The organism is Enterobacter sp. EC_64, from assembly GCF_019584165.1.
Taxonomy (GTDB): Bacteria; Pseudomonadota; Gammaproteobacteria; order Enterobacterales; family Enterobacteriaceae; genus Enterobacter; species Enterobacter roggenkampii.
Window position 1 is genome coordinate 1 of record NZ_VDAS01000020.1, and the last position, 54,715, is coordinate 54,715.

Genomic DNA, 54,715 nt, shown 5'->3' on the forward strand with positions numbered 1-54,715 from the left:
GTTACGCACCACGCCTTCAGTAGCTGAACAGGAGGGACAGCTGATAGAAACAGAAGCCACTGGAGCACCTCAAAAACACCATCATACACTAAATCAGTAAGTTGGCACCATTACCGCTACATAGAGGTAGTAGCATAAAAGAACAACCTACTTAAGATGTTTGCTTCTCACTCACAGCGGACCTTTAGCTCAGTTAGCATATCCGCTCAGTGCCAGAAGCGGATGTCGTAAGATTCGTTCGGCTAAAAGAGCAAATTCTTCTGCATCAGAGTGACAGGCCCTGCGGATTCACATTTATCATTACTCTCTGCAAAGTACTTTTATTTTTGCCCGGGGTTACGATAAATATCGGGTCGATTGATTTGCCAGACAAAATCTGGTCGGTTCAATGGGTTATACCCCAGCTTCTGGTATAACCATGGCGCGCTGTCGGTTACCAGCATTATCCGTCGCAGACGTGACAACAATGGATGGGCATGACAGCATTCAATCAGCCAACGTCCAAGACCACTTTTCTGATAATCGTTCAGCACGTAGACGTCACACAAATAACCAAAAGTGGCATAGTCTGTGACCAGACGGGCGAAGCCGATTTGTCTTGTTCCATCCAGGAGCGCGAAACAAAGGCTGTTCTGGATTGATATCCTGACCGTTTCAGCATCAATACCAGGAGCCCAGGACGATTGCGAGAGGTAATCGTGAATGGCTTCTAGCTGAAAAAAGCTGGGATCGGTTGTGACAATAAATTTGTCTTTGGTAAAACGCAGATGCTGATTATTCACCGAACTCCTCCTTTTGGGCTACTTGTGATGAGGCACAGGGCTGTCCTCTATGCCGGGGAATGCTCAGGATGCTTTTTCATATACTGTCATGATAAATACCAGCGGGTTCTCCCCCTGGTTTTCATAGAAATGAGGAACGTCCGTTCTGGCGGTTGCCGAACAGCCAGTATTTACCCGATACATGTGTTCCTGTACGCCGAGTGTGAGCGTGCCCGACTGCACATAAAACAGTTCAAGCGTACCTTCCGTGTGGCCGGGGGACGCAAACTTTTCCCCCGGCTGCATTTCCCACATCCAGAGCTCGGTCATATCAGGGCCACCTGACCCTGCGAGCAATCTTGCTCTCCCGCCTTTTTCACCTTCCCACAATTCAGGGATCTCATCTTCAGCAATGAGATGCACGGTCGGTTTTGAACTGACATCCACAAAATCAGCCACCGAAACCCCCATTGCGGCAGCCAGGCGGCATAACAGGGCAATGCTGGGATTCGCCCGGCATCCCTCTATCTCAACCAGCGCTCCCTTGCTGACGCCTGCCCGACGGGAGAGTTCATCGAGGGATATCTTCTTATGCTTACGATAGAGTTTAATTCGCTGAGATACGGCTTCATTCACAGTGTTGACGATAGCGTTTGCATCGGTCATTAAATTGACTTTTTTGGTCATTGGTCATTATCATGGGATAAAATGGTCATTACAGGATTATCACGTGCTAACAGTATCTCCGTCAATTACCCCTGAAATTTATCGTATTGCTCCCGGTTTTCGTGCACTGAGCATTTGCGTAAAAGCTGCGCCAGTGCTTAATCCCGACATTGGGGAAACGGCGCTGCGTGAAGCCTGTGAAGCCGTTCTGGCCGGTGAACCAGATTGGGCGGACTCTCATCTGGCGGCATGGGCCGACGTTTTTCAAAAGTTTGGTGCTAAACCTAAACGCACCCCTTGCTCAGCAGATGCGTTACGCAAGCGCGTGTTACGTGACGGAACGATGCCAGCGCTCGATCCTATCGTTGATCTTTATAATGCCGTTAGTCTCCGCTATGCCGTTCCGGTTGGTGGAGAGAATCTCTCTGCCTATCAGGGGGCGCCGCGTCTGACTGTGGCAAAAGGAACAGAGCCTTTTGATACCGTCAAAGAGGGAGAGGCCACCGTTGAGTCTCCTTCACAAGGCGAGGTTATCTGGTGTGATGATATCGGCGTGACCTGCCGTCGCTGGAACTGGCGACAGGGGATCAGAACCCGCTTAGGCGTGGAAGCTCAGCAAATGTGGTTCATTCTGGAGAGTCTCCCGCAGATGCCGCTGGATAGACTTCACGAAGCCGGGAAGATGCTGACCGACGGCCTGGAAAAAATGATGCCCGGTCTGTGGTTTGAAGTTGCTCTCATCGAAGAACAACAGCTGTAATACCCTTCAGGAGAAAGAATTATGTTTACCGGTTTGTCGGCGTTTCCATTAACCCCAGTCACTGCCCGAGGCGTGGATGAAAAGGGTTTTAGCCATATTCTTTCCCGTCTTACAGACGCTCGGGTTGATTCTATGGGCATCCTGGGGTCAACCGGAAGCTACGCCTATCTGACCCGGGAGCAGCGCAAGCGCGTAGCAACGCTGGCTAAACAGCATGCAGGGAACATCCCCGTTATGGTGTGTGTGGGAGCGGTCAGTACCGATGCCATTCTGCATCTGGCAGAGGATGCACAGGCAGCTGGTGCGAATGCGCTGTTACTCCCGGTGGTCAGCTACCAGCCACTCCGTGACGAAGAAGTCTTCTCACTCTTTGAGACCGTTACCCGGCACGCGTCTGTACCGGTGTGTATCTATGATAATCCGGGCACTACGCATTTTACCTTTACGGATGAACTTCACGGTCGTCTATCCTCACTTGAGGGGGTTCGCTCGGTCAAGATCCCTGGCGTCCCGGATAGCCCCGCTGCAGCGATTGAAAGGGTGAATGCGTTACGTCAACATTTGCGCCCTGGCGTAACAATCGGTATTAGTGGCGACGCTTATGCGGGGCTGGGATTAAACGCCGGTTGTGAAGTGTGGTATTCCGTGTGTGGCGGTCTGTTCCCTGAGATGGCGAAACAAATCACCGAAGCTGCGGCGGCAAACGATCGTCAACGCGTTACAGCCCTGACAACCCGCCTTGAGCCGTTGTGGTCGCTGTTCCGTAAACATGGCGGAAGTATTCGCGTTATTGCCGCTGCGGCTGGTGTGCTTGGGCTTACCGACATGGATTGCCTGCCTCGCCCTCTGCAACCGTTGTCAGCTGGCGACATCGCGGATATTGCCCATGTAATAAGCACGCTGGAGCTGAAGTGATCTCCGCAGGACTGGGTGTCTACCGGTCCTTACCGCAAAATTTTATTATTGAAGTGACTCTTCTTCGCCTGATAGCTTATCTGCATCAGGAGAATAATGCTGGCAAACGCACGCCAATTTATGCCCGTCAGGATCGCGCAGATAGGCAACATAAAAATCGGGGCCGTAGGCGGTTCGTGTACCGGGCACGCCTTCATCCTTTCCTCCCGCACGGAGGCCCGCTGCATGGAAGCGTCTGACAATTTCCGCGCTATCGGCTCTGAATGCGAACATTGTCCCGTTTCCCGCCGTCGCGGGTTGCTGGTCAAAAGGAGGACAAATGCAGAAGCTAAATTCGTCATCCGGATGATTTTCGTTTCCCCACATTGCCCAGCTATCAGTCCAGGCGGGCAGACGTGAATAGCCCAGCACGTTAAAAATAGCGTCATAAAAGTTCACGGCGCGCTGAAAGTCATTTGTCCCTATCGTGATATAAGCCAGCACCTTATAACATCCTCTATCCACGCAGCCACGGCGTAACTGTTAGTCCGGTCAGCAAACCTTCCGGGCTGAGCAGGCGAGTAACGGTTTGCCCCCACGGTTCCGTGCGGTTGGCGACCAACAACCGATAGCCTTTTTCACTCAGAACACGGGTAGCGGAATCGAGATCCTGCACCTCGTATTCAATCCATCCCTGCGGTATCGGATGCTCCACGGGCCATTCCGATTCACCAAAACAGGACGTTGCCGCCTGTGACAGCGGCCAGACGGCAAAATGCTTCACGCCCGGTAAGCGTCCCTCTTCAGTGAGCAGATACTCGGCATTGTCCTCCATCGGCTTCAGCGGCAGACCGAGTGTCTGGATATAAAACGCGGTGCTGGACGCTGTATCCTGTGAAATGGGCCCGAACCCGGCGACGAACATGACATCAATTCCCGGTAACGTCTGCGACATATCCACTCCTTAATAGCCTGAAATGATGGAATTTAGCGTAGAGCTGTCTGAAATACGACTCTCATTTCTGGTTCCGCATTCACCGCGCCTGCACGTTCGCGGCGGGTTTGAAAGTGAACGCGATAGCGATCAACAGCACGACTCCCGCACTCATCACCAGCCATGCGCTGGTCAGCGAGACCGAACTGTCGCGAACGATCCCGGCAACTAGCGGCATGAGCGCGGCGATCATATATCCTCCTCCCTGAACTTTTGACAGTAACTTCCCGGCCTGCGCGGGCGTTCGCGCATGATCGAACGTGACGATAAGCGACAGCGGGAAGAGGGCGCCGATACCGATGCCAAGCAGCAAGGTTGATAAGACCGGCGTGGTACCTGGAGAGAAGACCAGGCACAGTAATCCCGCCAGCAGCAGTAACAGTACAGTTATCAGCGGAACACGGCGGTCGGGGAATTTACCGATCAGCGCGGAGACGGCAAACCCGGCGGTCACTTCGGTTAAGGTCAGCCATGCCAGCATATAGCCGCTGCTGCGTGCAGACCATCCTGCCTGAATATAGAGCGGGGGCAGCCAGGCTAAGACCAGCGTGTAGGCACCCGTCCCCACGCCGAAAAAGAGCAGAAGGAGTCCAGTCCGGGAGGAAGAGAGCGTAACGGATTCATGTGCTGTTTGTTCACCTTGAGGCTGCTTAACCAGGGGTAACCACAGCATCAGCGCCAGCAGCGCAAGCACGCCTGCCATAGCCAGCGCGGGCTTCAGCGTGAGCCATGAAAACAGCGGCTCGGCGCTGGCGGCGGCGACTGCCGCACCGGCCATAATGCCCGTGCTGAATAGCGACATGATCGTGCTGGCCGTTTGCGTATACGCCTTTTTTATCAGGGCAGGCATTAACGCCTGGATCGTGCCGATGCTGGCCCCGCCCAGTAACGCGGTGCCCATCAAACCCGTCAGCGAGGTGCTAAAACCGCGTAATGAACAGGCTACCAGCAGGATGAACAGCCCGAGCATAATTCCCCTGACGGCACCGACCCTGGATAAAAGCCAGGGGCCACACAGGGCAGACAGTCCCATCATCGCCACCGGCAGGGTGGTCAGCAGGCTGAATTGCGTTGCGGTCAGCCCTGCTTCGCGCTGCAGCACAGAGAACAGGGGGCCAACCGAGGCCAGAATGGGGCGCAGATTCAGCCCGACGATAAAAGCGATAATAGCGAAGAGTAACGGTGACGTGCGTTTCAACATGGCATCCTTTTCGGGTGTGAATGGCCCGGGCAAATTGCCGCGAGCATTTATCTTAACGTTAAGGTAAAATCTGTTTTAGTGTAAGATGTACCGCACAACTCGATAAATTCCCACGCCATACGGGGTGAAGATGAAAGACCATGTAGACTTCGTTGTCGGCCAGTGGAGCCGCGCCATGCCCGAGCTGGACGCCTCGTCGATGAAAATTTTTGGTCGAATGCTCAGGCTGATGAAGCACCTGGGAAAAGAACGCGCGCTGGCCATGGCGCCGTTTGGCTTTCGCGAGGGCGAGTTTGACGTCCTCGCCACGCTGCGCCGCGCCGGGGAGCCGTACTGCCTTTCGCCCACGCAGCTGTATACATCCCTGTTGATCACCTCAGGGGCGATGACGAATCGACTCAACCATCTTGAACAGCAAGGCTTTATCAGGCGGATTGCCGATCCCGATGATAAGCGCAGCTCGCTCGTCAGCCTGACGCTGTACGGGCAGGAGCGTATCGAACAGGCGCTGCTCGTGCACACGGAAACGCAAAATGCGCTGCTGAGAAACCTCTCTGAGGCGCAACGCGCGCAGCTTGAGTCCCTGCTCAGGGTGCTGCTGCTGACGTTTCCGGCCGAGGAATGGGATGAAACGTCACCGAGTGCCGATAATACAAAAACAGCATGATTACACCTGACAAAAAGGGAACATATGTCTTTACCGCCACTGTATGCGCTGCGCGCGTTCGAAGTTGCCGCACGGCTGAACTCCTTTAGCAAAGCGGCTGAAGTCCTGAATATCACGCCGGGGGCGGTCAGCAGGCATGTCCGGACGCTTGAAATGTGGTTTGACTGTGCGCTGTTTAAGCGGCAGGGTCCGAGAGTGGAGGTCAGCGACGCCGGGCGCATTCTGGCCGGGCAGCTTAGCGAAAGTTTCTCGAATATTGAGTGGGCCTGTCGCGCATTCAAAAGTGAAAACCACCTTCTGCGCCTCAAAGCCCCCAGCACCCTGACGATGCGATGGCTCCTCAATGTGCTTAAATCCTTTCGCGAGAACCACGCGAAGCCGAAAATCGAAATCGCCAGCGTCTGGATGGACTTCGACACTGTTGACTTCAGCCGCGAGCCCTACGATTGTGCGATCCTCCTCGGGAACGGCTATTTTGGCGAGTCAACGGAGAGCCGGCTGCTGTTCAGCGAATGGCTTATTCCGGTTTGTACGCCGTCTTTGCTGGAGCCTGCCCGGCATCAGCTTCCAGAGTGCGATCTTATTCATCCATCACCGGACAGACGGGACTGGAAGCGCTGGCTGAAAAGGACGGGCTTATTCCCCGGCCTCGACATGGGCGGCGGGATCGTGTTCGACACCCTGGAGCAGGGAAGCCTTGCGGCCATGCACGGACACGGCGTAGCGATGGCGGATCTCCGGCTCACGCTCGACGCGCTGAAAAGCGGCCTTCTCGCGCTGCCCTTCAGGGAGGCGATAGCAACAGGGGACGGTTACTACCTTGTCTGGCCCAAAAATTCGCTCAGAGGACAGAGTATTGAACGGTTGCTGGCCTGGCTTAACCTTAATGCGCCAGTGGTGCCCTCTTTGGATATTGTCTGTCTTGATTTCAATGAAAAGCGGATTTAATAAATAGCGGAATATTAACAGGGAAATATTCCGCACAGTGAACGTATTTATGCGTAGGGAATATTTGCCATCTTTTTATATCTTTCCGGCAGGGCGCTGTTCAGGTTGAGTAATTTATCCAGTATATATAGCGCAGGGGTTCCCTTTGCGCGTTCAGCTTCGATCAGCGCAGAACGTAACAGATTGGTAGCCGATGTCATTTCACGGAAGTACTCCTCAGATTCAGGCGTCTGAACTTCGCCTGAAGCGGCGTAACGCACCCGGGGCCAGTCCGCGAAGTCCAGAAGCGGAAGGATCCCGTCGTCTTTGGGTAAATGCGCAGAGAGCAACTCTTCGGCGTTACCCGGATTGCTTTGGGCGAAAGACAGAAGATGCAGTCGATGAATAAAGGGCGAAAGCACCTCACCGCTATCGTTTTCTGACGAAAGTAACGTTATTAACGCATGTATATTTTCACCCGCGATGTTTTTTTCAGGTGAGATCATTTTCATTAGATGAAATAAAACATCGAGTGTCATACGTACTCCATATGCATGCAGGTGTATTTATTATTTGAGTTTCGCTCTCTGTTCCAGGTCAGGAAGAGACCGGGAATGAAGGGATGGTATTTCAATGAGATTACGTTTGAAAAACGAGAAATAGTGGGAATCAATGTGAGTTTTACTCAACATAGGTTTTATTATTCAATGAGATTCTCCAGATGTGATGATTAACTTACAATGATCAGCAAAATATCTGTCCGACAAGCGTCTACAGAGGCGAGCAAACATGAGATTAGAGAGTGCGTCAGTTTTAGAAGAACTCCGGACCAGGCTAAGACCCGCATCGGTCGCGCAGGTCGGTGGGTTCCGGCCACCTGAAGATCCCATTACGTCATGGTTTCTGAAGGGCGTTTCTCGCGCAGATGAAGGATTACCCACCTGGAAGGGCAAACCCATGTTTCCACTTCTTCAGATCAGGGTCGACGAGCTTCCTGTTATTCCTGACCAGTTGAAGGGCATAGCCCTTCTGGTGTTGTTTCACAATGTGGAACAACATCCCTTTGACGAACCGCACGGTGAAGGATGGTTAATTCGCGAGTATGCCAGCCTCGAAGGGCTTCAGCCATTGCCTGAATTGGACACGCCGTATCGGCCGTTTCCAGTTCAATGGCTGAGTGTCATTGACGATGCTCCTGGATGGGAAGATGCCCGGGATATTATTGATCTCTCTTGCGTAAATGATGATGAGCAGGCCAGTGATAGTTTTTTTGAAGATTTCAATCGCTACAGGGGAACCAAGGTAGGGGGATTTCCGACTGAGATACAACACGGTGTGGGAATCGAAGAGTTTGTTTTTCAGGTTGGGTCAGAAGAAAAAGTAAACTGGATGTGGGCGGATAACGGTATCGGTTACTTTCACCGGTCATCAGAAGGGGAATGGCGGTTTTCATGTCAGTTCTACTGATGAGCTTCCTGCCGGGGGATTGACCACTCGCCCGGCAGTGATTTGTTTCACAAATCCCATCGCGCCTCGACCGTTCAGGATGGTATAACGTCCTGCGGCAACCGGGTTGCCGCAGACAGCCCACATACCTAAAGGTGTATATGAAACAGATTACTTTCAGTGACCTGCAGCAGCAAAGCGAGCAGGCCGCACATTCTCCTCGCTTACGCGCGCACCGTAATTTACACCCTGACCTGAGCGACCCGGTGCAGCGCCTGGCCATTGCAATGGAACCCGGTACCTATGTCCGCCCCCACCGCCATCCGCACACCTTTGAACTGCTGACGGCGCTGAGCGGTCGCTTTCTGGTGCTGAATTTTGACGACAGCGGAAACGTGACCCGGCGCGTGGTGTTAGGCGAAGAGTGTAAAGTCCTGGAGATGGATGCCGGAACCTGGCATGCCGTGCTGTCGCTGGATAGAGGCGGCGTCATTTTTGAGGTTAAACACGGGGGGTACCAGCCCGTGCCCGAGCATGATACCGCCCCATGGTCACCGGCAGAAAACGAGCCTGGCACCGAGAAGCTGATGCAATGGTACGCTCAGGCACAGGTGGGTGACGGTGGTTTTACCCTGTAATTATTCTCTTATGTGCCCGGCGCGCGGAAAGGCGAGCCGGGTAAAGAGATAAGCGCCCACCTGAGTCAACTCACCGTACTAAAAAGCCAGTCACGAGCAGTCGACAGCGTCACAAACGGGCCTGCCAGCGTGCTGTTGTGATGGGCAATAATGTCGCTGGCGGATAAACAGTCATTATCCATTGTGGTATGCGCATCTGAAATTAATACCGTCCTGAAACCCAGCGCCGGTGCGGCCCGGCAGGTCGTATCGACGCAAAACTCTGTTTTCATCCCGGCAATGACCAGCTGCTTGATGCCTCTCTGATTAAGTTCTCGCAGCAATACCGTATCCCGAAAACAGCTGGGATAGCGCTTGGTGAAAACAACGTCCTGCTCCTTCACGTCCAGTTCAGGTATCAGCTGTGTTAACGGCCCCTTTTCTGAGAAGGGGGAGTCGTCCGGCCCAATATGGCGGGCAAAAAAGACGGGCACCTGCGCGTCTCGGGCGTTGGCGATTAACAAGCGGATATTGGCCAGAACGGCATCGGCGGAGCGAGGGGAAACCGGGCCCCGAAAGAGGCCCTGCTGCATGTCGATAATCAAGAGAGCATTGTCAGATGAAACCATTTTCTTTCTCCATTCAGAGGGTGGTGAACGGAGAGAGATTTCCCCGTCCATGTCGGCGGGGATTGAGGTTCTGTTTGTCAGTCGTTCACTACAGACACGCTCGCACCGCCGAAGGTTCCGGTGGTGGTGAGGGTGGTTGTTGGCTGAACTGACGTAAACATGTTATGACCTTCGCTGATATATCTTTTAAATCATATCCGGACGAGTCGTTAAACTTTAAAAATTTGCTGCCGATAGTTCTTTTCAATACCATCAATATGCCTGTAAAGATGAACAAAATCATATCAGCATATTTGGTAGTTGCGTATTTGTCGGCTCGACTTATTGCACAATCCAACAGTGCGAGAGACTGGATAAAAACCGTTGTGTTTCGATAAAAAATCACAAAAAGGATGTGCGTATGTTGAAAAGATTAGTCGCGGGGCAGATGAGCTTACCGATGACTTTCTGGGGATGGGGAATTTGCGGTAATTTTCTACTGGGTCTCATTGGGCTTGCTGGAGTACAGACCGGTCACCCGGCCATGGTGCCGCTTTCCTATATACTTAAAGCCATTCTGTTCAGTGCTGTACTTTCCGGCATAACTTTCATTCTGCGTCGAAAAATCACCGTATTGGGTGGGATCGCTTTTTTTATTATCTTGATTCAGGTGATTATGAGTGTAGTGATGACGATTGGCCTTTCCTCGTTATTTTTTGAATAATCACAAGAAAGAGCGTTCCGGTTTGCCAGCAGGATCCCTGACGGTTAGTAACATCGAGAACACGTGCCTCCTTATGGCGAAGGAGGCACGCCGTTGCCGGCTGGATAGCCGATATTATTTTAGGTTGCCGATCTCGCTCAGGAATTCGTCAACCTGCTCGGGCGTCGCCGTGTCTGCCTGGTAAAGGATATCGAGCTTAACGTTCTTCAACCCGCAGAAGCCAAATACCCCTTCGATTATCTGCGTCTGAATCGCCCTCGAGTAGCCGTGTTTGTCGAACCCGGTAAAATCGCTCCCGCCAGTGGCAATCAGGCGGACGGGAACATCCCTTAAGTTGCCCACAATCCGGCCGTCGTCGGCCACCTTATACGCCCAGTTCAGGGTTAACACGCGATCGAACCAGCCTTTCAACAGCGCGGGAACCGACCACCAGTACACCGGGAAGACGAATACCAGCATATCCGCGCGCTCGACGCGCTGTTGCTCGCGCAGAATATCGTCGGGGAGGGCGCTCGGATCGCCGTGATACAAATCGAGATCGGCGCGGGTCATCGACGGATTAAACCCTTCAGCATGCAGATCGGCGATCTCAACCTGCGTACCTTCCTCGCGTAATTTCCCGGCAATGCGGGCTGCCAGCGTATGGGATAACGAATTGTCGATCGGGTGTGCCGTCACGATCAGCGCGTTTTTAATGGCATGTGTTGCAGACATAGCGACCTCCAGATGGGGGAGAAGTGACGCCTATATTACTATTGGTAACTTAGGTGTCAATCCGCCCCCGGCGATCATTTTGTGCTATTCGCGTAGGTCTCCAGCACCCCGGTCATGGCGCCGCAGAGCATATCTTCTGCCACATTCCGGGCGAGCACGCCGTTGCCCGCCGCGGTGCTGAGCGCCTCCGCCGCGCCAATGATGGCCGTCAGTACCGCTTCTCCCTGAACGCCTTTTAAGACGATAAAAGGAGAAAGCGCGGTGCGCAGGCAGTCGGCACATTCGGCCACGCACGCTTCCCGAAACGTCTGCAGCGCGCGAGAACCGGACAGCGCCGCGGCGATTGGCCCGGTTTCAGGCCCGGCGGCAATCGCACAGTCGATATAGGCCGCGCTGAAAAAACGGATCGTCTTCTCCAGCGTTTTGCTGTCCACCGCCAGCGTCTCGCGGAATTTTGCCAGCTGCCGATCGCTATAGTCCTGGTACAGCGCCATCAATAGCCCTTCACGATCGCCAAAGTGGTCGTAGGGGATGGGCTTGGTCACGTTAGCCCGTTCTGCCAGATAGCCAAGGGTCAACGCCTCCGTGCCTTGCTGACGCACGATCCCTCGCGCAACCTCCAGCAGCTGCACGCGGCGGTCCTCTTTTCTTAAGCGCTTAACAACCATGCTTGCCTCAGGTCAGTTATCTACTGATGGTAGTTTACACGCTTTCCGTGGCAGGCTGCACGCGTTGTTCAACCGGGCGGATCCGGAACCAGATCGCATACATCGCGGGCAGGAAGACGAGCGTAATGATCGTCCCGCCCAGCGTTCCGCCGATCAGCGTCCAGGCCAGCGTGCCCCAGAACACCGAATGCGTCAGTGGAATGAACGCCAGCACGGCCGCCATGGCGGTGAGTAAGACCGGCCGCGCTCGCTGGACCGTCGCCTCGACCACCGCCTGGAACGGATCGAGGCCGTCCTTCTGGTTATGATCGATTTGACCGATCAGGATCAGCGTATTGCGCATCAGAATGCCGGAGAGGGCGATCAGGCCGACCAGCGCGTTGATGCCAAACGGCTGATTAAATATCAGCAGGGTCGGCACGACGCCAATCAGCCCCAGCGGCGCGGTTAAGAACACCATGACCATCGCGGAGAGTGAGCGCACCTGCAAAATGATGATCAGCAGCGTCAGGGCAATCATGATCGGGAACAGCGGTAACATGGCCTGCGTGGCTTTGCCCGACTCCTCAATCGACCCCGCCATGTCAATGCGGTAGCCGGCCGGCAGCGAATCAACGATCGGCTGGAGCTGCTTCATGATGGCGACCGACACGTCCGGCGGCTGAAGATTATCGGCGATATCGCCCCGTACGGTAATCGTGGGGGTGCGATCGCGGCGGCGCAGGATCGGGTCTTCCATGCCGACCTCTATCTTGCCAATTTGAGACAGCGGCACGCGCTGTCCCGCATTGCCGACCAGGGTAAAGCCTTCGATTTTTGCCGGGTCAAGGCGGATATCTCCCGCCGCGCGGGCAACGACGTCTACCGATCGAATATCTTCCCGCACGGAGGTGACAGGCACGCCGGAGAGCAGGAACTGAAGCTGCCCGGCAACGGCGCTGGAGGTTAAGCCGGTCGCCTGCAGGCGGTTCTGATCGAGAGTGAAATGGAGCACCGGAACGCGCGAGCCCCAGTCGGTGTTAACGGTTCGCATCATCGGGCTTGCCTGAAGCACGGCTTTCACCCGTTCGGCGATGTCCTGCACCTGTTTGACGTCCGGCCCCGACACGCGCCAGGCAACCGGGAAAGGCGAGTAGGGGCCAAACACCAGCTGCGTCACCCGCACGCGGGCTTCGGGCGCAAGGCCGCTGGCGACGGCCTCCCTGAGCCTGAACTTGAGCGCCTCGCGTGACGTCTCGCTGTCCGTCAGGATCACGATTTTCGCAAAAGAGGGATCGGGCAGCTCGGGGGCCATTGCCAGATAGAAACGGGGCGAGCCCTGACCAATATAGGCCGTGACGATTTTGGCTTCCGGCTGCTTGCCCAGCCACGCTTCTATTTTTGCGGTAGCGGCGCTGGTTTGCGTAATCGAGGTGCCATAGGGCATCTGCACTTCAACCAGCACTTCCGGGCGATCGGAGGTCGGGAAGAACTGTTTTTTTACCAGCCCCATGCCGAGCACGGCCAGAATGAAAATGGCGACCACGGACCCGGCCACGCGCCACTTTCTGGCGATAACGCGGCCAAGCAGCTGGCGAAAGCGGTTATAGCGAGGCGTGTTATAGATGGCGGCATGGCCCCCTTCCACTTTGGGGATCGCCGGCAGGATCTTCACCCCCAGATACGGCGTGAACACCACAGCAACAAACCATGAGGCAATCAGGGCGAGGCCGACAATCCAGAACATATTGCTGGTGTATTCCCCGGCGGTCGACTGGGCAAACCCATTCGGCATAAAGCCAATCGCCGTCACCAGGGTACCGGCCAGCATCGGCGCGGCGGTGTGGCTCCAGGCGTAGGCCGAGGCTTTGATTCTGTCGTAACCTTCCTCCATCTTCACCACCATCATTTCGATGGCGATAATCGCATCGTCAACCAGCAGGCCGAGGGCGAGGATCAGGGAGCCCAGCGTGACGCGGTCAAAGTTTATTCCCGCGGCCTCCATCACCACGAAGACGACCGCCAGGGTCAGCGGCACCGCCGCCGCAACCACCACCCCCACGCGCCAGCCCATGCTGACAAAACAGACCACCATGACCACAAGCAGGGCGACGAAGAATTTGATCATAAACTCATCGACCGAGGAGCGGATATTCACGGACTGGTCGGTGACTTTGGTCAGGGTCATGCCAAGCGGCAGGCTATCGTTGATTTTCGCCGTCTCCGCATCCAGCGCTTTACCCAGCGCCAGGCCGTTCCAGCCCTCACGCATGACAACGCCCAGCAGCAGGGCGGGTTCATGCTGATTGCGTATCAGCATCGTCGGGGGATCTTCATAGCCTCGTTCAACCGTTGCCACATCCGACAGCGTGAGCGTTTTGCCCTGAGCGACTAAAGGCGTATCGCGGATTTTCTGCAGTTCATCGAACGCGCCGTCCAGGCGGATAAAAATCTGCGCGCCCCGGGTCTCAATGGCGCCCGCCGCGGCCAGGGCATTCTGGCCGTTGAGAGCATTGAAAATATCCTGCGGTGAGAGGCCCATCGTCGCCAGACGGTCATGGGAGAAGGCGATATAAATCCGCTCGGCCTGTTCACCGATGATGTTCACTTTTTTCACCCCGGGAACGTGCAGAAGCTGCTGGCGCAGGCCTTCGGCATCGCGTACCAGCTGCCGCTGCGGTTCGCCTTTTGCTTTCAGAGCAAAGAGGGCAAAGGTGACATCCGAGAATTCGTCATTGATCATCGGGCCGATGACGCCCGCCGGGAGACGCTGGGATTCATCTCCAAGCTTTTTACGCGCCTGATAGAACTCCTCCTGCACTTCGGCTGGCGGGGTCTTGTCCTGCAACGACAGGGTGATATACGCCATGCCGGGACGGGTATAGGTTTCGGTACGGTCATACCATTTGAGTTCCTGCAGGCGCTTTTCCAGCGGCTCCGCGACCTGATCCTGGATCTCCTGCGCGGTCGCACCCGGCCAGACGGCAATCGCCGTCATCTGCTTCACGGTGAAGGGCGGATCTTCCGCGCGTCCCAGTCCAAAAAAGGCGTAAATACCGGCAATCGTCACCAGAACGATCAGAAACAGCGTGACGGAACGCTCGCGGACGGCCAGCGCTGACAGGTTGAAGCGGCTTTGGCTCATGGCGCGTTCTCCGCCGGAGCGGCATGGCGCTGTTCTGCCAGCCTGACAACTTCACCTTCGTGCAGAAGATGGGCGCCTAACGCAACGATCTTCTCCCCGGGCTTCACGCCGCCCGCGATCTGGACCGCGTCTTCGCCCACGCTCAGCACCTTAACCGGCGTCCATGTGACCTTTGCCGGCTGGGCGGAAATGCGCCAGACGCCGGGCCCTTTACCCGCATCGTAGAGTGAGGCCAGCGGGACCTGCATGGCCTGACCTTCCGCTTTCGGGTCTTCAAGGCTGAGCGTGACGGTTGCCCCCAGCGGCGCGTTCGCCAGCTGGCCTGCCAGCACGTAGCGTGCTTCATACGTCCGGGTTGCGGCATCCGCGGAATCAGACAGCAGGCGCAACGTGGCGGTGACCGGGTGCTGTTCACGGCCATAAAGCGTGGCCCGTGCTTCGCTGCCGACGGCAGGGCGCAGCGTCTCCGGAAGCTGCACGAGCGCTTCGCGCTGTCCCGCTCTGGCAAGGCGGATCGCCACCTGTCCGGCGCTGACCACCTGACCGGGTTCGGCAAGCGTCTCCATCACCACGCCGTCTGAATCCGCCAGCAGGACGGCATAGCCCGTGGCGTTTTGCGCCACGTTGGCCTGCGCCCGGGCGGCGCTGAGATCCGCCCTGGCCGTATCGGCCGCCGCTTTAATCTGATCGTACTCCGCGGCGGACACCGCGCCGGACGCCACCAGACCGCGATAACGCGCCTCATCGCTGGTGGCTTTTCTCGCCCGCGCCTGGGCAGCATCCACCGCGCGCTGCTGCGCCTGAGCCTGTAATTTCAGGTCAACCGGATCCAGACGCAGTAAGGGCTGGCCCTGTTTGACGGTCTGCCCGGTATCCACCAGGCGTTCGAGGATTTTACCCTGAACCCTGAAGCCCAGGTCGCTTTGCGTTCTTGCCACCACCACGCCCGTAAAGGTGCGAGCGGCTGGATTCGCCCTCTCGACGGAGGCGGATCTGACAAGCGGAGGCCTGGTGCGCGGATCGTCACTCACGGAAATATCGCCGCATGCCGCGAGGGCAAACGGCAGAAGACATATGGCAAGGCGGGCTGAAGTGAGCCTGAGCATGGGAAACCCTTTTGAAGTAACAGGACAGTTTCCGCATTCTGTGATTAGTGACCAATAAAGTCAATGGTCACTAATCAGGGGGCCAGGCTTCTTAAAATCAGTGAGGAGAGAAGTACCGCCGCCGTTGGGGCAGTTTCAAGGTTGTACTGCAGCTGAACGGGGTTAATGTAAGGGCACATCACCATGTAAACGGCACAGGTGACCTCGTCCAGCGGCGTCTTCCTTTCGAACTCTCCAGCCTGTCTGCCTTCGATAATGATGCTCTCAATCAGCTTCAGGAGGCTTTCGGTATACCTTTCCGTCGAAGGCCACTTCTCCCGTGACGCGACGGCGGCGATGTCGTAGAGCTTGCGATCGTGGAAAAACAGCTCGCTGCCGGCCTCGGTGAGCGACTTAAAAAGACGGCGGAGTTTTTCGCTGGCTGACGGCGCATCCTCAATGGCGGAAAGCACGGCCGCCATGATCAGCTCCAGGCGGTTAGCGCAGATCACTTCGCCGATAGCCTGCTTGGAATCGAAGAACTTATAAATGTAGGATTTTGAAAAACCGATAGATTTCGCCAGCTCGGCGACGGTGGTTTTTTCATAGCCGTAGTGGCCGAAGTGCTCAAAGGCCGCTTCGACGATTTGCTCTCTGACAGAATGGTCAAGTGGACCACGTATTGATGGGGCGTTCATAGTTTTAGTCATTATGTAAGCTTAGCGTGACGGGCCAGGGTTGGCAACGAGTGACCATTTTGTACTTTGGTTACTGTTGTGCTGTCTTACGTCGTGAAGACGGGACAATCGGCCGGGTGGAGTAAGTGTATCACTGTTTTTTACGTTAATGTTTTTTAAGCCAGTCGAGAAAAAACTGGCTGAACGCCGTAACCTGAAGCGGCTGAAGCTTGCGCTGCGGGTAAACAAGCTGCAGCCCGACATCTTTGCGATCGTAGCGGCTAAAGCCGGTGAAGCTGTCGGCAAACAGCACCGTGAGTCTTCCGGCGTCAACGTCGTCTTTGACGTCCCACCACGATTTCCCGGCGATGCCCGCTCCGCCCAGGGCCCACTGACGAAGCAATGCCCCGTCGTCGCACACCATGGCGGGCTCGACGCGAACAACGCTTTCCTCTCCCTCATGTTCAAAGCGCCATTCGTTCATCACCACGCCCTGAGACTCCAGCGCCAGGCACCGGTGCCGGGCTAGATCGGCAAACGTGGCGGGGATACCGTGGTCGTTAAGATACGCCCCGGAGGCAACCAGCACCCGACGGTTCGGGCGGATGTTTCTGACGACAAGGCTGCTGTCCGGCAAATTGCCGAAGCGCACGCTCATATCCAGCCGGTTAGCGACCAGATCCTCAACGTGTTCTTTTAGCGAGATGTAAAATTTGACGGCAGGATGGTAACGAGAAAATTCAATGACGGCGGGGCTGAGATACTGTCTGCCAAAGTCCGAGGGCGCGGAAAGGCGAATATTGCCGCTGAGCACGCCCTCTTTTTGCGTCAGCAGCGACTCGGCGTGATGCACCTCTTCCAGCACGCGCAGCGCGGCGTGATAAAACTCTTCGCCTGCGCGGGTCAGGGTGAGGGATCGCGTTGAGCGATGAAACAGGCGCGTCTGGTAACGCTCCTCAATTGCCTTCAGCCTGGCGGTCATCGTGGCAGGAGAAAGCGACAGGCGTCGTCCGGCGGCGGAAAGACTTCCGGCCTCGGCGACTTCCACCAGTAAGGCCATGTCTTCGAGTTTACCCATTATTCATCTTTTCCGAAAAGTGCATCTGTTTTTAGCGTAATTATCAAAATCAGATGCCGACTGTAAAGTGATTTCATCCAAACCATAAGGGATGAAAACATGAAACCTGCTTCACTCTTTGAACGCTACAGGCTGGGGTCGCTGGACCTGAAAAATCGTATCGTCATGGCGCCGATGACCCGCGCGCGCTCCCTTCAGCCGGGCAACATTCCCTCCGCGCTGATGGCGGAGTATTACCGGCAGCGGGCCAGCGCGGGGTTAATCATCACCGAAGCCACGCAAATCTCGCCTCAGGGTCAGGGATACTCCTGGACGCCCGGCATCCATTCGCCGGAGCAGGTTTCAGGATGGCAGCTCACGACGGGGGCCGTACATCAGGCGGGCGGCGTCATTTTTTCTCAGCTCTGGCACGTTGGGCGAATGTCGCACGCCAGTTTTCACCAGGACGGTCAGCCCGTCGCCCCGTCAGCGCTGGCCCCGGACGCGCAGGTGTGGGTGGTGAATGAGCATGGAGAAGGCCAGATGGTTGACTGCCCGCAGCCGAGAACGCTCTCACGCAAGGACATTCAGAACATCGTCGCGGACTATCGCCAGGCCGCTTTGAATGCCGTTCAGGCCGGGTTTGATGGCGTGGAGGTCCACGGCGGAAACGGCTATCTGATCGACCAGTTCCTGCGCCAAACCTCCAACAAACGCACGGACGAGTACGGCGGTACGGTGGCTAACCGGATCCGCTTCGCCCAGGACGTGTTAAGCGCGATTGCCGAGGCGATTGGTCACGAACGTACGGGCATTCGTCTTTCGCCGTTTATTACCCAGCGCGGGATGAACGACCCGCAGGTCTCTGAAGCCATACTCGCGCTTGCGGCCTGGTGCGAACAAAAAGGGATTGCGTTTATCCACCTGGCGGAAGCCGACTGGGACGACGCGCCGCAGATTCCTGAGCATTTCCGTCAATCGCTTCGCGAGACCTTCAGCGGCACCCTGATCGTCGCGGGCAACTATGACCTTGCCAAAGCCAAAGAAATTCTGGCGGCGGGCTATGCCGATTTGATTGCCTTCGGACGACCGTTTATTGCCAACCCGGATTTGCCTCACCGGCTGGCGCACCGCTTGCCGCTGGCCCAGGTGCGCGACCCCGCCACGCTGTTTGGCGGCACCGCTACGGGCTATACCGATTACTCAACGTACACCCAGCAGGAGGAAATATGATGACCCGTAAAACCTTAATTATCGGCGGCGCTTCCGGCATCGGTTTCGCCGTGGGCACCCTGCTTGCCGGGCGCGGCGAGGAGATTATGCTTGCGGGACGCGATAGCGCGAAACTGGACGCTGCACGGCAACGACTGGGCGCTCATGCCGCGTCTGTTAGCACTCTCGTGCTCGATATCAGCCGTGAGGAAGAGCTTGTTGCGCTCAGTGAAACGCTGGGCGAGGTCAATAATATTGTCGTCACGGCGGGTTCACAGGCGCCGGGCGGGCTGCTTTCCGGACTGGATCTCCGTGCGGCAAGACAGGCCTTTGATACAAAATTCTGGGGAAGCCTGAATGTCGCCCGCTATCTCAGCGGGAACATCGCTCCCCGCGGGACGCTGACCTTCACCAGCGGGTTTGTGGCGCGCCGCACCGTGGCGGGCGCCATCGTAAAAACAACGATGAATGCCGCCATTGAGGCCGCGACAAAGGTGCTGGCGAAAGAGCTTTCCCCGCTGCGCGTCAACGTCGTGAGTCCGGGGCTGACCGACACGGAAGCGTATGCGGGGATGGACGCCGCCGCGCGGGAAAAAATGCTCGCCGGCGCGGCGGAAACCCTGCCAGCCAAAGCCTGGGGAAGGGCGCAGGACATCGCACAAGGGTATCTTTTCGCCATGGACAATCCGTTTGTCACCGGGTCGGTCATTGATATTGAGGGCGGGGCGTTAATTAACTGACCCCTCATTAATGTGATCCGCAGGGTATCGTCTGCGGGTAACGTAACATTCTGTAGAGAGACATCATGAAATATACGACGTGCTTTCGTCCCGCTATCGCGGCGCTTATTTTTGCTGGTCTGTCGGGCAATGCTATTTCCGCGCAGGGGGAAAGAGTACAGCCGAAACAGCTGATTGTGGACAAGAGCCTGCCCCAGATGCAATTAAAGACGAATGAAGCCGTTGCCAGAGAATATGCCACGTTCTGGAACACCGGTAATGAAACTCTGGCGCGTGATGCCCTGGCGGCAAACTTTGTTGATAAAACACCGCCGGAAGGCCGTAAGCAGGGGCCGGAAGGCGCTATTTTAGCCTCGCGGGCGTTTCGCACGGCCGTGCCCGATTTGCGCTGCGACGTTGAGCAGATGATTATTTCAGGCGACCGCGTGGTCTCACATTTACATTTTTACGGCACATTCACCGGGACATTTGGCAGGCTGAAAGGAAAGGGGCAGAAAATAGATTTTATCGCCACGGATATCTATGAAATCCGTGACGGTAAAATTGCAGCGAATTGGCATATTGAGGACAACCTGACGCTGATGAAACAGCTGGGCGCGCTGTAAAACACATCACTCCGGGAAGCCGGAGTGATGCGTTGAGCCTATAACCCCAGATCGCTCAGCGAGGGGTGATCGTCCGGGCGTCTGCCCAGCGGCCAGTGGAACAGTCGCTCGGATTCTTTTATCGGCATATCGTTAACGCAGGCAAAGCGGCGCTTCATCAAGCCGTCCGGTGCGAACTCCCAGTTTTCGTTGCCGTACGAGCGGAACCAGTTTCCTGAATCATCATGCCATTCATAGGCATAGCGGACCGCGATGCGGTTATCCGTAAAGGCCCACAGCTCTTTAATCAGACGATAATCCAGCTCTTTTTTCCATTTCCGTTCCAGAAACGCCTGGGCCTCTTCACGGTTGGTGGCGAACTCTGCACGGTTGCGCCATTGGGTATCCAGCGTATAGGCCAGCGCGACTTTCGCCGGGTCGCGACTGTTCCAGCCATCTTCTGCCAGCCTGACTTTTTCGATGGCGCTTTCACGGGTGAAGGGCGGTAAAGGAGGACGTGTGTTCATGGCGGTTACCTCAGTGTGATTTTGTGTAGACAGGTCTGTCTACTTGGGGTAATCTATGCCTGAAAAATAACGCTGTCAACACCCTTTTTGAGGCTGTCGAAAAAATGAAAACCGAACACGCAGGCAACGAAACAAAAATTAGCGTCCGGGATAAAATATTACTCACGGCGCACGATCTGTTTTATTCCACGGGCTTCAGGGCGACGGGGGTGGATACGCTGATTAAAGAGGCGAAAGTGACGAAGGTGACGTTTTATCGCCATTTTCCGAGTAAGAGCTTGCTTATTCTCGCCTATTTACACTATCGACATGAAATATGGATTAACTGGTTTGAGGCCACGCTTCGTCGACATCTCGTTGAAGGCCAGACGCCTGCGGACGCTCTATCGGCTACCCTTTATGAATGGTTTATTTCGCCTGATTTCCACGGCTGTGCGTTTATTAATGCCAGCGCCGAAGCCAAATCCGAAGATATTGAAAGCGAAATAAAAGCGATATGCCGCGATCATAAAATCGAAACAAAGAAGATTATTGCGTTGCTGACAAAAATTGCGGATGAGCGCGCCGTCAATGAAATCATGCTGCTCATTGACGGCGCCATTATTCATGCGCAGATGGGCATGGAGACGGATGAGGTCATCGCGTCGTTGAAGAGGGCGCTGGCAGACTTAATCGGGGGCTAGCGAGGATCCCCTTAGTCCTCCAGACGAAGGCTGACAGGTGCATTCAGCATTTGCGAATAACAGTCGGCTGGCGTGCGCCGAGGATGAACAATCCTCGGCCTCAGCATGTGCCGCTATACCATGCTGTAAACCCCCGCTCCCCAGTACCCCTTACCCGGACGAGTCTGTTCTTTCCAGCCTGATGCGATCAGTTCTTTTGCAATGAACCGGTTGATGACCCCGTGCCCCATGAGCAAGACGGGGCCGTCAGAGTCCTTCGCTACATTCACCAGGATTTCTGCCGCCTTAACGGCACGTTCTTTTGCGGCGCTTACGCGCTCTGACTCGCCAGACAGGCCGCAGAGCCAAAGAACGCGAAACAGCGCTGCCCAGTAAAAAGGCGATAGCCGGAACCCCGGAATACGGAACACCGGCAGCTCTGCTTCCCGAAAAACCTCATCAATTAAGCCCGGTTCACACCCCAGCGTTTTCAACGATGAAAGGGCTCGCGGGAGAGGGCTGCTGAGAGAAACGTCAGTGCGCGGTACGCGAGGATTTGAGCCATCTCCGAAGGTCAGTCGCGGCCCGTTGAAGAGCGGTTATAGCTGTCGATCCATCCCACCATTTCCCTGTACGACACCTTTCCGGCGCCCCTGTATTCGGGTTCGCCGTGGCGCATCAAAATAATTTCCATATGTCTTCATCGCTCACCATCCATTCACCAGAGGCAGACTAGCGCGTTCTCACACTGATGTTCACCCACCCGTTTTGGAGTGTCAGGGCGGTGATCGCACTTATCAGACTTGTCGGTCTGTTAATTAATAAGTAGACTAGCCAGTCTTTTAAATGATCAAAGAGATAATTCAGTGTCAAAAATCACGTCATCTATCACAACACTCTGTCTTTCAAGAATTTTATTGACCTTTTTCTTCTGGATGGCAGGCTTTTATGGGTTGTTCAACTTTGGAGAGATTGTGCTGGAAATGGTGGATGTGGGTCTCCCCTGGCCCGTCTTATTCGCGACAGGCACCATTCTCTGTCAGCTTGTAGGCTCTGCTCTGGTGATTTCGAATTTTGCCGGCTACGGATGGATTGGATCGGCAATGCTGATTGTGTTTACATTACTCACCATTCCGGTGGGGCATCCATTCTGGAAATTTAGCGAGCCCCAGCGCACCCAGGAGTTTCATATCGCGCTTGAACACATAACCGTTATCGGGGGGCTCATGATGAGCATGCTTTTGTCAGGTCGTAAACGATGAGAGAAAAGGTTCGGCAGAAAGGCCGCCCAAAAGATCCGTCAAAGGAGCAGGCGATACTGCAGGCCGCAAGAAGCCTGTTTCTCGAGAAAGGCCTCGATGTCACGACGGAAGAAATTGCCCGCGTTGCCGGGGTGGCAAAAGCCACGCTTTATGCCAATTTCGCGGATAAAGACCTGCTTGTTGAGGCCGTACTCCGTAAGGAATCGGATCTGACCATCAGTGACAGTGATTTTTCCGAGCGGCATCATCTGTCGTTGACCGAGGTCTTAACCGCGTTTGGCAACCGTTTTGTCCGCTTCATCAACCAGCGCGAGCTGACGGGCTGGGACCGCTTAATTGCCTCCGCCGCTATTCGTCATCCGGAGTTACCCGCGCGTTTTTATGCGGCAGGTCCCGGCAGGGCGCAGCAGATGCTGGAGACAATTATCGGTGAAGCCGTTGAAAAGGGCTTACTGATCGCGTGCTCCCCGCGCGAAGCGGCTGACGACCTGGCCGGGTTGTGGCTCGGGATGACAAGCCTTGAGATAAAGCTTGGCGCCAGAAAAAGCTTATCTGATGAAGAAATTGCTCGTCGGGTTACGCATGCGATCGCTGTTTTTATGTGCGCGTATTCAGTGGAAAAGCGCTGAGCATAACCATTTAGAGTAAAGGTAACGGAAATGAGAACACAGAAACGATGCCTCGGCTGCGTGGCTATTGTGGTTGATGACTACGATCGCGCCATTGAGTACTACACAGACAAGCTGGGGTTTACCCTCGTAGAGGATACGCCGCAACCGGGTAAACGCTGGGTGGTCGTCTCGCCCAATCCGGAAAGCGACTGCAACATTTTGCTGGCTCGTGCGTCTAACGAGAGGCAGGAAGGTTTTATCGGTAATCAATGCGGCGGCAGAGTGTTCCTGTTCCTTCAGACGGATGATTTTTGGCGCGATTACCATGCCATGAAGGCAAAAGGCGTTCATTTCTGCGAAGAACCGCGTGAGGAAGAGTACGGTACGGTGGTGGTGTTTGAAGATATGTACGGCAACCGCTGGGATCTCTATCAACATGCCCAACGCGGGTGATGACCAGGGATACCTTCCATGACGCTTCGAATTCGACAGGCCACCGGGGCCGATTCAACGCTATTAAGCGAGTTGGGATATCGTATCTATCCCGCGCATTTTCAGCATTTGTGGGTATCAGATGCAGAGATGAAGGATTTTTTGGACGCCGAGTATACCCCTTCCGTCATTGAGCAGAGCCTGTCCGAGAGCCATGTTTCCTGGTTTGTGGCAGAAACCGATCGGCCAGTGGGATTCATGAAAGTGACCTGGGACGCCATGCTTCCGGAAACGGACAAGAGGGGCGTCCTCCTCAACAAGCTCTACCTCGATCCTGCTGAGACCGGCAAGCACTATGGTCAGGACATGTTCCATAAAATTATCGACATGGCCCGGAGCAGGGGAAAGGACTCTCTCTGGCTGGAAGTGCTTGAGCAGAACGCAGGAGCGTACCGGTTCTACCAGAAGCAGGGCATGCTCTGCATTAAGAACGTCCTTTTCGAAACTGCCACACAGCAGAGCATACTCAGAATTATGGGGATGTCTCTTTAGGGCCAGGGCTCTCGTCCCGCTGTGCCAGCGACAGCGCGCTGGCGCTGGCGGGATCGAACAGCGAGATGCTCTCAATCTGATTGAGTAAAATCACCTTGCGGAATGACATGGCGCTGCGGGGTTCCGAGTCGAGCGTAATGTCATGCTCCGCATACCACCTGCTGTAATTATTCTCGATGCGCAGGTTCATCGTCTTCGCATCCCGGTACCCGCTCAACATTGGGATCAGCACGATATTGGCCGTTTTTTCATATTCCAGCGTTGCGGTGTGGATCATACCCACGTATATCCGCCTCGAGCGGAGCGTGACCTGCGCCAGTTCGCCTTGCTCCATACACTGATAGAGCAGTTGTTCAATCCCGCTCGCCTGTGCAAGCCGTTTGTAGAGCTTTTTCCGACTCTCGCCGTCCAGCCTGGCGCTGCCTGCCCAGTTAGAGCGGTAGAGGCAAAACAGAATGGCAAACGCCAGCATCACCACCACCGGCGCCTGAATGCCTAAAAAACTCCAGTTCATAAAGTCGATTTGCCAGTCGGTGTATTTCGGTGAGGCAAAGTGGAAAGCGTTGTTGGCGGCAGAAAGGGTGAGCAGCAGCAGCCAGAGCAGCCCCGTAGCAATCACCCCCTGCAGAACGAAAATACAGCCGTAAAGCGCAACGAGAAAATAGACGTCCCAGCCAAAGGAACGCTTGATTTTAAAGCGGGTCGACAGGTCTCGGCTGGTGTACCAGTACCCGCAGACCATCAGCACCATAAATATCGCCGTTCCCATATCAGGCCCTCTTCAGCGCGTTAACGTGACGCAGAAAGTCCTGCCGCACCTCGTTGCTCTTGTAGTTCACCGAGGCGTTCCCGTCCTGGTCGATAATGATGCGGTCGCCATCTTCCACGGCTTCAATAATTTCCTGCTGACTCATCACCTGCAGTAAGGATTCCGGGCTTGAGAAGAGGGAGAGAAAGAAACGTTTCATGTCAGGCATCCTTATGAATAAAAAGGATAAGCCTGGAGGATGACCGCTGAATTTGCCTTAAGGATAACCTGAAAGTGAAAGCCGGGTGGCGGCTACGCCTTACCCGGCCTACAAAACCGTTAAATGATTGAGTTATCAAGTTGTTGATATTTATGGTTAATAAAAAATAAATTTGCACAAACTTGGACAAATAACGTTAATTGTGTAAGTTTTAAGTATGCGATTACGCCACGTTGTTTACAGCCAGGATGTGACCCATGAGCACTTTGCCCTCTGTCGTGAGTCGGTTTGTTGAGTACTACGCCGCACTGGATAGCCAGCCGCCGTCCGCGCTGGTCGGGCTTTACCATTCAAATGCCACGCTTGTCGATCCGTTCGGCGAGCACGACGGTATCTTTGCGCTTCAGCGCTATTTCACCCATCTGCTGGCCAACGTCGAGAACTGCCGTTTTTCTATCGACCCGCCGCTCTGCAGCGGGAACCGATTTGTTGTCACCTGGGTGATGCACTGGTCGCATCCGCGCATTGCCGGAGGCGAACCGCTCGATCTGCCGGGGTGCTCGGTGGTGGAGACGGAAAACGATCTCATCACCCACCAGCGCGACTACTACGATGCGGGAGAGATGATCTACGAACATCTTCCTCTGCTGGGCTGGGCGGTACGCGGCGTGAAGCGGAGGGTCAAATCATGAAGACGGTACTGATTACCGGTGCAAGTTCGGGCATTGGCGCCGGGCTGGCGAAATCCTTCTCCGCTGACGGCTATCATGTGATTGCCTGCGGGCGCGATCCGGCGCGTCTGGAAGCGCTGCATCAGACCTGCCCCAATCTCACCGTTCGACTGTTCGATATGACGGACCGGGAGGCCTGCCGACAGGCGCTGACCGGCAGCTACGCCGATCTGATTATTCTCTGCGCCGGTACCTGCGAATACCTCGACGGTGGCGTGGTGGATGCAGCGCTGGTGGAGCGGGTCATGAACACCAATTTCCTCGGGCCGGTGAACTGCCTTGAGGCGCTGCAGCCGCAGCTTGTTCGAGGCAACCGCGTGGTGCTGGTGAGCTCGATGGCCCACTGGCTACCTTTCCCTCGCGCAGAGGCCTACGGTGCGTCCAAAGCGGCGCTGAGCTGGTTTGCCGAAAGCCTGCGCCTCGACTGGGAGCCAAAAGGGATTACCGTCACGGTTGTCTCTCCGGGCTTCGTCGATACGCCCCTGACGCGAAAAAATGATTTTGCCATGCCGGGTCGGGTGACCGTCGATGAGGCGGTGAAGGCGATCCGTATCGGGCTGGCGGCCGGGAAAATGCACATCGCGTTTCCTGCCGGATTTGGCTTCATTTTGCGGCTGCTCTCAGGGCTGCCTGCTTTTATACAGCGCACGCTGCTGCGCAGGATGGTGCGTTCATGAACATTGCAATTATCGGCAGCGGCATTGCCGGGCTGACGTGCGCCTGGCGACTGGCCGGGCACCATCAGGTGACCCTGTTTGAAGCGGGATCCACACCGGGCGGCCATACCGCAACGGTTGACGTGACGACGCCACAGGGCACATACGCGATCGATACCGGGTTTATCGTCTACAACGACCGCACCTATCCGCGCTTTATGGGCCTGCTCAGCGAGCTGGGTATCAGCGGGCAAAAAACCCAGATGAGCTTTTCAGTACACAACCCTGAGACGGGGCTGGAATACAACGGCCACACCCTGACGTCGCTGTTTGCCCAGCGCCGAAATCTTGTCAATCCGACATTCTGGCGGCTGCTCGGTGAAATCGTCCGCTTCAATCGTCTGGCAAAACAGGCGCTGGACGGGGAAGTGGACCCGAACGCCACGCTGCAGACGTTTCTGGACCAGCACGGCTTTACGCCGTTTTTTGCGCGCCACTATATTCTGCCGATGGGGGCCGCCATCTGGTCATCCTCGCTGCAGGAGATGAAGCGTTTCCCGCTGCCGCTTTTTTTACGTTTCTTCCAAAACCACGGTCTGCTGGATATCACCCATCGCCCGCAGTGGTACGTGGTGCCGGGCGGCTCGCGAGAGTATATCCGCGCGATGCTGGACAAACTGGGCGATCGGCTGACGCTGCATCTCAATTCACCGGTGCAGCGGGTGAGCCGCCACGAGGACGGGGTCACGCTCCAGCTTGAAAACGGCAGCCATACCTTCGACCAGGTGATATTTGCCTGCCACTCCGGCAGTGCTCTGGCGATGCTTGACGACCCGACCTCCGCAGAGCGCGAGGTGCTGGGCGATATCGGCTGGCAGCGCAACGAGGTGGTGTTGCACAGCGACCCGCGCTGGCTGCCGGTGCGGCCGCGCGCCTGGGCGAGCTGGAATTACCGGCTGAGCGCGCAGGAGCAGGCCAGCGCCTGTGTGACCTACAACATGAACATTCTGCAGGGGCTGCCTGCGGGCAGCCCGCTGTTCTGCGTCACCCTTAACCCGGACGCGGCGGTGGATGAGCGCTTCGTTCTGCAACGCTTCGTTTATGAGCATCCGCTGTTTAACCCGCAAAGCTGGCGGGCGCAGGCGCGGCGCGGCGAGATCAACGGTCACCAGCGGAGCTGGTTCTGCGGAGCCTATTGGTACAACGGTTTTCATGAAGACGGCGTGCGCAGCGCGCTGGACGTGGTCAACGCGATAGCGGCCGGAGAGGGGAACTGAGATGAACAGCTGCCTCTATCACGGCGTATTGCGCCACCGCCGCCTTCAGCCGAAAACCCATGAATTTCGCTACAGCGTCTTTATGGCCTGGCTGGATCTTGATGAGCTGCCGCTGCTGGCGTCCGTCGGCGTGCGCCGCAATCGCTTTGCCGCCGCCGCGTTCCATGACGCGGACTATCCGCTCGGCACGCCGCTCAAAGAGAACGTGCTCAGCAGGCTGGAGAGCCTGACCGGGGAACGGCCGGACGGGCGGGTCATGCTTCTGACGCAGTTGCGGTATTTCGGGTTTCATTTTAACCCGGTCAACTTTTACTACTGCTATGACGGGAAGGGGACTCTGCGCTGGGTACTGGCGGAGGTTCGCAACACGCCGTGGAACGAGCGTCATTATTACGCGGTCGACGGGCAACATGCCCAGCCCACGGAAAAAGCGTTTCACGTTTCCCCCTTCAACCCGATGGACATGATCTACCACTGGCGCTTCAACGATCCGGATAACACGCTGCATATGCACATTGAAAATCATCAGGAAGCGAAGGTGTTCGACGCCACGCTCGCCCTGCGCCGGGAGCCGCTGACCCGTCCGGCACTGCGCGCGCTGCTGCTGCGCATCCCGCTTATGACCCTGAAAACCGTTTTCGCCATTTACTGGCAGGCGCTGAGGCTGTGGCTCAAGCGCGTGCCGCTGTATAACCATCCCGTCAGCAGGAGTGAACGCTCATGACCGATCCCGTCTTTGCGTTAGAACCCGATATCCCGCGCAACGTCCGCCTCGCGCGATGGCTGCTGTTTCGTCTGTTAAGCGGCATCCGCGGTGGTTCGCTCACCCTGCGTGAAGGGGCGCAGACCTTCCATTTTGGCGAGACATCCTCCGCGCTGCACGCCGACGTGCAGATCCTCACGCCCGCCGTCTACTGGCGCGTCTTAACGGGCGGGAGCCTTGCCGCCGCTGAAGCCTGGATGGACGGCGAATGGGAAACCGCGCAGCTCACGCCGCTTCTGCAAATCCTGGCCCTCAACGGCGAGGTGCTTGGCCGTCTTGAGAAAGGGTTCCGGCTGCTTGGCCGACCGCTGGAGCGTTTGCGCCACTGGACGCGGCGTAACTCCCGCGCGCAGGCGCGTGAAAATATTGCCGCCCATTACGACCTGGGCAACACCTTCTATGCCCATTTTCTGGACAGGGAACTGCTTTACTCCAGCGCGCTCTTTACCGCAGACGAGCAGGATCTCACAACGGCTCAGCAGGCCAAAATGGCGCGCCTGTGCGACCAGCTGGCGCTTAGCGAGGCCGACCACCTGCTGGAAATCGGCACCGGCTGGGGGGCGATGGCGGAATACGCGGCCCGTCATTATGGCTGTCGGGTGACGACCACCACGCTGTCGCAGGAGCAATACGTCTGGGCAACCGAGCGGATCGCCCGCGCCGGGTTGCAGGATCGTGTTGAGGTGCTGCTCTGCGACTATCGCGACCTCACCGGGCAGTACGACAAGCTGGTCTCAATAGAGATGATTGAAGCCGTCGGCCAACGCTATCTGCCTACATTCTTCCGGACCTGTCAGGCGCGGCTGCGCCCGGGGGGACGAATGGCGATTCAGGCCATCACCATTCAGGACCAGCGCTATCGCGACTACAGCAAAAGCGTCGATTTTATTCAGCGCTACATTTTCCCGGGCGGCTTCCTGCCGAGCATCACCGCGATGAACGAGCTGATGACGCGCCACACCGATTTCGTGGTGCGCAATCTCTTCGACATGGGGCCGGACTACGCCCGCACGCTGGCGCACTGGCGGCAGCGCTTTGTCCACGCCTGGCAGGAGATTGAAAAGCTCGGCTTTGATGAGCGGTTCCGCCGCATGTGGCTTTATTACTTTGGCTACTGTGAAGCCGGGTTTAACGCCCGCACCATCAGCGTGGTGCAGCTGACCGCAGAGCGCGTATGAGACGATATCTTCAGGTCTTCCTGCTGGCCGTCGCGTTCGATCTCTACTGGGCGCTGGTGGTGCTCTTTCGCGAACAGGGCCTGATTATCTGGCTCGGGCTGGCGATCCTGGCGTGCCTGCTCTTGCCGTCTGTATACCGTTTTTACGCCATTGGGCTGGCCGCGGCGGGCAGTTTGCTGGATACGCTCTGGGCGCTGACGGGGCTGATCGCCTTCACGGGTGATGCCCTGATGCCGCTATGGATGGTGGCATTATGGCTGATGTTCGCCACCGTCTGGACGCAGCTTACGCGCACCACCACGTTGCCCGGCTGGCTGCTCACCCTGCTGGCCGCCGTGGGAGGGCCGGTGGCGTACCTGATTGGCGAGCGGCTGGGTGCCATCACGTTTCTGGAGCCGACCTTTATCGTCGTCAGCTGGATGGCGCCGGGCTGGCTGGTGTTGATGCTGTTTTTCCACCTGCTGATGGGGAGACAAAAATGAGAGCTGCGGTTTTGTTGCTTTGTCTGACGCTGGTTGTTCCTGTTGCTCAGGCCGCCGACTGGCTGGCCTGGCGGAAGGTGGGTGATGCCACGCTCACCTGGGGGCCGTTCACCGTCTATACCTCCCAGCTGCGTACGCCGGACGGGCGTTACGGTCGGGAGAACCAGGATCAGGCGCTGATTATTACCTATGCGCGCGATATCGATCGCGATGAGCTGGTCGAGGCGACCCGCGACCAGTGGCAGGCGCAGGGGATCCTGCAACGGGAACCCCGAAGTGAAGCCTGGTTACAGATGCTCCGCTCTCTGTGGCCGGATGTCCAGCCGGGCGCACAGCTGGCGTTTGTGCTCGACGACGGGCAGGGGCAGTTCTGGTATCGCGCGTCAGCGGCGCAAAAAGCCTTTATTCCACTCGGACCGCGTCAGTCAGAAGCGTTCAGCACCCGCTTCCTGGCCATCTGGCTCGACCCTCGTACGCAATACCCTGAGCTGCGTCAGCAGTTAATCGGAGGCCAAAAATGAAACGTATCCTGATGATGGCGCTGGCATTGACGATGCTGCTGGCAGGCTGTAGCACGGAGGTGACCGAGTATCGCCAGCAGCAGCCGCGGCTGGATATCTTCCATTACTTCCAGGGCAAAACCGAAGCGTGGGGGATGGTACAGGATCGCAGCGGCAAGCAGATCCGCCGCTTTCACGTTGAGATTGCCGGGGACGTTATCGGCGATACGCTGACGCTGAACGAGCACTTCGTTTACGACGACGGCGAGAAGCAGCAGCGGGTCTGGCATATCCGGCGCGTGGGGAACGATCGCTACGAAGGCACGGCGGGGGATATTGAAGGGGTAGCAACGGGGCAGGCCGCAGGCAACGCGTTCAACTGGCATTACAGCATGAACGTGAAGGCCAACGGCAGCACCTGGCTACTGAACTTTGACGACTGGATGTACCTGCAGGATGAGAACCATCTGTTTAATAAAACCGAGATGAAGAAACTGGGCGTCACCGTCGCCACGGTGACGCTGTTCTTTATCCGTAAGACCTCAGCTTAGTCGCGGACGCTGCCGGTTTTGCTGCTGGAGTAGATGAAGTACAGGGCAATCCCCAGGCATACCACCGCGCTCAGACGGCTCGGTGAAAACGAAATGGCGGGATTGCCCAGCCAGCCAAAGTTATCAATCAGCATACTCATGCCGAGCTGGCCGAATATCACCGCCACCGTGGCGACAGCGGTGCCGATCCGCTGGACGGCGAGCACCATTATCACGATATAGGGCACGCCAAACATCGCCCCGAGGAGCTGCCATTTCGGCACGTCCAGCAGCGTGACCGCCTGCTTAGGCTCAAAGAAGAAAATGAGCAGGGCGGTCACCAGCGCGCCGACGGAAAACGTTAGAAACGCGCTCTTGAAAACGCCCACGCTGCTGCCGAGCTGCCCATTAATTGCGGCCTGTATGCTCAGCGTCGCGCCGCCGCAGATGGCCAGAATTATCATCATCAGTGTCATGTGTTTACCCCTTTGCGACCAGTACCAGTGCGGCAATAATAAAAACCAGCGCCACGATGCGTCTTGCGTTTATCTTCCTGTGCGGCGTACCCAGCAGGCCAAAGTGGTCAATGATCAGGCTTTTAAAAACCTGACCTGCCAGAATGCCAATCATCGTCAGCGCGATGCCGATAGTCGGCGTGGCAAGCGTCAGTATGACGACGTAGATCGGACCCAGCACCCCGCCGAGGAGCTGCCAGCCGGGCTGTGCGAAAAACGACGGGCTGTTGCGCGGGCTGAAAAACAGCATCAGCAGAAACGTCAGCGCGGCGCCGACGCCAAAAATGCTGAACGTCGCCCATAAATCCCCGACTTTTCCCCCCAGGGGGCCCAGCAGTCCCGCCTCGACGGAGAGGCCCATCCCACCAGCAATCACCAGTAAAATCAAAACCAACTGCATTCTTCTTCCTCCGTTTTCAGGCGAAGAAGATTACGTGGGTTGTGCAATGAGAAAAATGCCATAATGCTGCAAACACCTTTGCAGGATATGCATTAATGATTGACGCCAGCAACATCAACATCCGCGCGCTGCTGATCTTTATCGACGTGTATGAAGCGCAGAACTTCTCCGTCGTGGCGCGGCGGCAGGGGATATCGGCCTCGCAGATATCGCGCGTGATCCACCAGCTCGAGGATGCGCTCGGGCAGCAGCTTTTCTATCGCAATACGCGGGCCGTCATTCCCACGGAAAGCGGTCATCTGTTTATTCGCTACGCCCGGTCGATGGCGGAGAATCTTGAAGAGGCGCGCCGGGAGCTGGACGCGCGTGCGGTGGAGCCGTCCGGTGCGATCCGCATTAACGGACCGGTGTTTTTCGGCCAGAAGCACATAGCCCCAGGACTTCCCGGCCTGTCGGCACGCTATCCTCGCCTGAGCGTAGAGCTGACGCTGACCGATGATTTTATCGACCCCCACCGGGATGCGGCAGACCTTATCTTCCGCATTGGCGTGCTGACGGACTCGTCGTTTCGCGCGCGGGTGTTTGGGCAGCAGGTGTACCATCTGGCCGCGTCGCCAGACTACGTGCGTAAACACGGTGCGCCAGAAGTGCCGGACGATCTGAACCGCCATCATTGCCTGGTGTATCGCGGATCGTCAGGGCCTAACCGCTGGCTGTTGCGCAGGGCGGGCGAGGCGTGGACACACTATCCCGTGACGCCATTGATGACCTCGAATAATGCGGAAGCGTTGCTGGCTGCGGCGCTTTGCGGGATGGGGATTGTGCTGTTTCCGGACTGGCTGGTGAGCGAGCCGCTCCAGCGCGGTGAGCTGATTCCGCTCCTGCCCGCGCTGGAGTGCGCCATCACTACGGAACAACAGGCTATCGCGGCGATCTACCCTGATGCCCGACATCCGCCCCTGAACGTCAGGGCGGTGATTGATTATTACGTCGAGCGCTTTGGTACGCCGCCGTACTGGCAGCGTAAGGGGATTACGCGCCAAGCTCCCGGCGGATAATTTCTGCGCCAGCGCTGAGTGCTTTAAGCTTGCCGTTGGCAACCTGACGGGAGAGGGGCGCCATGCCGCAGTTGGTTGACGGGTACAGCTTGTCGGCGTCGACAAACTGCAGCGCTTTTCGCAGCGTATCGGCCACTTCCTCCGGCGTTTCAACCGTGTTGGTTGCCACGTCGATCGCCCCAACCATCACTTTTTTACCGCGGATCAGCTCCAGCAGATCCATCGGCACGCGGGAGTTGTGGCACTCCAGGGAGATGATGTCGATGTTAGAGGTCTGCAGCTTAGGGAAGGCCTCTTCGTACTGTCGCCACTCCGAGCCGAGTGTCTTTTTCCAGTCGGTATTGGCCTTGATGCCGTAGCCGTAGCAGATGTGGACCGCGGTTTCGCACTTCAGCCCTTCAATGGCGCGCTCCAGCGCGGCGATGCCCCAGTCGTTGACCTCATCAAAAAAGACGTTAAACGCCGGTTCATCGAACTGGATAATGTCCACGCCTGCGGCCTCTAGCTCTCGCGCTTCCTGGTTGAGGATTTTGGCGAATTCCCAGGCCAGCTTTTCGCGGCTTTTATAGTGCGCGTCATACAGGGTGTCGATCATGGTCATCGGCCCCGGCAGGGCCCATTTGATCGGCTTGTCCGTGAGCTGGCGCAGGTACTTTGCATCGTCGACGAAGACCGGTTTCTGACGCGCAACCGCGGAAACCACGGTCGGCACGCTGGCGTCATAGCGGTTACGAATGCGCACCGTCTGGCGGTTCTCAAAATCGACGCCGCTCAGGTGTTCAATAAAGGTGGTGACGAAGTGCTGGCGGGTCTGTTCCCCGTCGCTGACGATATCGATTCCCGCGCGGATCTGCTCATCCAGAGACAGGCGCAGCGCATCCTGCTTGCCTGCCAGCAGTTCCTGATCCTGTAACTTCCACGGTGACCAAAGCGTCTCAGGTTGCGCAAGCCAGGTCGGCTTTGGCAGGCTGCCAGCCGTTGAAGTCGGGAGCAATGTTTTCATAATAAAAGACCTTTTTTAATGTATTAAAGCGTGTAGTTATCAGACCACTGCTCAAGAATGTGTTTGTAAGGCTTAATAAAGTACTCTTCGGTAAACCGACCCTGTTCAATCGCCAGACGGCTTCGCTCTTCCCGGTCATACACAATTTTGGTTAAGGAGTGATCCTGCTGGTTCAAATCCGGTCGGTAGCACAGCCCCGCCGCCGAGTTGGCGTTATAAATTTCCGGGCGATAGATCTTCTGGAACGTCTCCATCGTGCTGATGGTGGCGATCAGTTCGAGGTCGGTGTAATCACTCAGCAAATCCCCGGTAAAGAAGAACGCGAACGGCGCCACGCTGTGTTCCGGCATGAAGTAGCGCACGCTCAGGCCCATCTTCGCGAAGTACTGCTCCGTAAGCGATTCGCCATCCGGCTGGTACTCAACGCCCAGCACGGGGTGCTGGTTACCGGTGCGGCGATAGGTATCTTTGCTGGAGACGCTCAGGCAAATCACCGGTCCTTTTGTGAAGTTCTCTTTGTATTCAGGTGAATTCACAAAATGGCGGAAGATATTGCCGTGCAGTTCGCCAAATTTTTCCGGAATGCTGAAATGCTGCTGGTTCTTGTTGTGCTCCAGCAGCAGCACGCTGAAATCATAATCCCGCACGTAAGACGAGAAGTTATTCCCGACGATGCCAGGGATACGCTGGTTGTTTTTCTTGTCGACAATGGTGGTTTGCAGTATCTCAATGGCCGGGAACGGCTTTTCCGCGCCAATATTCAAATCGACAGAGATGATTTCAAGTTCAACAGCATAGCGATCGGCATTTGGGTTATCCCAGCGCGCTAAGGCGTTAAAGCGGTTGTTGATCATCACCAGGGTATTGCGCAGATTCTCCTGACGTTTTTCCCCGCGCGCCAGGTTGGCGAAGTTGGTGGTCGTACGCGTATTTTCTGACGGGTTGTAATTCTCATCGAAGCAACTGCGCTTAAGGGTATATGTGAAAGCTTTGCTCATTGTGGTTATGCATCCTAAGTTCATGTTGCTAAGAAGTTACCAATGCATAATTTATGCCTGAGCCCGTGGCGCAGGGGAAGTGACTTAATTTCAATGCAACATGAGGCATTTTCATGTTTAGATACGAAAAGAAGAGTAGCGCGGGTGGCGACTGTTTAAAAAGTTTTACGCATTGCTGTAAAGGCTAATACGGAAAATATGGTGTATTACACCGTAATTATGCATCTGAAAGAAAGCAATCTATTAACCCCGCAGTTACGATTAATTGATGTTGCTTATTTAATTTTATAGAAATATTTTTGGTGTGAATTTTATATGTATTGTCAGCAATGTTGAGTTGTTTGTGGTTTTATTTATTTTGCGATCTTAAACATGATTTCTTGCTATCTCATAACTATTTAAGCGTGTAGCATTTGCCCGACGAGTAAAATTCTGAGGATACCATTGTGTACTATCCAAACTCCATCAGTTGGCCAGTGATTCGCGAAGGGGGACTTCGACGCCTCAGGCTTGGAGAAATAAATTTAGCGAGTTCGCTCTTTGGGTATAGTATTTACTATCATAAAGTATGGATTCACCTTGAAAGTTATCTGCCTTTTAATCTTCAAAACCCTGGCCAGGCAATGAGTCCTGATGGAGAAATGTGGTTCAGGTCTGAAAAATATGAACATGACTTTTCTATGCCTGTTAGCCACCCAGTGACTGATGCTCAACATCTTTTTATGCATGAAATGATGCATGTCTGGCAGCATCAACGTGGTATGTGGGTGCGTATGCGTGGTGCTTTCTCCTGGGCTGCTGATTATACGTACAGTCTTGATAAGACTAACTTACTGGAGTACGGACTAGAGCAACAAGCTTCGATTGTCAGTGATTACTGGTTATTAAAAAGCTATGGTTTTTGGGGTAATAGTCATCTCTTTGATTATAGAAACTATGATCCTGCTGAACCAGTAACGATATTGATTAAAAAGTATGAACGTATTTTAGAGGGGTTTCCCGGTTGAGATATATATCACTGTTGCTGTCTGCCATTTTTCTGACGGGGTGTCCGGGTAAAGGAAAAGAAGGCGCTGCGTCTGGGGAAAGACAATCTATCTACGTTTATGATGGTCTGGTATGCTTTACAGTCGATAAAAAAGATATCCTTAGTCGTTATGTACTGGCATCAAACGGCAAAGATTATTCTGAGTTATTAAAGGGAGACTTTTTAGCATTATCATATCCGAACACATGTTTTAACGTGAACTTAACTAAAGGTACTGTCTATGGGGCACATTATACGTTAAATAAAAAGAATTTTTATTATACTTTTATAATCGATAACCAAGGCAATATACTCGACTTAGGGAGAAAGTAGCATGTCATTACCCGCATACCTGTTTCTTTATGATGAAAACGGAATGCAGTTAAAAGGAGAATGTCTCGCGTTAGGTCGAGAGGGTGCGGTTGAAGTCATGAGCAGCAGCTACGGCATTAGCCAGCCAGTCGATCCTCATACCGGTAGAATGGGGGGTACCAGACAACACGAACCTTTTATCATACACAAACAGCTGGATAAACTTTCACCCCTGTTCGCAGTGTATGTTTGCGACGGGAGACGTCTGCAAAAAGCGGTCATTCGCTACTATGAGACAAACGATGCAGGGATTGAACGTGAAGTTTATCGGATATCTATGGAGAGTGTTGTCATCATGTCAGTGAATGCCAATCACACATATATACCTGGTTCAAATCATCATAACATGGTCGAGACCCTGAAGTTACGCTTCAACAGTATTGAATGGCACTACCTGGATGGCATGATTAAGTATGGTGATGCGTGGTCAAAACCAGCATTACAAAAACCGTAGTGTCACGATTTTACTGCTAATCTTTATCAATCAGGATCCTGGATGCGATATATGGCGCCCAGCCAGGATGTGTAACGCTTCATCTGCTAATGTCGCACTCTTTCCGCAATTCCCGCTATAATCCCCAAAATTTCCAACCGGTTTAGAAATAATCATGACAAAACTCACCTTACAAGAGCAGATGCTGAAAGCGGGCCTCGTCAGCAGCAAGAAAGCGGCGAAAGTGCAGCGCACGGCAAAGAAATCACGCGTTCAGGCGCGTGAGGCTCGGGAAGCGGTAGAAGAGAACAAGAAGGCGCAGATCGAGCGTGACAAGCTGCTGAGCGAGCAGCAGAAGCAGGCCGTGCTGGCGAAAGAGTTTAAGGCGCAGGTGAAGCAGCTGATCGAGATGAACCGCATCACCGTCTCAAGGGGCAACATTACCTTTAACTTCACCGACCGTAATCTGATCAAAAAAATCGAGGTGGACAAGCAAACCCAGGCTCAGCTGATCAACGGCCGTCTGGCGATTGCCCGCTTGGTCATCAACGCCAGCGGCGACTGTGAATACGCGATTATCCCGGCGGTAGTGGCCGATAAAATTGCCCAGCGCGATGCCGACAGCATCGTGTTAAACAGCGCGCTCAGTCAGGAAGAGCAGGACGAAGACGATCCGTACGCGGACTTCAAAATCCCTGACGATTTGATGTGGTAAACCACATTCAGAACGGGGCGGCGTGGCGGGCGTTAACCGGCTCGCCGCTCACGGGATGAATAAAATTCAGCTCGCTGGCATGCAGCATCAGCCGGGGCGCGTCTTCAGCGCCCGGCGCATCAAGACCGCCATACAGGTCGCAACCCAGAATCGGGTGTCCCAGCTGCTGGCAGTGAATACGCAGCTGATGGGTTCGCCCGGTCTCCGGGATCAGTTTCACCCGCGTTAACGGTAATCCCGCCCCCTGATAAAACCGTTCCACGACCTGGTAGCGGGAGCGGGCGGGTTTACCGGTGGTGGCGCAGATCGACATCAGCGGAAACAGCGCCGGGTCTTTGGCAATCGGCGCATCAATAACCCCTTCATCATTTTCCACGTGGCCGCAAAGCAGGGCGCTGTAGACTTTCTCCACGCTGCGCTGGCTGAACTGCTGGCACAGCGCCGCGTTGATGGCCTTATTGCGCGCAACCACCATCAGCCCGGACGTGCCAAAATCCAGACGGTGCACCAGCGTGCAGCCCGGGAACGTCTGAACCAGACGATAATGGACGGAATCAAGGTTTTGCGGATTTTTGCCCGAGAGGCTGAGCAGGCCGGAAGGCTTGTCGATCAGCAGCAGATGTTCATCCTGCCAGAGGATCTGAATGTCATCGTGACACGGTGGAACAATAAAAGAATCAATGATCGCAGACATCAGGCCGCCCGGCTGGAGAGTGGGAGCGGATGATAACGAAATGCGGGAGAAAAGAAAAACCCTCCCACCGGGCGGTGAGAGGGGGAAATCTTACGCGGCTACCAGGCTGTCGATGGCGGCTTTTGCGTCGGTCTGCGCTTTGGTCGCCACTTCCGGACCGTAAGCGATGCCTTCCGCGAACACGAAGTTCACGTCAGTGATGCCGATGAAGCCCAGGAACAGGCTCAGGTACGGCGCAACCAGGTCGGTTGGGGTATCTTTATGGATACCGCCGCGGCTGGTCAGCACGATAGCGCGTTTGCCTTTTACCAGACCTTCAGGGCCGTTCTCGGTGTAACGGAAGGTTACGCCAGCACGCGCCACCAGGTCGAAGTAGTTCTTCAGCTGGGTTGGGATGGTGAAGTTGTACATTGGGGCGTTGATGACGATGACGTCATGCGCCTGCAGCTCAGCAATCAGCTCGTCGGACAGGGCCAGCGCTTCCTGCTGACGCGGGCTCAGCGGCGCATCGCTTGGGCGCAGCGCGCCAACCAGCTCGCCATCGAGCACAGGAATGGGGTTTGCAGCCAGGTCACGCACGGTGATTTCGTCAGCAGAATGCTGTTCACGCCACTGTTCAACGAAGTAATCAGACAGCTGACCAGACTGAGAGTACCCTGCCAGAATACTGGATTTCAAAACTAATACTTTGCTCATGGGTGATTCCTGTTGTTGCATTTGATTGAAGGGGGTTGCCCCGTTGCTTGTTGACACTCTATTCACAATCCTGCCACAGAGATAGCGCAATATATCGAAGCCTATGTTCGAATTTTTTGAATAAGGCACGAAAGGCGTCAGTGTGGTACTCTATAGCAATCATTAAAAAGAGAGTTTATCAGGGCGTGTACTGCCCTTTAACGCTATGACAGATCAACAAAAATTCACCTTCCCGATGCTCCTGCAACAGCTCGATTCTCTGACGCTGCGCGACAAACAGCGCTTCGCCCGCCGTCTGCACGGCGTCAAGAAGGTTAAAAATCCTGATGCTCAACAGGCCATTTACCAGGAGATGGCGAAAGAGATTGAACAGGCTGCAGGGAAGGTTGTGCTGCGCGAAGCTGCGCGCCCGGCGATTACCTACCCGGAAAACCTGCCCGTCAGCCAGAAGAAACAGGACATTCTTGAGGCCGTACGCGACCACCAGGTGGTGATTGTCGCGGGTGAAACCGGTTCGGGGAAAACCACCCAGCTGCCGAAAATCTGTATGGAGCTGGGCCGCGGGATAAAAGGCCTGATTGGCCATACCCAGCCGCGTCGTCTGGCGGCGCGCACCGTTGCCAACCGTATTGCCGAAGAGCTGCAAACGGAGCCGGGCGGCTGCATCGGCTACAAGGTGCGCTTCAGCGACCACGTGAGCGATAACACCATGGTCAAGCTGATGACCGACGGTATTCTGCTGGCGGAAATTCAGCAGGATCGCCTGCTGATGCAGTACGACACCATCATCATTGACGAAGCGCACGAGCGCAGCCTGAACATCGACTTCCTGCTCGGCTACCTGAAAGAGCTGCTGCCGCGTCGCCCGGATCTGAAAGTTATCATTACCTCCGCGACCATCGACCCGGAACGCTTCTCGAAGCACTTCAACAATGCGCCGATTATTGAGGTGTCTGGACGGACGTATCCGGTTGAAGTGCGCTATCGCCCGATTGTGGAAGAGGCGGATGATACCGAGCGCGACCAGCTGCAGGCCATCTTCGACGCCGTTGACGAGCTGGGTAACGAAAGCGCGGGCGACATCCTGATCTTCATGAGCGGCGAACGCGAAATCCGCGATACTGCCGATGCGCTCAGCAAGCGCGACCTGCGCCACACCGAGATCCTGCCGCTGTATGCCCGCCTGTCCAACAGCGAACAGAACCGCGTCTTCCAGCCGCACAGCGGACGCCGCATCGTCCTGGCGACCAACGTGGCGGAAACCTCGCTGACCGTGCCGGGCATCAAATACGTGATCGACCCGGGCACGGCGCGCATCAGCCGCTACAGCTACCGCACCAAGGTCCAGCGGCTGCCGATTGAGCCGGTCTCTCAGGCATCGGCCAACCAGCGTAAAGGCCGCTGCGGCCGCGTGTCGGAAGGGATCTGTATTCGTCTCTATTCCGAAGACGATTTCCTGTCGCGCCCGGAGTTCACCGACCCGGAAATTCTGCGCACCAATCTGGCGTCCGTTATCCTGCAAATGACCGCCCTGGGGCTGGGCGACATCGCGGCGTTTCCGTTCGTCGAAGCGCCGGATAAGCGCAACATTCAGGACGGCGTGCGTCTTCTGGAAGAGCTCGGGGCGATTACCACCGACGAGCAGGCGACGGTCTATAAGCTGACGCCGCTGGGCCGCCAGCTCAGCCAGCTCCCGGTCGACCCGCGCCTGGCGCGTATGGTGCTGGAAGCGCAAAAGCACGGCTGCGTGCGCGAGGCGATGATCATTACCTCGGCGCTCTCCATTCAGGATCCGCGCGAGCGTCCGATGGACAAACAGCAGGCCTCGGACGAAAAGCACCGTCGCTTCCACGACAAAGAGTCCGATTTCCTCGCCTTCGTGAACCTGTGGAACTACCTCGGCGAGCAGCAGAAGGCGCTCTCTTCGAACCAGTTCCGCCGCCAGTGCCGGGTGGATTTCCTCAACTACCTGCGCGTGCGCGAGTGGCAGGATATCTATACCCAGCTTCGCCAGGTGGTGAAAGAGCTGGGCATTCCGGTGAACAGCGAACCGGCGGAGTACCGCGAAATCCATATCGCGCTGCTGACCGGCCTGCTGTCCCACATTGGGATGAAGGACGCCGAGAAGCAGGAGTATACCGGCGCGCGCAACGCCCGTTTCGCCATCTTCCCGGGTTCTGGCCTGTTCAAGAAGCCGCCGAAGTGGACCATGGTTGCCGAGCTGGTGGAAACCAGCCGCCTGTGGGGACGCATTGCCGCCCGTATCGATCCGGAATGGGTGGAGCCGGTGGCGCAGCATTTGCTTAAGCGCTCGTACAGTGAACCGCACTGGGAGCGCGCGCAGGGCGCGGTGATGGCGACCGAAAAAGTGACCGTTTACGGCCTGCCGGTGGTCGCCGCGCGCAAGGTCAACTACAGCCAGATCGATCCGGCGCTCAGCCGCGAGCTGTTTATCCGTCACGCGCTGGTGGAGGGAGACTGGCAGACGCGCCACGCCTTCTTCCGCGAAAACCTGAAGCTGCGCGCGGAAGTGGAGGAACTTGAGCACAAGTCCCGCCGCCGCGACATTCTGGTGGACGATGAAGCGCTGTTCGAGTTTTACGACCAGCGCATCAGCCACGATGTGATTTCCGCCCGCCACTTCGACAGCTGGTGGAAGAAGGCCAGCAAAGAGACGCCGGACCTGCTCAACTTCGAAAAGAGCATGCTGATTAAAGAGGGGGCGGAGTCGGTCAGCAAGCTCGACTACCCGAACTTCTGGCATCAGGGCAACCTCAAGCTGCGTCTGACCTATCAGTTTGAGCCGGGCGCGGATGCCGATGGTGTGACGGTGCACATTCCGCTGCCGCTGTTAAACCAGGTCGACGAGAGCGGTTTCGAGTGGCAAATCCTCGGCCTGCGCCGCGAGCTGGTGATTGCGCTGATCAAATCCCTGCCGAAACCGGTGCGCCGCAACTTTGTGCCTGCGCCAAACTACGCGGAAGCGTTTTTGGGCCGCGTCACGCCGCTGGAGCTGCCGCTGCTGGACGCGCTGGAGCGCGAGTTCCGCCGCATGACCGGCAACACCATCGACCGCGACGACTGGAACTGGGATCAGGTGCCCGATCACCTGAAAATCACCTTCCGCGTGGTGGACGATAAAAACAAAAAGCTGCTGGAAGGGCGTTCTCTGAGCGAGCTGAAAGAGGCGCTGAAAGGCAAAGTCCAGGAGACGCTCTCTGCGGTGGCCGACGACGGCATCGAGCAGAGCGGGCTGCATATCTGGAGCTTTGGCCAGCTTCCGGAAAGCTACGAGCAGAAGCGCGGCAACTATAAGGTGAAAGCCTGGCCGGCGCTGGTGGACGAGCGCGACAGCGTGGCGATCAAACTGTTTGATAACCCGCAGGAACAGCAGCAGATGATGTGGCGCGGGCTGCGTCGCCTGCTGCTGCTCAACATCCCGTCGCCGATCAAGTATCTGCACGAGAAGCTGCCGAACAAGGCCAAGCTGGGTCTCTACTTTAACCCGTACGGCAAAGTGCTGGATCTGATTGACGACTGCATCTCCTGCGGCGTGGACAAACTCATTCACGAGGCGGGCGGCCCGGTCTGGACGGAAGAGGGCTTTGCTCAGCTGCATGAAAAGGTGCGCGCGGAGCTGAACGACACCGTGGTGGAGATTGCCAAACAGGTCGAGCAGATCCTCACCACCGTGTTCAACATCAACAAGCGTCTGAAAGGGCGCGTGGATATGACCATGGCGCTGGGTCTGTCGGACGTGAAGGCGCAGATGGCGGGGCTGGTTTACCGCGGCTTTGTCACCGGCAACGGCTTTAGCCGTCTTGGCGATACGCTGCGCTATTTGCAGGCGGTTGAAAAACGGCTGGAGAAGATGGCTATCGACCCGCACCGCGACCGCGCGCAGATGCTGAAAGTGGAGAGCGTGCAGCAGGCGTGGCAGCAGTGGCTGAACAAGCTGCCGCCAGCGCGCCGCGACGATGAAGACGTGCAGGCGATCCGCTGGATGATCGAGGAGCTGCGCGTCAGCTTCTTTGCCCAGCAGCTCGGTACGCCGTATCCGATTTCGGATAAGCGTATTCTGCAGGCGATGGAGCAGATTTCCGGTTAAACCCTTGCCCGGTGGCGCTGCGCTTACCGGGCCTACGAGTGCGAAATGTAGGCCGGGTAAGGCAAAGCCGCCACCCGGCTGGTTATCGTTCTACAATCGCCAGCGTAAACCCATCCCATCCCTTAATCCCCACCGTTTGCAGCGCGGTGGCGGTTAAGCGCGGGTTATCTCCCATCATTTCAATAAAACGCTGCACGCCCAGCACGCGCGCGTCGTCGCTTTGACCGTTAATGACTTCGCCATCACGGACCACGTTATCGCCGATAATTACCGTACCGGGGCGGGAGTAGTGCAGCGCCCATTCCAGATAGCCGGGATTGTTCGGCTTATCGGCATCAATAAAGATCAGGTCGAACGGCGGAACCTCGCCGAAATTCTCCAGCGAGCTCAGCGCCGGGCCTTCAATTAATTCAATGCGTTCGTTTAACCCCGCAAGCTGAATATTCTCGCGCGCAACGCGGGCATGCGTGGGATCGGCCTCGAGCGTAATCAGCTTACCGTCCGGCGGCAGCGCGCGCGCCATCCAGATTGAGCTGTAGGCACCCAGCGTCCCGATCTCAAGAATGCGTCTTGCCTGCGTCATGCGCACGAACAGCGCCAGCAGCTGCCCCTGATTGGCCGCGACATCATGTTCAGGCAGCCCGGCGCGTTTGTTGTTTTCCAGCACCTGATTCAGTACGTCATCGTCAGGAATAAGTGACGAAATCATGAAATTATCAACTGCAGACCACTGTTGTTGCATAGATTGTCTCCTGAGGGGTAATCGCCGGGCGGCGGCTGCGCCTTACCCGGCCTACGTCACGAAATCCAGGCCCGTTAAGCGCCTTCAGACATTGACCCAGCCGCCGCCCAGCGCTTTATACAAATCAATCTGCGCCAGCAGCAGGTTGTTTTTCACCTGCACGACGCTGGTCTGGACCGAGAACAGCGTGCGCTGCGCGTCCAGCACGTCCAGATAGGAGGAGTAGCCGTTGCGATAGCGATTCTGCGCAATGCGCAGCGTCTCCTGGGCCACATCCTGCTGGGCAAGCAGCTCCGTCAGCTGTTCCTGATAGCGACTTATCGCATCAAGGCTGTTGTTCACTTCGGCAAACGCGTTACGCACGGTTTTTTCATAGGCGTACAGCGCCTGGTTACGCTGGGACTGAGAAATATCCACCTGCGCATTCAGCGCCTGGCGGTTCAGCAGCGGGGCGAGAATACTGCCTCCGACGCTCCAGAGCTGAAGCGGGTTGTCCAGCAGGCCGGAAAGGGTGCGATCCTGAACCGATCCTGTCGCGGTCAGGTTGATCGACGGCAGCAGGCTGCCGCGCGACGCCGCGAGCGAGGCATCCGCCGCCACCAGCTGGCGTTCGGCCTGAACGATATCCGGGCGGCGGTTCAGCAGCGTAGAAGGCAGCTGCGACGGCAGCGTCAGCGGCGTCAGTGCTGCAAAGGTTTCACTGCGCGCCACGTCGCCCGGGTTGCTTCCCAGCAGCAGGCTGAGGGCATTCTCCTGCTGTGCAATCTGGTGCTGCAGCACGGGCACCTGCGCCCGCGTTGAGCGAAGTTCGGAATCCGACTGCATCAGCTCCAGGCGCGAGCTGTAGCCCGTCTCAAACTGACGCTTCGCAAGGTTAAACGCCTCTTCGCGCGATTTCAGCGTGGACTCGGTCACCCGCAGCTGCTCGTCAAGCGAGAGCAGGGTGACATACCCGGATGCCACAGACGAGGCGACGGTCAAATCCGCAGCCGCGGCGGCGGCTTTTTGCGCCGCCAGCGTAGCTTCGGCAGCGCGCGAGGTGCTGCGGTTGACTCCCCAGATATCCACGTCATAGCTTGCCGTCAGGCTCCCTTTGTACACTGTGCCGTAAACCGGCAGCCCGGTCGCAGCGGATTGTGAACGGGCGCGCGTCCCGGTTACGCCCGCGTCGAGGGAGGGAAACAGGCTGCCGTCGGCCGCATAGACCCGCGCCTGATACTCGTTTATCCGTTCGCGGGCGATCAGCACGTCGCTGTTATGCTGTAGCGCCTGATCCACATAGCGGTTCAGGTGGTTGTCATGGAAATTACGCCACCAGAGCTGCTCCGTCGGGCTGGCAGGGCCGGAGACGGTGCGCCACTGGGTGGGGATGTGCAGCGTCGGCTGCGCCGGTTTGACGTCAACGGACTGGCATCCGGCCAGCATGACCGCCACCACCAGCGCGGCTATCGGGCGAAGGATCATTGCTTCGCCTCCCGCGTATCAATGGTTACCTGCACCGACATACCCGGACGCAGCAGCGCGGAATCTTCTGGCTTACCGAGTACCTCAATACGCACCGGAATACGCTGGGCAATTTTGACAAAGTTCCCGGTGGCGTTATCCGGTGTAATCGCGCTGAATTCAACCCCGGTCGCCGGAGAGATGCTCTCCACGCGGCCCTGAAACGCCTTGTTGTTCAGGGCATCAACGGTGAACTTCACCGGCTGGCCGACGCGCAGCTCCGCGAGCTGGGTCTCTTTAATGTTGGCGATGACCCAGTGCTGCGGCGGCACCAGGGTGGTGAGATGGGTTCCGGCGGTCACGTAGGCCCCGAGACGCACGGCGATCTGGCCGAGCTGGCCGTCACGCGGCGCCACAATGCGGGTGTTTTGCAGGTCAATCTGCGTCAGCTCCAGCGCCGCTTTGGCGTTTTCAACATCCGCTTCCAGCGCACCGCGATTGACAATCACCGTCTGCAGATCCTGACGCGACATCTCAAGGGCGGCTTTCGCCTGGTCGATGTCGGCGCTACCCTGAGCGGCACTGGCCAGCGCGGCGTCGCGCTCGCGAATGGAAAGCGAGCCGTCCGCCGTCAGCTCTTTCACCCGTTTTAAATCCGCCTGGCTTTTCAGGCTCTGGGCGCGGGCATTTTTCAGCGCGGCGTCATTTTTGGCGATCGTTGCTTCGGCGCTTTTACGCTGCTGCAGGTTGTTATTCAGGGCGGCAATTTTCATCGCCAGCTGCGCCTCTGCCTGATGCACCCGCTGACGATAGATACGGTCATCGATCTGCATCAGCAGGTCGCCTTTTTTAACCTGCACAAAGTCCTGAACCTTCACCTCGGTGATATAGCCGTTCACCTGCGGGCTGATAAACGTCGTCTGGCCGCGCACGTAGGCGTTATCGGTAAACTGCGCGTGACGGGTGAACGGCGGCAGTTGCCACGCATAAAGGATCACCAGCACGCCGACAATACCGATGGCGGCGGCGGTGAAAACGGAAACAATGCGCACATTTTTGCGGGTGTTGGCCTGCTCTTTGGCGGCATCCTGCTGACTCATAAACTCTCCAGAACTCTTTCAATTATTTGTTGCCGGTGGCGTTCTTCAGCGCCAGACGGGCAGTGATGCGCAGGCGCAGCAAGCGCCATAAAATCCAGACCAGCGTGGCGGCAGCGATGCTCGCCGTCAGCAGATAAGTATCGTTATAAGCCAGAATATTCGCCTCCAGCGCGGTGACCGTTTGCAGCTGCGTTATCGCCTGGGTTCCCAGCAGCGCGCTGTCGCCAATCAGGCTTTTGTACATCTGGGTATAAAGCTGAATTCGCTCGTTGACCAGCGGGTTGAGCGTGGTGAGCTGGTCCGCCAGCAGGCTGGAGTGGTACTTCTCGCGCCAGGTCTGGAAGGTGCCGAGGATCGCGGAGCCCAGCAGGCCACCGAGGTTCTGGCTCATGCCAAACATTACCGAGAAGCTGACCAGGTTACGCGGGTCGGCGATCACTCCGCCAATGGCGGCCAGCATAGCGGGCGCCAGGAAGAAGGCGCTGCCGAAGCCCAGCAGGAACTGGCTTACCATCAGCTGATCCGGACGGGTCAGGTTGTTGGACTGGCTGTCCAGCAGCGAGGCAACAATCATCAGCGCCAGAGAGGTAATGATTGGCCACGCCAGTTTCGTCGGCTTGATGGTGAGACAGCTGGTGACAATCCCGCAGACGATCCCGGCGAAAATGGACCACGCAAGGTGCGTCATCTGCTCGTTCTGTAAGCCTACGTACTGCAGCCAGCCGATGACGCCGGTGTTCTGCTCGGCCAGCACGATACGGATCAGCAGCATAATCAGCCCCAGGCGGACGATGCTGCCGCTCGACAGCCAGCGGGTGTTCAGCAGCGGGTTGCTGCGGTTATGTTCAAAGACGATGGCTGCGACAATCAGCACCAGCGATAGCGCCAGCGACCAGCCGATCCACGGCGCTTCGAACCACCAGTCAAGGCGGCCCAGAGAGAGGACGGCACAGAGCAGGGCCATCCCGGGAGCCAGTAAAAAGAAGGTGATAAAGTCTTTTTTCTCAAAGACCTTGCGCCGGTCGCCCGGCGGTAATTTTAAGGCGATGACGCAGGCCAGGGAGATCAGCGCCAGTCCCAGCTCGAAGAAATAAAGCCCGCGCCACTCGTCCAGCTGCAGCAGCTCGGTTGAAAACAGGCGCGCCAGCGGGATGGCGAGTGATGAACCGGTGATGCCGATGGTCAGCGCCTTCAGGCGGTGCTTCGCAGGCCAGGCCTGGATCTGATAGTAAATCCCCAGCGAGCTGAGCGCGGCGGCCACCATGCCGTGCGCGGCGCGCACCATCAGCGCCGAGCTGAGATCGTTAACGAACAGGTGGAAAAAGGTGACCAGCACGTACAGCACCAGAAAACCTTCCGTAAAGGCGCGCAGGCCATACTGCTGGCGGAATTTAACCAGCAGCAGGTTGATGGACATGTTGGTCATCACATAAACCGCGGGCAGCCAGGCGATTTCGGTTGACCAGGCGCCGAAGGTCCCCTGCAAATTTTGCAGGTTGGCGGTTACCACCGCATTCCCCAGCGCGCCCGTCAGGCAGACCAGCAGGCCCACGACGCCATAGGCAATGCGTTTTGGCGTACTGTGTTCGGGCGTGGAGGGCGAACCCAGCAGGGCGGGTTTCTCATGTGGCTGCCACTCGCGAGGAGCATAAGGGTCGCGTTCGGGCAGGCGCATAACGTCGTTTACCTTAGAAATGATTGAATAATTAGCGGGCTAGCGATTCTACGACTCCCGCAAATGATAATTCAAGTGAATATGATTTACGCATGTTAATCAAATGGTGAAGGGAAATTTAAGGAAAAAGAGCGGCCCGCAGGACGGGCCGGGAAGGGTCAGAGACGTTCGGGCTGCGCCTGGATGAGAGTGGCGCGCTTAACGCGGCTGGCGCAGAAAATCGCGATTAAAGAAATGGTCACCGTGACGGCAAGATACCAGGCCACCGGCACCCAGTCGCCGTCGTATTTTGCCAGCAGGCCGGTGGCAATCAGCGGCGCGGTACCGCCAGCCAGCGCGGCACCCAGCTGATAGCCGAGCGTAATGCCGGTGTAGCGCACGTTTGCGCTAAAGATTTCAGAGCACAGCGTGCCGAGTACCGCCGTGACAGGGGCCCACAACACGCCAAAGGCGATGACCGTCGCGAGCACGATACCCCACGTGGTGCCGGTATTGAGCAGCATAAACCACGGTACGATAAACAGGCCCAGCACGAAGACGCTGATTGCGTACATGCGCTGACGGCCTACCTTATCGGAGAGCAGCCCCATTAGCGGGATCATAATGGTTGCCACCAGGGCTCCCAGCGTCACGGCTTCCAGCGCCTGCGATTTCTGGTACGTCAGCGTGCTGGTGGCATAGCTCACCACGAAGGTCGAGAAAATATAGAACGGCGCGGTTTCAACCACCTTCAGACCGGCGGCAATCAACACTTCACGCCAGTGATGTTTCAGCGTATCGCGCAGCGGGGCCTTCGCTACCTGACCGGACGCTTTCACTTTCTGAAAATCGGGCGTTTCGTCAATATCTTTGCGGATCCACAGGCCGAGCAACACCAGCACCGAGCTCAGCAGGAACGGGATGCGCCAGCCCCAGGAGAGAAAATCCTCCTCGCTGAACAGGGTCATCAGCGACACGATAAAGGTTGCCATCAGCATGCCGATGGTGACGCCCGCCTGCGGAATACTGCCGAAGAAGCCTTTACGTTTTTCTGGCGCGTATTCATAGGCCAGCAGCAGCGCGCCGCCCCATTCACCGCCGATGCCCATCCCCTGAATGATGCGCATCAGGATCAGCAGCGCAGGCGCCCAGAGGCCAATCATCTCATACGTGGGCAGCAGGCCAATCATAACGGTTGCACCTCCCATCAAAGAGAGGGTCAGCACGAGGGTTTTTTTCCGTCCGATGCGGTCGCCGATGTGGGCGAAAAGTACCCCGCCGATGGGGCGAATAAAGAAGGTTAATGAGAAAGAGAGATAAGAGAGGATGAGTCCGATCACCGGATCGACCATCGGGAAAAAGATCTTATTGAAGACCAGCGCGGCCGCCGTACCGTAGAGAAAATAGTCAAACCATTCAATGGCGCTCCCGGTAAGGCTGGCGATTAACACCTTTTTATTTTTACGTAACACCGTCGTCGTACTTTCATGTTCTGTCATGACCTGAAACCCCGCCACGTTGATGATGAGAGAGGTGTCACCTGGCGCGCTTCAGGTGCAACCTGTGATAATAAAAAAGGTTGTGAAATTGTTAAGCAACTTAGGGTTGGATGTTGTCTTTGGCAAGCGCAGGGGGGGTAAAACTGGTCAGATCACGGCGAAATAAGCAGCGTTGGGTGCTTTTTCATGACGCCTGCACAATACAATGTTTTGTAGGGCTGGAAATCAAAAGCATAATAGGCAGGTGCAACCCGATGATTTTTGGATGTTTCTGGTTATTTCAGAAAAATGATAAATTCGGCGCTTCAACAACGTGAGGAGTTCACCATGGTTCAGCCCCATTTTCCCGTTCTGGCGCATGCCACGCTGGCGGCTTTCAATACTGTCGGTGAATGGCTGGCGCAGGACGACCTGAGCGCGACGAGTCCGCTCCCGGAAGTCGATGCGGTGATTCTGGCCGGAAACGCGGTGATCCCCACCATTGACGCGGCCTGCCGTATTGCCGCCCAGAGAGATGTACCGCTTCTGATCAGCGGCGGCATCGGCCATTCGACCCCCTTTTTATATACCGCCATTGGCAATCATCCGCGTTACCACACCGTACCGGTCACAGGGCGGGCCGAAGCGAGCATTCTTGCCGACATTGCGCGGACGTTCTGGCAGATCCCCGAGGCGCAGCTGTGGGTTGAGGATCGCTCCACCAACTGCGGTGAAAACGCGCGTTTTAGCTGGAACATGCTGAAACAGCATCATCGAACGACCGGGCGGGTGCTGGTGGTGCAGGATCCGACGATGCAGCGCCGCACGATGGCGACGTTTGCCCGCGTGTGTCGTGATGAGCCCATTTCGCCGCAGTGGGTCAGCCATCCCGGGTTTACGCCGACGCTGCAAAACGGTAACGAGGGCGTGGAATTCAGCGAGGGCCACACCGGGCTGTGGTCCGTTGACCGTTACCTTTCACTGGTTATGGGGGAGCTGCCGCGCCTGTATGACGACGCCAACGGCTATGGCCCGGCCGGGCGGGATTATATTGCTCACGTTGAATTCCCCGAGGCCGTCATGGCAGCGTGGAAACAGCTGCAGCAGGATCCTGTCCTGAAGGGCGCACGTAAAATAATTTAGGCACGGAACAATCCCCTCGCCCCATTGGGGAGAGGGTGAGGGTGAGGGGGGAAATCACAGCGCCGCAAACTTATCCAGCGTCCGCACCAGCTGCGTCACAAACCCATACTCGTTGTCATACCAGGCAACGGCTTTCACCAGCTGAAGGTCTCCCGCTTCTGACACCTCCGTCTGCGTGGCGTCAAACACCGAACCATAATGCGAGCCAATCACATCTGACGACACGATCTCTTCATCGGTATACCCGAAGGATTTATTGCCCTGAGTGGCCTTTTTCAGCGCGGCGTTGATCTCCTCAACGGTCACTTTCTTGCCCAGAATGGCCACCAGTTCGGTCACGGAGCCCGTTTTAACCGGCACGCGCTGGGCGTGGCCTTTCAGTTTGCCGCTGAGCGCAGGGATCACCAGACCGATGGCTTTGGCGGCGCCGGTGGTGTGCGGAATGATATTCTCTGCCGCCGCCCGGGAGGCGCGAAGATCTTTCCCGCGCGGGCCATCCACCAGCGCCTGGGTACCGGTATAGGCATGAATGGTGGTCATGGTGCCCACCTTAATTTCAAACGCGTCGTTCAGGGCTTTTGCCAGCGGGGCGAGGCAGTTGGTGGTGCAGGAGGCGACGGAAATAATGGTATCACTGGCGTCAATGGTCTCGTCGTTCACGCTGTAGACGATGGTTTTCATGTCCCCCGCGGGCGCAGAGATCAGCACCTTCTTCGCGCCCGCGTCCAGGTGCGCCCGTGATTTCTCTTCAGACGTATAAAAGCCGGTGCACTCCACGACGATATCCACGCCCGCGGCTTTCCACGGAATGTGCTTTGCCTCTTTTTCGGCATACACCGCGATGGTTTTACCGTCAACGATCAGCGCATCCTCGGTGAAATCCACGCTCCACGGGAAGCCACCGTAGTTGGAATCGTGCCTGAGCAGGTAGGCCAGCACTTTGGGAGAGGTGAGGTCGTTGATGGCGACGACGGTATTACTGTCCTGGGTTTCAAGAAGGCGGCGCAGAACAAGACGTCCGATGCGTCCAAATCCGTTAATGCCAATTTTACTCATGGTGTTCTCCTGTAAACGTGTCGATGTGACAGTTTGAACTCATCCAGGCTTAGACCATCACGGGTAGGGCGGCAATTGAAGATGCTTCATGCGGGAGGATGTATTTGAAAAACCATACAGAAAAGTTAATGAATTTTTAAGGAAAGGAGATTATGTTGGCGCGGTAACTGTTTTTAATCGAGAAATCACATGCGCACTAAATATACAAGCCTGCAAATTGGCATCCACTGGCTGGTGTTTCTGTTAATCATCGTCGCCTACTGCGCCATGGAGTTCAGAGGTTTCTTCCCGCGCACCGCGCGCCCGACGATCAACATGATCCACGTCTCATGCGGGATCAGTATCCTGGTGCTGATGGTGACGCGTCTGCTGGTTCGCCTGAAATTCCGTGCACCACCGATTCAACCGAAGCCAAAAGCGATGGTGACGGGGATGTCTCATCTGGGGCATCTGGTGGTGTATCTGCTGTTTATTGCGCTGCCGCTGATTGGCATTGTGATGATGTATAACCGGGGTAGCGACTGGTTTGCTTTTGGCCTGGCGATGCCGCATGCGGCGGAGTCCAATTTTGACCTGGTAGATATGCTGAAAGAGTGGCACGAGACGCTGGCAAATCTGGGCTATTTTGTGATTGGCCTGCACGCCGCGGCGGCGCTGATGCACCACTATTTCTGGAAAGATAATACCCTGCTGCGCATGATGCCGAAAAAGCGTTCGTAGTCTTTAACGCTTGCCGGGTAAGGCATAGCCGCCACCCGGCTTGTTTTTTAACCCAACAGAGCACGCTCTTCAGCCGTTAACGCCAGCGTCTGCGTTGACCCCGTTTCCGACGACGTCACCGCCGCTTCCAGGACAGCCATCACCGCCAATGCCTCAACTGGGTGGACCGGATTGGCGATTTTCCCAAGCAACGCGTCACGCACATTGATGTAATACTGGCGCTGATCGCCTTTCGGGGTAGGGATCGTCTGCGATGCGCCGTCAGCGCCAAAGAACACCATGCTGTCGCTGTCTTCGCCCCAGGCCTCACTGCCGGGGATCACCCCGGAGAGCAGCTGTGCTTCCTGCTGATCGATTCTGGCCTTCACCACGCTGCCCTTGTCCCCGTGGACGGCAAAGCGCGCCGTACCGCCCGCCACCAGCATGCTGGCGTGCAAAATCACCTTATGTTCCGGGTAGTTTAAGACCACGTGCGCCCAGTCGTTGATTTCTGCACCGTCGCGCAGCGTCGCGATATTCCCCTGAACCGACTGCGGCAGGCCAAAGAGCTGCAGCGTCTGGTCGATAAGATGAGGACCCAGGTCAAACCATAAGCCACTTCCGGGGACGTTCTGCTCGCGCCAGCGCACGCGCACTTCCGGGCGGAAGCGGTCAATATGCGACTCCAGATGTTTAATCTTGCCGAGCGTGCCCTGCTCAATAATCTGCTTAATGCCGAGGAAATCGCTGTCCCAGCGGCGGTTGTGGAAGACGGAGAGCAGACGCTGCTTTTCCTCCGCCAGCGCGATCAGGTCGCGGGCTTCCTGCATGTCGAGGGTGAAAGGCTTATCCACCACGACATGCTTGCCAGCGTTCAGAGCCAGCGTCGCCAGCGGGGCGTGCGTGGCGTTGGGGGAGGCAATCACCACCAGGTCAACATCAGGATGCTGAATAGCCTCTTCAGGGGTGGCGACCACCTCTACATCCGGCAGATCGCGTTTAACCTTCTCTTCATCACGAGAAGAGACCACGGCCAGCTTAAGCCCGTCCACAGACTGGATTAACGGGGCATGGAAGGTTTTGCCCACAAATCCATACCCGATCAGCGCAATGTTAATTGTTCGAACTGTACTCATGAACTTCTCCACGTTAATTCGCGCACACCGTGACCTGCAATGCGCCAGGGTCCCCAAGCTCAGGCCAGGGACGATCTAAAAAGAGTTGTTGAATGTTGGATAACCCGGAAACCAGATACGGCTCGCAGCGGTTGACCTTCAGGTGGTCGGCAACAATCCAGTGCGCATGGCTTACGTCAAGCATCGCGCGCTTAACCTCGGCATCCGCTTCTTTACCAGCGCTCAAACCGAGTTCGGCATGAATGGCGCACGCCCCGAGGATGGCGATATCTGCCCGATAACGGGACAGCAACGACAACGTGGCGCTTCCGGCAAACAGGCGCTGCTGGTGGTCCCATTTCCCCCCGAGCAGGATCAGTTCAACGTCTTCCCGGTCGCTAAAATGCTGGGCGATATCCAGCGACGTGGTTATGACGGTGAGCGGCCCGCGAAGAAAGGAGGCGACAGCCATTACCGTGCTGCCCGCATCCAGAAACAGGGTAGAACCCGCAGGGACCTGCAGGGCGACCTGTTTTCCGAGGCGCTGTTTGGTTTCCGGCAGCAGCGTATTGCGGCCCTGACGGTTCATGGCGGAGAGATTCAGCGCGATGGCTCCGCCGTGGTTCTTCTGCGCCAGACCCTGGTTCTCCAGGTCGGTCAGATCCCGACGGATGGTATCGGCTGAAACCTGCAGCTTTTCTGCCAGCTCGGTGATGCTGGCCTGGCCTTGCTCGCTCAGGATATCCAGAACGTGGCGTTGTCGTGCGGTTTTGTGCATCGGTCTGCGTTCCTGCAAAATGTCGCAATAGTTTGCATAATACAGCATTTTAACGCAGAGAAAAGGGCAACGTCGTTTTGATGTCGTGGAGAGGCGTGATGATTCAGATGCGTGATTATTAAAATTTTATTAAACAGGTATAAGCAAGCCGTTTTGAATGTTAATCATAATGTTATTGTTATGTTTTATTTAACGATTTGGGTTATGTAACCACTGTATTCCTATTGTATG

63 protein-coding genes are annotated in these 54,715 nt (G+C 56.4%); 31 read left to right on the forward strand and 32 right to left on the reverse strand.

The features are described from left to right. The 3 genes from FHC52_RS23050 to FHC52_RS15950 form a co-directional block, all read right to left on the reverse strand. Positions 1-60, reverse strand: a 60-nt coding sequence (locus FHC52_RS23050; RefSeq protein WP_131646547.1) for an IS1 family transposase, incomplete at its 3' end; no start/stop codon positions are given. Positions 61-320: 260 nt separating this feature from the next. Next, a complete protein-coding gene (locus FHC52_RS15945; RefSeq protein ID WP_008502363.1) occupies positions 321-782 on the reverse strand; it encodes a GNAT family N-acetyltransferase in 462 nt (153 codons plus the stop codon). A gap of 63 nt (positions 783-845) precedes the next feature. Then, positions 846-1,448 (reverse strand): helix-turn-helix domain-containing protein, encoded by a 603-nt coding sequence (locus FHC52_RS15950; protein WP_063615658.1) that lies wholly within the window; start codon positions 1,446-1,448, stop codon positions 846-848. A 43-nt stretch (positions 1,449-1,491) separates the two neighbouring features. Between FHC52_RS15950 and FHC52_RS15955 the strand changes: the two genes are divergently transcribed. Both FHC52_RS15955 and FHC52_RS15960 read left to right on the forward strand, forming a co-directional pair. After that, positions 1,492-2,187 (forward strand): B3/4 domain-containing protein, encoded by a 696-nt coding sequence (locus FHC52_RS15955; protein WP_063615659.1) that lies wholly within the window; start codon positions 1,492-1,494, stop codon positions 2,185-2,187. A gap of 21 nt (positions 2,188-2,208) precedes the next feature. Continuing rightward, positions 2,209-3,102 carry a dihydrodipicolinate synthase family protein gene (locus FHC52_RS15960; RefSeq protein ID WP_063615660.1) on the forward strand — a complete coding sequence of 298 codons (894 nt, stop codon included), beginning with the start codon at positions 2,209-2,211 and terminating at the stop codon, positions 3,100-3,102. Positions 3,103-3,147: 45 nt separating this feature from the next. Here the strand turns inward: FHC52_RS15960 and FHC52_RS15965 are convergent, their stop codons facing one another. The 3 genes from FHC52_RS15965 to FHC52_RS15975 form a co-directional block, all read right to left on the reverse strand. Beyond that, complete coding sequence (locus FHC52_RS15965) at positions 3,148-3,585, reverse strand: VOC family protein (RefSeq protein WP_021241346.1); 438 nt, start codon at positions 3,583-3,585, stop codon at positions 3,148-3,150. Positions 3,586-3,598: 13 nt separating this feature from the next. After that, positions 3,599-4,036 (reverse strand): VOC family protein, encoded by a 438-nt coding sequence (locus tag FHC52_RS15970; RefSeq protein WP_063615661.1) that lies wholly within the window; start codon positions 4,034-4,036, stop codon positions 3,599-3,601. Between the two features lie 79 nt (positions 4,037-4,115). Then, positions 4,116-5,276: an MFS transporter gene (locus tag FHC52_RS15975; RefSeq protein ID WP_063615662.1), complete on the reverse strand. Its 1,161-nt coding sequence runs from the start codon at positions 5,274-5,276 to the stop codon at positions 4,116-4,118. Positions 5,277-5,406: 130 nt separating this feature from the next. Between FHC52_RS15975 and FHC52_RS15980 the strand changes: the two genes are divergently transcribed. Together FHC52_RS15980 and FHC52_RS15985 are read left to right on the forward strand one after the other, a co-directional pair. After that, a complete protein-coding gene (locus FHC52_RS15980) occupies positions 5,407-5,943 on the forward strand; it encodes a MarR family winged helix-turn-helix transcriptional regulator (RefSeq protein ID WP_220420144.1) in 537 nt (178 codons plus the stop codon). Positions 5,944-5,967: 24 nt separating this feature from the next. Continuing rightward, positions 5,968-6,891 carry a LysR substrate-binding domain-containing protein gene (locus FHC52_RS15985; RefSeq protein WP_063615664.1) on the forward strand — a complete coding sequence of 308 codons (924 nt, stop codon included), beginning with the start codon at positions 5,968-5,970 and terminating at the stop codon, positions 6,889-6,891. Between the two features lie 47 nt (positions 6,892-6,938). On the opposite strand, the gene FHC52_RS15990 is transcribed toward FHC52_RS15985, so the two are convergent. Beyond that, positions 6,939-7,409: a hypothetical protein gene (locus tag FHC52_RS15990; RefSeq protein WP_008502353.1), complete on the reverse strand. Its 471-nt coding sequence runs from the start codon at positions 7,407-7,409 to the stop codon at positions 6,939-6,941. A 250-nt stretch (positions 7,410-7,659) separates the two neighbouring features. On the opposite strand from FHC52_RS15990, the gene FHC52_RS15995 reads away from it, so the two are divergent. Next, complete coding sequence (locus FHC52_RS15995) at positions 7,660-8,337, forward strand: DUF1963 domain-containing protein (RefSeq protein ID WP_063615665.1); 678 nt, start codon at positions 7,660-7,662, stop codon at positions 8,335-8,337. Between the two features lie 140 nt (positions 8,338-8,477). Then, complete coding sequence (locus FHC52_RS16000) at positions 8,478-8,954, forward strand: WbuC family cupin fold metalloprotein (protein WP_032663581.1); 477 nt, start codon at positions 8,478-8,480, stop codon at positions 8,952-8,954. 65 nt (positions 8,955-9,019) lie between these two features. Here the strand turns inward: FHC52_RS16000 and FHC52_RS16005 are convergent, their stop codons facing one another. Further along, positions 9,020-9,562 (reverse strand): cysteine hydrolase family protein, encoded by a 543-nt coding sequence (locus FHC52_RS16005; RefSeq protein WP_063615666.1) that lies wholly within the window; start codon positions 9,560-9,562, stop codon positions 9,020-9,022. A gap of 400 nt (positions 9,563-9,962) precedes the next feature. Between FHC52_RS16005 and FHC52_RS16010 the strand changes: the two genes are divergently transcribed. Then, positions 9,963-10,265 (forward strand): hypothetical protein, encoded by a 303-nt coding sequence (locus FHC52_RS16010; RefSeq protein ID WP_008502349.1) that lies wholly within the window; start codon positions 9,963-9,965, stop codon positions 10,263-10,265. A gap of 114 nt (positions 10,266-10,379) precedes the next feature. On the opposite strand, the gene FHC52_RS16015 is transcribed toward FHC52_RS16010, so the two are convergent. The 6 genes from FHC52_RS16015 to FHC52_RS16040 all read right to left on the reverse strand — a co-directional run bounded on the left by FHC52_RS16015 (position 10,380) and on the right by FHC52_RS16040 (position 17,611). Next, entirely contained in the window at positions 10,380-10,979 is a 600-nt protein-coding gene (locus tag FHC52_RS16015) for an NAD(P)H-dependent oxidoreductase (protein ID WP_063615667.1), read from the reverse strand. Between the two features lie 74 nt (positions 10,980-11,053). Beyond that, positions 11,054-11,647: a TetR/AcrR family transcriptional regulator gene (locus FHC52_RS16020; RefSeq protein WP_008502347.1), complete on the reverse strand. Its 594-nt coding sequence runs from the start codon at positions 11,645-11,647 to the stop codon at positions 11,054-11,056. 34 nt (positions 11,648-11,681) lie between these two features. Then, positions 11,682-14,771: an efflux RND transporter permease subunit gene (locus FHC52_RS16025; RefSeq protein ID WP_063615668.1), complete on the reverse strand. Its 3,090-nt coding sequence runs from the start codon at positions 14,769-14,771 to the stop codon at positions 11,682-11,684. Beyond that, positions 14,768-15,877, reverse strand: coding sequence for an efflux RND transporter periplasmic adaptor subunit (locus tag FHC52_RS16030; protein ID WP_126288821.1), 1,110 nt, complete (start codon positions 15,875-15,877; stop codon positions 14,768-14,770). Before FHC52_RS16030 ends, FHC52_RS16025 begins: the two co-directional genes overlap by 4 nt. Before the next feature lie 74 nt (positions 15,878-15,951). After that, the gene (locus tag FHC52_RS16035; protein ID WP_031275020.1) at positions 15,952-16,566 is read right to left on the reverse strand and encodes a TetR/AcrR family transcriptional regulator; all 615 of its coding nucleotides are present in this window, start codon (positions 16,564-16,566) and stop codon (positions 15,952-15,954) included. 133 nt (positions 16,567-16,699) lie between these two features. Then, a complete protein-coding gene (locus tag FHC52_RS16040; protein WP_063615669.1) occupies positions 16,700-17,611 on the reverse strand; it encodes a LysR family transcriptional regulator in 912 nt (303 codons plus the stop codon). 99 nt (positions 17,612-17,710) lie between these two features. On the opposite strand from FHC52_RS16040, the gene FHC52_RS16045 reads away from it, so the two are divergent. The 3 genes from FHC52_RS16045 (at position 17,711) to FHC52_RS16055 (ending at position 20,147) form a co-directional block, all read left to right on the forward strand. Continuing rightward, positions 17,711-18,823: an alkene reductase gene (locus tag FHC52_RS16045; protein WP_063615670.1), complete on the forward strand. Its 1,113-nt coding sequence runs from the start codon at positions 17,711-17,713 to the stop codon at positions 18,821-18,823. Further along, entirely contained in the window at positions 18,820-19,542 is a 723-nt protein-coding gene (locus FHC52_RS16050) for an SDR family oxidoreductase (protein ID WP_021241361.1), read from the forward strand. Before FHC52_RS16045 ends, FHC52_RS16050 begins: the two co-directional genes overlap by 4 nt. Positions 19,543-19,607: 65 nt before the next feature. Further along, complete coding sequence (locus FHC52_RS16055) at positions 19,608-20,147, forward strand: ester cyclase (protein WP_059364594.1); 540 nt, start codon at positions 19,608-19,610, stop codon at positions 20,145-20,147. Positions 20,148-20,185: 38 nt separating this feature from the next. Here the strand turns inward: FHC52_RS16055 and FHC52_RS16060 are convergent, their stop codons facing one another. Then, positions 20,186-20,653 (reverse strand): nuclear transport factor 2 family protein, encoded by a 468-nt coding sequence (locus FHC52_RS16060; protein ID WP_063615671.1) that lies wholly within the window; start codon positions 20,651-20,653, stop codon positions 20,186-20,188. Positions 20,654-20,757: 104 nt separating this feature from the next. Here FHC52_RS16060 and FHC52_RS16065 point away from each other — a divergent pair, with 104 nt between their 5' ends. Continuing rightward, positions 20,758-21,336 (forward strand): TetR/AcrR family transcriptional regulator, encoded by a 579-nt coding sequence (locus tag FHC52_RS16065; RefSeq protein ID WP_023344078.1) that lies wholly within the window; start codon positions 20,758-20,760, stop codon positions 21,334-21,336. Between the two features lie 113 nt (positions 21,337-21,449). Here FHC52_RS16065 and FHC52_RS16070 read toward each other — a convergent pair whose 3' ends face one another. Continuing rightward, positions 21,450-21,809 carry a histidine phosphatase family protein gene (locus FHC52_RS16070; RefSeq protein WP_310572719.1) on the reverse strand — a complete coding sequence of 120 codons (360 nt, stop codon included), beginning with the start codon at positions 21,807-21,809 and terminating at the stop codon, positions 21,450-21,452. Positions 21,810-22,181: 372 nt separating this feature from the next. Between FHC52_RS16070 and FHC52_RS16075 the strand changes: the two genes are divergently transcribed. Genes FHC52_RS16075 through FHC52_RS16090 form a run of 4 tightly spaced genes read left to right on the forward strand, consistent with a single transcriptional unit; the run spans position 22,182 to position 24,172 of the window. Further along, positions 22,182-22,577 (forward strand): DoxX family protein, encoded by a 396-nt coding sequence (locus tag FHC52_RS16075; protein WP_023292497.1) that lies wholly within the window; start codon positions 22,182-22,184, stop codon positions 22,575-22,577. After that, positions 22,574-23,206, forward strand: coding sequence for a TetR/AcrR family transcriptional regulator (locus tag FHC52_RS16080; RefSeq protein ID WP_021241367.1), 633 nt, complete (start codon positions 22,574-22,576; stop codon positions 23,204-23,206). Before FHC52_RS16075 ends, FHC52_RS16080 begins: the two co-directional genes overlap by 4 nt. A 30-nt stretch (positions 23,207-23,236) precedes the next feature. Next, the gene (locus tag FHC52_RS16085; protein WP_008502334.1) at positions 23,237-23,641 is read left to right on the forward strand and encodes a VOC family protein; all 405 of its coding nucleotides are present in this window, start codon (positions 23,237-23,239) and stop codon (positions 23,639-23,641) included. Positions 23,642-23,659: 18 nt separating this feature from the next. Beyond that, positions 23,660-24,172, forward strand: a complete 513-nt coding sequence (locus tag FHC52_RS16090) for a GNAT family N-acetyltransferase (RefSeq protein WP_063615672.1) — start codon at positions 23,660-23,662, stop codon at positions 24,170-24,172. Here FHC52_RS16090 and FHC52_RS16095 read toward each other — a convergent pair. Continuing rightward, entirely contained in the window at positions 24,153-24,941 is a 789-nt protein-coding gene (locus FHC52_RS16095; protein ID WP_008502332.1) for a hypothetical protein, read from the reverse strand. The genes FHC52_RS16090 and FHC52_RS16095 overlap by 20 nt on opposite strands. A 1-nt stretch (position 24,942) precedes the next feature. Continuing rightward, positions 24,943-25,140: a hypothetical protein gene (locus FHC52_RS16100; RefSeq protein WP_008502331.1), complete on the reverse strand. Its 198-nt coding sequence runs from the start codon at positions 25,138-25,140 to the stop codon at positions 24,943-24,945. A 257-nt stretch (positions 25,141-25,397) separates the two neighbouring features. On the opposite strand from FHC52_RS16100, the gene FHC52_RS16105 reads away from it, so the two are divergent. The 8 genes from FHC52_RS16105 to FHC52_RS16140 are packed head-to-tail and all read left to right on the forward strand — an operon-like array spanning position 25,398 to position 31,278. Then, positions 25,398-25,832, forward strand: coding sequence for a nuclear transport factor 2 family protein (locus FHC52_RS16105; protein WP_008502330.1), 435 nt, complete (start codon positions 25,398-25,400; stop codon positions 25,830-25,832). Then, the gene (locus FHC52_RS16110) at positions 25,829-26,548 is read left to right on the forward strand and encodes an SDR family NAD(P)-dependent oxidoreductase (RefSeq protein WP_126288825.1); all 720 of its coding nucleotides are present in this window, start codon (positions 25,829-25,831) and stop codon (positions 26,546-26,548) included. Before FHC52_RS16105 ends, FHC52_RS16110 begins: the two co-directional genes overlap by 4 nt. Then, positions 26,545-27,804 (forward strand): NAD(P)/FAD-dependent oxidoreductase, encoded by a 1,260-nt coding sequence (locus FHC52_RS16115; RefSeq protein WP_032651754.1) that lies wholly within the window; start codon positions 26,545-26,547, stop codon positions 27,802-27,804. The genes FHC52_RS16110 and FHC52_RS16115 overlap by 4 nt, the downstream gene beginning before the upstream one ends. Before the next feature lies 1 nt (position 27,805). After that, a complete protein-coding gene (locus FHC52_RS16120; protein ID WP_008502327.1) occupies positions 27,806-28,528 on the forward strand; it encodes a DUF1365 domain-containing protein in 723 nt (240 codons plus the stop codon). Further along, complete coding sequence (locus FHC52_RS16125; RefSeq protein ID WP_023327405.1) at positions 28,525-29,745, forward strand: cyclopropane-fatty-acyl-phospholipid synthase family protein; 1,221 nt, start codon at positions 28,525-28,527, stop codon at positions 29,743-29,745. Before FHC52_RS16120 ends, FHC52_RS16125 begins: the two co-directional genes overlap by 4 nt. Beyond that, complete coding sequence (locus FHC52_RS16130; protein ID WP_008502325.1) at positions 29,742-30,227, forward strand: DUF2878 domain-containing protein; 486 nt, start codon at positions 29,742-29,744, stop codon at positions 30,225-30,227. Before FHC52_RS16125 ends, FHC52_RS16130 begins: the two co-directional genes overlap by 4 nt. Continuing rightward, positions 30,224-30,748, forward strand: a complete 525-nt coding sequence (locus FHC52_RS16135; protein WP_128299449.1) for a hypothetical protein — start codon at positions 30,224-30,226, stop codon at positions 30,746-30,748. Before FHC52_RS16130 ends, FHC52_RS16135 begins: the two co-directional genes overlap by 4 nt. Further along, positions 30,745-31,278 (forward strand): DUF3833 domain-containing protein, encoded by a 534-nt coding sequence (locus tag FHC52_RS16140; protein WP_126288829.1) that lies wholly within the window; start codon positions 30,745-30,747, stop codon positions 31,276-31,278. The genes FHC52_RS16135 and FHC52_RS16140 overlap by 4 nt, the downstream gene beginning before the upstream one ends. Here FHC52_RS16140 and FHC52_RS16145 read toward each other — a convergent pair. Together FHC52_RS16145 and FHC52_RS16150 are read right to left on the reverse strand one after the other, a co-directional pair. Continuing rightward, positions 31,275-31,733, reverse strand: coding sequence for a DMT family transporter (locus tag FHC52_RS16145; protein WP_126288831.1), 459 nt, complete (start codon positions 31,731-31,733; stop codon positions 31,275-31,277). The two genes, FHC52_RS16140 and FHC52_RS16145, sit on opposite strands and share 4 nt — an antisense overlap. A gap of 4 nt (positions 31,734-31,737) precedes the next feature. Further along, the gene (locus FHC52_RS16150) at positions 31,738-32,172 is read right to left on the reverse strand and encodes a DMT family transporter (protein ID WP_023292486.1); all 435 of its coding nucleotides are present in this window, start codon (positions 32,170-32,172) and stop codon (positions 31,738-31,740) included. Between the two features lie 95 nt (positions 32,173-32,267). On the opposite strand from FHC52_RS16150, the gene FHC52_RS16155 reads away from it, so the two are divergent. Next, entirely contained in the window at positions 32,268-33,230 is a 963-nt protein-coding gene (locus tag FHC52_RS16155; protein ID WP_126288833.1) for a LysR family transcriptional regulator, read from the forward strand. Here the strand turns inward: FHC52_RS16155 and FHC52_RS16160 are convergent. After that, positions 33,205-34,233 (reverse strand): methionine synthase, encoded by a 1,029-nt coding sequence (locus FHC52_RS16160; RefSeq protein ID WP_023327410.1) that lies wholly within the window; start codon positions 34,231-34,233, stop codon positions 33,205-33,207. The genes FHC52_RS16155 and FHC52_RS16160 overlap by 26 nt on opposite strands. A gap of 23 nt (positions 34,234-34,256) precedes the next feature. After that, positions 34,257-35,231, reverse strand: coding sequence for a DUF1852 domain-containing protein (locus FHC52_RS16165; protein ID WP_025911259.1), 975 nt, complete (start codon positions 35,229-35,231; stop codon positions 34,257-34,259). Positions 35,232-35,674: 443 nt separating this feature from the next. On the opposite strand from FHC52_RS16165, the gene FHC52_RS16170 reads away from it, so the two are divergent. The 4 genes from FHC52_RS16170 to FHC52_RS16180 all read left to right on the forward strand — a co-directional run bounded on the left by FHC52_RS16170 (position 35,675) and on the right by FHC52_RS16180 (position 37,778). Continuing rightward, a complete protein-coding gene (locus tag FHC52_RS16170) occupies positions 35,675-36,238 on the forward strand; it encodes a type IV secretion protein Rhs (protein ID WP_084832081.1) in 564 nt (187 codons plus the stop codon). Between the two features lie 14 nt (positions 36,239-36,252). Next, positions 36,253-36,591 carry a lipoprotein gene (locus FHC52_RS23055; protein ID WP_331282856.1) on the forward strand — a complete coding sequence of 113 codons (339 nt, stop codon included), beginning with the start codon at positions 36,253-36,255 and terminating at the stop codon, positions 36,589-36,591. 1 nt (position 36,592) lies between these two features. Next, positions 36,593-37,084: a type VI secretion system tube protein Hcp gene (locus tag FHC52_RS16175; protein ID WP_023327413.1), complete on the forward strand. Its 492-nt coding sequence runs from the start codon at positions 36,593-36,595 to the stop codon at positions 37,082-37,084. Between the two features lie 154 nt (positions 37,085-37,238). Then, entirely contained in the window at positions 37,239-37,778 is a 540-nt protein-coding gene (locus tag FHC52_RS16180) for a DUF2058 domain-containing protein (protein WP_126288835.1), read from the forward strand. 7 nt (positions 37,779-37,785) lie between these two features. Here FHC52_RS16180 and FHC52_RS16185 read toward each other — a convergent pair whose 3' ends face one another. Further along, on the reverse strand, positions 37,786-38,472 hold the full coding sequence (locus tag FHC52_RS16185; RefSeq protein WP_126288837.1) for an RluA family pseudouridine synthase: 687 nt from the start codon (positions 38,470-38,472) through the stop codon (positions 37,786-37,788). A gap of 90 nt (positions 38,473-38,562) precedes the next feature. Next, entirely contained in the window at positions 38,563-39,168 is a 606-nt protein-coding gene (azoR, locus tag FHC52_RS16190) for an FMN-dependent NADH-azoreductase (protein ID WP_220420145.1), read from the reverse strand. A gap of 205 nt (positions 39,169-39,373) precedes the next feature. Here azoR and hrpA point away from each other — a divergent pair, with 205 nt between their 5' ends. Then, complete coding sequence (gene hrpA, locus FHC52_RS16195; protein ID WP_126288839.1) at positions 39,374-43,276, forward strand: ATP-dependent RNA helicase HrpA; 3,903 nt, start codon at positions 39,374-39,376, stop codon at positions 43,274-43,276. Positions 43,277-43,358: 82 nt separating this feature from the next. Here hrpA and FHC52_RS16200 read toward each other — a convergent pair whose 3' ends face one another. The 5 genes from FHC52_RS16200 to FHC52_RS16220 form a co-directional block, all read right to left on the reverse strand. Then, the gene (locus FHC52_RS16200) at positions 43,359-44,018 is read right to left on the reverse strand and encodes an O-methyltransferase (RefSeq protein ID WP_126288841.1); all 660 of its coding nucleotides are present in this window, start codon (positions 44,016-44,018) and stop codon (positions 43,359-43,361) included. Between the two features lie 84 nt (positions 44,019-44,102). Then, on the reverse strand, positions 44,103-45,482 hold the full coding sequence (locus tag FHC52_RS16205) for an efflux transporter outer membrane subunit (protein WP_126288843.1): 1,380 nt from the start codon (positions 45,480-45,482) through the stop codon (positions 44,103-44,105). Then, the gene (locus FHC52_RS16210) at positions 45,479-46,561 is read right to left on the reverse strand and encodes an HlyD family secretion protein (RefSeq protein ID WP_126288846.1); all 1,083 of its coding nucleotides are present in this window, start codon (positions 46,559-46,561) and stop codon (positions 45,479-45,481) included. Before FHC52_RS16210 ends, FHC52_RS16205 begins: the two co-directional genes overlap by 4 nt. Positions 46,562-46,583: 22 nt before the next feature. Further along, positions 46,584-48,236: an MFS transporter gene (locus FHC52_RS16215; RefSeq protein WP_126288848.1), complete on the reverse strand. Its 1,653-nt coding sequence runs from the start codon at positions 48,234-48,236 to the stop codon at positions 46,584-46,586. Between the two features lie 158 nt (positions 48,237-48,394). Next, positions 48,395-49,714 carry an MFS transporter gene (locus FHC52_RS16220; RefSeq protein WP_039266918.1) on the reverse strand — a complete coding sequence of 440 codons (1,320 nt, stop codon included), beginning with the start codon at positions 49,712-49,714 and terminating at the stop codon, positions 48,395-48,397. Positions 49,715-50,041: 327 nt separating this feature from the next. Between FHC52_RS16220 and FHC52_RS16225 the strand changes: the two genes are divergently transcribed. After that, positions 50,042-50,836, forward strand: coding sequence for a YdcF family protein (locus FHC52_RS16225; protein ID WP_126288852.1), 795 nt, complete (start codon positions 50,042-50,044; stop codon positions 50,834-50,836). A gap of 54 nt (positions 50,837-50,890) precedes the next feature. Here FHC52_RS16225 and gap read toward each other — a convergent pair whose 3' ends face one another. Beyond that, a complete protein-coding gene (gene gap / locus FHC52_RS16230) occupies positions 50,891-51,892 on the reverse strand; it encodes a type I glyceraldehyde-3-phosphate dehydrogenase (RefSeq protein ID WP_023327422.1) in 1,002 nt (333 codons plus the stop codon). 189 nt (positions 51,893-52,081) lie between these two features. Between gap and cybB the strand changes: the two genes are divergently transcribed. Then, positions 52,082-52,612, forward strand: a complete 531-nt coding sequence (gene cybB / locus FHC52_RS16235; RefSeq protein ID WP_021242559.1) for a cytochrome b561 — start codon at positions 52,082-52,084, stop codon at positions 52,610-52,612. A 47-nt stretch (positions 52,613-52,659) separates the two neighbouring features. Here cybB and FHC52_RS16240 read toward each other — a convergent pair whose 3' ends face one another. Next, positions 52,660-53,727 carry an oxidoreductase gene (locus tag FHC52_RS16240; RefSeq protein ID WP_063435495.1) on the reverse strand — a complete coding sequence of 356 codons (1,068 nt, stop codon included), beginning with the start codon at positions 53,725-53,727 and terminating at the stop codon, positions 52,660-52,662. A gap of 13 nt (positions 53,728-53,740) precedes the next feature. Then, positions 53,741-54,484 carry a DeoR/GlpR family DNA-binding transcription regulator gene (locus FHC52_RS16245; RefSeq protein WP_126288854.1) on the reverse strand — a complete coding sequence of 248 codons (744 nt, stop codon included), beginning with the start codon at positions 54,482-54,484 and terminating at the stop codon, positions 53,741-53,743. Between the last annotated feature and the right edge of the window lie 231 nt (positions 54,485-54,715).

Coding starts and splice junctions, on each gene's coding strand:
- FHC52_RS16110 (WP_126288825.1), top strand. CDS start 25,829: ATGAAGACGGTACTGATTACCGGTGCAAGTTCGGGCATTGGCGCCGGG.
- FHC52_RS16140 (WP_126288829.1), top strand. CDS start 30,745: ATGAAACGTATCCTGATGATGGCGCTGGCATTGACGATGCTGCTGGCA.
- hrpA (WP_126288839.1), top strand. CDS start 39,374: ATGACAGATCAACAAAAATTCACCTTCCCGATGCTCCTGCAACAGCTC.
- FHC52_RS16135 (WP_128299449.1), top strand. CDS start 30,224: ATGAGAGCTGCGGTTTTGTTGCTTTGTCTGACGCTGGTTGTTCCTGTT.
- FHC52_RS16065 (WP_023344078.1), top strand. CDS start 20,758: ATGAAAACCGAACACGCAGGCAACGAAACAAAAATTAGCGTCCGGGAT.
- FHC52_RS16000 (WP_032663581.1), top strand. CDS start 8,478: ATGAAACAGATTACTTTCAGTGACCTGCAGCAGCAAAGCGAGCAGGCC.
- FHC52_RS15985 (WP_063615664.1), top strand. CDS start 5,968: ATGTCTTTACCGCCACTGTATGCGCTGCGCGCGTTCGAAGTTGCCGCA.
- FHC52_RS16080 (WP_021241367.1), top strand. CDS start 22,574: ATGAGAGAAAAGGTTCGGCAGAAAGGCCGCCCAAAAGATCCGTCAAAG.
- FHC52_RS16155 (WP_126288833.1), top strand. CDS start 32,268: ATGATTGACGCCAGCAACATCAACATCCGCGCGCTGCTGATCTTTATC.
- FHC52_RS16125 (WP_023327405.1), top strand. CDS start 28,525: ATGACCGATCCCGTCTTTGCGTTAGAACCCGATATCCCGCGCAACGTC.
- FHC52_RS16225 (WP_126288852.1), top strand. CDS start 50,042: ATGGTTCAGCCCCATTTTCCCGTTCTGGCGCATGCCACGCTGGCGGCT.
- FHC52_RS16165 (WP_025911259.1), bottom strand. CDS start 35,231: ATGAGCAAAGCTTTCACATATACCCTTAAGCGCAGTTGCTTCGATGAG.
- FHC52_RS16185 (WP_126288837.1), bottom strand. CDS start 38,472: ATGTCTGCGATCATTGATTCTTTTATTGTTCCACCGTGTCACGATGAC.
- FHC52_RS16210 (WP_126288846.1), bottom strand. CDS start 46,561: ATGAGTCAGCAGGATGCCGCCAAAGAGCAGGCCAACACCCGCAAAAAT.
- FHC52_RS16220 (WP_039266918.1), bottom strand. CDS start 49,714: ATGACAGAACATGAAAGTACGACGACGGTGTTACGTAAAAATAAAAAG.
- FHC52_RS16205 (WP_126288843.1), bottom strand. CDS start 45,482: ATGATCCTTCGCCCGATAGCCGCGCTGGTGGTGGCGGTCATGCTGGCC.
- FHC52_RS15960 (WP_063615660.1), top strand. CDS start 2,209: ATGTTTACCGGTTTGTCGGCGTTTCCATTAACCCCAGTCACTGCCCGA.
- FHC52_RS15975 (WP_063615662.1), bottom strand. CDS start 5,276: ATGTTGAAACGCACGTCACCGTTACTCTTCGCTATTATCGCTTTTATC.
- azoR (WP_220420145.1), bottom strand. CDS start 39,168: ATGAGCAAAGTATTAGTTTTGAAATCCAGTATTCTGGCAGGGTACTCT.
- FHC52_RS16005 (WP_063615666.1), bottom strand. CDS start 9,562: ATGGTTTCATCTGACAATGCTCTCTTGATTATCGACATGCAGCAGGGC.
- FHC52_RS16100 (WP_008502331.1), bottom strand. CDS start 25,140: ATGAAACGTTTCTTTCTCTCCCTCTTCTCAAGCCCGGAATCCTTACTG.
- FHC52_RS15980 (WP_220420144.1), top strand. CDS start 5,407: ATGAAAGACCATGTAGACTTCGTTGTCGGCCAGTGGAGCCGCGCCATG.
- FHC52_RS16245 (WP_126288854.1), bottom strand. CDS start 54,484: ATGCACAAAACCGCACGACAACGCCACGTTCTGGATATCCTGAGCGAG.
- FHC52_RS16160 (WP_023327410.1), bottom strand. CDS start 34,233: ATGAAAACATTGCTCCCGACTTCAACGGCTGGCAGCCTGCCAAAGCCG.
- FHC52_RS16040 (WP_063615669.1), bottom strand. CDS start 17,611: ATGGGTAAACTCGAAGACATGGCCTTACTGGTGGAAGTCGCCGAGGCC.
- FHC52_RS16030 (WP_126288821.1), bottom strand. CDS start 15,877: ATGCTCAGGCTCACTTCAGCCCGCCTTGCCATATGTCTTCTGCCGTTT.
- gap (WP_023327422.1), bottom strand. CDS start 51,892: ATGAGTAAAATTGGCATTAACGGATTTGGACGCATCGGACGTCTTGTT.
- FHC52_RS16095 (WP_008502332.1), bottom strand. CDS start 24,941: ATGGGAACGGCGATATTTATGGTGCTGATGGTCTGCGGGTACTGGTAC.
- FHC52_RS15990 (WP_008502353.1), bottom strand. CDS start 7,409: ATGACACTCGATGTTTTATTTCATCTAATGAAAATGATCTCACCTGAA.
- FHC52_RS16055 (WP_059364594.1), top strand. CDS start 19,608: ATGAAATATACGACGTGCTTTCGTCCCGCTATCGCGGCGCTTATTTTT.
- FHC52_RS15970 (WP_063615661.1), bottom strand. CDS start 4,036: ATGTCGCAGACGTTACCGGGAATTGATGTCATGTTCGTCGCCGGGTTC.
- FHC52_RS16105 (WP_008502330.1), top strand. CDS start 25,398: ATGAGCACTTTGCCCTCTGTCGTGAGTCGGTTTGTTGAGTACTACGCC.
- FHC52_RS16035 (WP_031275020.1), bottom strand. CDS start 16,566: ATGACTAAAACTATGAACGCCCCATCAATACGTGGTCCACTTGACCAT.
- FHC52_RS16050 (WP_021241361.1), top strand. CDS start 18,820: ATGATGACCCGTAAAACCTTAATTATCGGCGGCGCTTCCGGCATCGGT.
- FHC52_RS16145 (WP_126288831.1), bottom strand. CDS start 31,733: ATGACACTGATGATGATAATTCTGGCCATCTGCGGCGGCGCGACGCTG.
- FHC52_RS16010 (WP_008502349.1), top strand. CDS start 9,963: ATGTTGAAAAGATTAGTCGCGGGGCAGATGAGCTTACCGATGACTTTC.
- FHC52_RS16200 (WP_126288841.1), bottom strand. CDS start 44,018: ATGCAACAACAGTGGTCTGCAGTTGATAATTTCATGATTTCGTCACTT.
- FHC52_RS16120 (WP_008502327.1), top strand. CDS start 27,806: ATGAACAGCTGCCTCTATCACGGCGTATTGCGCCACCGCCGCCTTCAG.
- FHC52_RS16175 (WP_023327413.1), top strand. CDS start 36,593: ATGTCATTACCCGCATACCTGTTTCTTTATGATGAAAACGGAATGCAG.
- FHC52_RS16060 (WP_063615671.1), bottom strand. CDS start 20,653: ATGAACACACGTCCTCCTTTACCGCCCTTCACCCGTGAAAGCGCCATC.
- FHC52_RS16150 (WP_023292486.1), bottom strand. CDS start 32,172: ATGCAGTTGGTTTTGATTTTACTGGTGATTGCTGGTGGGATGGGCCTC.
- FHC52_RS16025 (WP_063615668.1), bottom strand. CDS start 14,771: ATGAGCCAAAGCCGCTTCAACCTGTCAGCGCTGGCCGTCCGCGAGCGT.
- FHC52_RS16020 (WP_008502347.1), bottom strand. CDS start 11,647: ATGGTTGTTAAGCGCTTAAGAAAAGAGGACCGCCGCGTGCAGCTGCTG.
- FHC52_RS16085 (WP_008502334.1), top strand. CDS start 23,237: ATGAGAACACAGAAACGATGCCTCGGCTGCGTGGCTATTGTGGTTGAT.
- FHC52_RS15995 (WP_063615665.1), top strand. CDS start 7,660: ATGAGATTAGAGAGTGCGTCAGTTTTAGAAGAACTCCGGACCAGGCTA.
- FHC52_RS16180 (WP_126288835.1), top strand. CDS start 37,239: ATGACAAAACTCACCTTACAAGAGCAGATGCTGAAAGCGGGCCTCGTC.
- FHC52_RS16240 (WP_063435495.1), bottom strand. CDS start 53,727: ATGAGTACAGTTCGAACAATTAACATTGCGCTGATCGGGTATGGATTT.
- FHC52_RS16090 (WP_063615672.1), top strand. CDS start 23,660: ATGACGCTTCGAATTCGACAGGCCACCGGGGCCGATTCAACGCTATTA.
- FHC52_RS15950 (WP_063615658.1), bottom strand. CDS start 1,448: ATGACCAAAAAAGTCAATTTAATGACCGATGCAAACGCTATCGTCAAC.
- cybB (WP_021242559.1), top strand. CDS start 52,082: ATGCGCACTAAATATACAAGCCTGCAAATTGGCATCCACTGGCTGGTG.
- FHC52_RS16015 (WP_063615667.1), bottom strand. CDS start 10,979: ATGTCTGCAACACATGCCATTAAAAACGCGCTGATCGTGACGGCACAC.
- FHC52_RS16045 (WP_063615670.1), top strand. CDS start 17,711: ATGAAACCTGCTTCACTCTTTGAACGCTACAGGCTGGGGTCGCTGGAC.
- FHC52_RS16115 (WP_032651754.1), top strand. CDS start 26,545: ATGAACATTGCAATTATCGGCAGCGGCATTGCCGGGCTGACGTGCGCC.
- FHC52_RS16215 (WP_126288848.1), bottom strand. CDS start 48,236: ATGCGCCTGCCCGAACGCGACCCTTATGCTCCTCGCGAGTGGCAGCCA.
- FHC52_RS16130 (WP_008502325.1), top strand. CDS start 29,742: ATGAGACGATATCTTCAGGTCTTCCTGCTGGCCGTCGCGTTCGATCTC.